The organism is Delftia sp. PX-1, from assembly GCF_055797465.1.
On sequence record NZ_CP184763.1, the window covers coordinates 5,876,996 to 5,932,858 of the forward strand.

Consider the following 55,863-nt stretch of genomic DNA (forward strand, 5'->3'; position numbering starts at 1 on the left):
CGTGGACAGGGCCTTGCCGAACAGCAGCCGGCCGCTGGCCTCGTCGAACGCCGCCATGTCGGTGAAGGTGCCGCCGATATCGACGGCAATGCGCAGCCGGGGCCGCTGCGAAATCGCTTGTTGGTTATCCATGAAATTCTCCAGAGACAGTTATTCACAGCGCCATGCGCCGCCCACAGTCCTTGAAACCGGCGTGCCCCAAAGCGAGGGACACCGAGGAAGGGCCGCCCCGCACCGAGGGTGTCGTCCCCCTCCCGCGAAGCGAGAGAGGGGGAAGGCGCGAAGCGACTCAGGGGGAGTCATCTCAGACATCAGTGCCGATACGGTTGCGCAGCACGCCCAGGCCCGTGATCTCGACCTCGACCACATCGCCATGCTTCATGTACATAGGCGGCTCGCGGCGGTCGCCCACGCCGCCCGGCGTGCCCGTGGCGATCACGTCGCCGGGCGACAGCGGCGTGAAGCGCGACACATAGGCCACGATGGTGGGGATGTCGAAGATCAGGTCGCCCAGGCTGGCCTGCTGCATCACGCTGCCGTTCAGGCGGGTCTGCAGCGCCAGGCTGCGCACGTCGGCCACCTCGTCGCGCGTGACCAGCCAGGGGCCGAAGGGCGCCGTGCCGGGAAAGTTCTTGCCGGGCGTGAACTGGTGCGTATGGCGCTGCCAGTCACGCACGCTCACATCGTTGAAGCAGGCATAGCCGGCGATGTGGTCGAAGGCATCTTCCTTTGCAATGTGGCGCCCGCCCCGGCCGATGACGAAGGCCAGCTCGCCCTCCCAGTCGAAACGCTCCGAGAAGGCCGGGCGCAGCAGCTCGTCGCCATCGGCGGCCAGGCTGTCGTTGAAGCGCAGGAACAGCGACGGGTGCTCGCTGTCGGCGCGCCGCGTCTCGGCCACATGGGTCTTGTAGTTCAGGCCCACGCAGATGAGCTTGCCGGGGTTGGGGATGACGGGCAGCGCCTGGGTCTGCGCCGCATCGACGGGCACGGCGCCGGCCTGCAGGGCCTGCTTCAGCTCGCCCAGCGCCTGTGCGCGCAGCACGGACAGCAGGTCGGGATGGCGGGCGAGAAAGTCGGCGGGCGGCAGCAGGAAGCGCTCGGCCAGAACCTGCCCGTAGCGGGGCTGTCCGGCATGGATGAAGCTGGCGAGTTTCAACGGATTTTCCTTAGGTTCGGTGTCTGGAAAACCTGCCAGGGCAAGGCCATTGGCAAGGCATGACTGCACTGTAGAAATCCCGTTGATATCTGGATAGATAGAATTTCAGGCTTTCAGAATTGCCTCATCAGGCATACCTCAACCGGGTAACCACCATGCACCTGCCCAGCGTCAAGCTCTTCCTCGAGGTCTCCGAAGCCGGCAGCATCAGCAAGGTCGCGGCACGGCGGCACACCGTGCAGTCGCACATCAGCCGGCAGATCAGCGAATTCGAAGCGTCTCTGGGCGGCCCCTTGCTGCGGCGCACGGGCAGGGGCGTCACGCTGACGCCGCTGGGCGCGCGGGCCGCGCTGCGGCTGCGCAGCTGGCTGCAGGAAACCGAGCAATTACAGGAAACGCTGCGTGCGGACGCAGGCCAGCTATGGGGCGAGGTGCGGCTGGGCATCGTGCCCTCGGCCGCGCACCCGCTGATGACGCATGTGTTCGACTGGCTGCAGCGCGAGCACCCCGGCATACGCCTGAACATCACCGAGGCCCAGGGCACGGAGCTCGACGCGCTGCTGGACAGCGGCGCGGTGGACCTGGCCATCCTCTTTCGCTTCGCGCGCCCGGCCGGCGGCGACGAGCGGCTGCTGAGCACCGCGCACAGCTATCTGGTGTCGCGCCCAGGCGACCCCTTGACCCTGGCGCCCACCACGGAGTTCGCCGCGCTCGACGGCCTGCAGCTGGTGCTGCCGCGACGCCCCAGCCATTGGCGCGATGCGCTCGATGAGGCCGCGCACAGCCACGGCTTTCGGCTCGCGGCGGCCGCCGAGGCCGACTCGCTGACCGTGCAAAAGGAACTCGTGGCCCACGCGCCCGGCCTCTATTCGGTGATCGGCCCGTACTCCATCGATGCCGAACTGCGCCAGGGCCGGCTGCAGGCCAGCCGCCTGGTCAACCCCGGCCTGGTGCGCCATGTGACGCTGGCCCTGCCCCGGCACGGCAAGCTCACCCAGGCCTGCCGCGTGGTGGGCGATGCCATCGAGGCCTTGACGCAGGCCTGGGGGCAGCAGCTGTCGCCGGGGCCGCTGAGCACCTCGGGACTGCTCGGCGGTTGAAGGGATCAGATATCGGCCCCATCGGCTCCAGTCGTCGGCCATGCACGCCGTGGCCAGGCCATCGGAACAGAACGGCCGCAACCATGTCAGCGGGCCTGGCCATCACGCACGGCTGCAATGGCCTCGATCTCGATCATGGCCGCCGGGTCGTACAGCGCCTGGATCTGGGCAATCGTGTCGGCCGGATAGGGGGCGCCGAAGAACTCGCGGCGCAGGGCGACCACCTCGTCGAAGTGGCCCATGTCGGTGACGAAGATGGTGACCTTGATCACGTCCTTCAGGCTGGAGCCGCCCGCCTCCAGCGCGCGGCGCAGATTGGCAAACGCCTGCCGGCCCTGGGCCAGGAAGCCGCCCGGCACGATGCGGCCATCGTCTCCGGCGCCAGCCTGGCCGGAGATGAACAGCAGCTCGCCAAAGCGAATGCCTTGCGACAGCAAAAACGGCTCGTAGGGGTCGGGTTGTGTGGTGACACGGTGCAGCATGGTTTCATTTCCTTCATCCATCCCCGGCAGGATCGCGCTTGGGGCATGGGTGGACGATAGGGAAGCCGGATGATTGCGACAAAGGTTCATTTGTCAGGCATAAGATGAGTTTTCCTCACCCCATTCCTCACCCCATTCCTCACCCGCCCCTTGCATCCTCCAGCCCTCATGCAACGCAACCAGCTGCCGCTTTCCGCACTGCGCGCCTTCGAGGCCGCCGCCCGCCTGGGCAGCTTCAAGCAGGCCGCCGACGACCTGGCCGTGACACCCACGGCCATCAGCCACCAGATCCGCGCGCTGGAGGAACAGCTGGGCCTGGCGCTGTTCGATCGCCAGGTACGCAAGGTGGTGCTGACCGAGGCCGGCGCCCAGCTCTATCCGGTGCTGCGCGACGGTTTCGACGCCTTTGCCGCCACGCTGGAGCGCCTGCTGCAAAAGCGCCTGCGCGCCCAGGTCAGCATCTCGGCCACCAATGCGTTCACCGTGAAATGGCTGGTGCCGCGCATGGCCAGCTTCCGCGCGATGCACCCGGAGGTGGACCTGCAACTGCAGGCCTCGGACGATGTGGTGGACCTGCGCTCCCATGCCGTCGATATCGCCGTGCGCTACGGGCGCGGCCCCTATCCTGGCCTGGTGGCCGAGCCCCTGTTCAGCGACCGCTTTGCGCCCGTGGCCAATCCCCGGCTGGGCGTGCTGGGTCCGGCCGACCTGGCCCGCCTGCCGCTGATCCGCTTTGACTGGAAGACGGCGCACGCCAGCAATCCCACCTGGGAGCGCTGGTTTGACGAGGCAGGCCTGGCCTGGAATTCACCGGCGGGGCAACTGCGCTTTTCCGACGAGGGCCATGCCATCCAGGCGGCCATTGCCGGCCATGGCATTGCCCTGGTGAGCCTGGCCCTGGTGGCCGAGGACATTGCGGCCGGCCACCTGCTGCAGCCCTTCGGCCCCTCGATCACCGGCCATACCTACCATCTGGCCGTGGGCGAGCAACGGGAGCCGGGCCCCCATGTGCGCGCCGTCATGGACTGGCTCAGAAGCCAGTCCATGGCCTTGCCGTAGCCGAACCGTAGCCGCCCTCAGTAGCCCCGTGCCGCGTCCACCGCCTGCGGCAGCTCGCCGCTGGCGCGCCAGCGCCGGATGTTGCCCGCCACGATGGCCGATGCCGTCGCGCGGTCCGTGGGTGCCGAGATGTGGGGCAGCACGGTCACGGCGGGGTGCGCCCATTGCCAGGACGCTTCGGGCAGGGGCTCCTGGTCGAACACATCCAGCACGGCATGGGCCAGGCGGCCGCCGTCCAGGGCGGCGCGCAGCGCGGCATCGTCCACGATGGGGCCGCGCGCAAAGTTGATCAGCGAGGCATGGGCGGGCAGCGCGGCCAGCGCCTGCGCGCCGACGAGGCCGCGCGTCTGCGGCGTGAGCGGCAGCAGGCATACGAGGATGTCGGTCTGCGCCAGCATGGCCGGCAGCTCGGCATCACCCGCATGGCATTGCACGCCTTCCATCTGCCTGGGCGTGCGGCTCCAGCCGCGCACCTTGAAGCCTGCCGCCAGCAGCCGCCGCGCGCTGGCTTCGCCCAGTGCACCCAGGCCCAGCAGCGACACCGTCCTGTCCTGCGCGCGCACGCCGTCATGTGCCAGCCATTGGCGCGCGGCCTGCTGGCGGGCATAGCGCGGCATGTCGCGGTGCAGGTACAGGGTCCAGGCCAGCACGGCCTCGGCCATGGTGTCGGCCAGTTGCGGGTCCACCAGGCGGACGATGCGCAGGTCGGTATCGCCCAGGTCGGCCACCAGGCGCTCCACGCCGGCCCAGACGCTGTGCACCCATTGCAGGCGCGGCAGCGTGCGCAGGTCGGCGGGCTGGGGGTTGGCGACGATGGCGACCTCGCAGGCCGCGCGCTGGTCGGCATCCAGCGTATCGAGCGCCACCACGCGCTCCTCGGGCAGGGCCGCCTGCAGGGCCTGCAGCCAGGCCTGGGCGGCCGGGTAGCCGGGTGCGCAGACGAAAGGAAGCGGGGGGAACGAGGCGCTCATTTGGCGAAGACCTTGTCCAGATCGGCGAAGCCCTTGACCTCGATGGGATTGCCGCTGGGGTCGCGGAAGAACATGGTGGCCTGCTCGCCGGGCTCGCCCTCGAAGCGGATGCCGGGTTGCAGCACGAAATCCACCACGCCGCCCGACAGCCGCGCGGCCAGGGCCTTCCAGTCGTCCATGGCCATCACCAGGCCCAGGTGGGGCATGGGCACCATGTGGTCGCCCACGCGGCCGGTGTTCGTGACCGGGAAGGGATCGCCCAGGTGCAGCGAGATCTGGTGGCCGAAGAAGTCGAAGTCCACCCAGGTCTCGGTGCTGCGGCCTTCCTGGCAGCCGAGCAGCGTGCCGTAGAAGGCGCGCGCTTCGTCCAGATCGCGGACATGGTAGGCAAGGTGGAAACTGGTGCGCATGGCTGATCCTTTGGTTGTGCTTGTGGTGCAGGCAGGTTCGCAGGCCGTGGCCTGCCGTGGGTGGCGCGAGCCTAGCAGAGGCTTTTCAAAAGTGATAGCGTTGATTTCTTTGCAATCCCCAAGGAAATCTTTTGGAGACCCGCTATCTCAAGAGCCTGATCGCCGTGGTGGACAGCGGCTCCATCGCCGATGCGGCGCGCGCCGAGCACCTGACCGCCGCCGCCGTGGGCCAGCGCGTGCAGGCGCTGGAGCGCGAGCTGGGCTTTGCCCTGCTTTCGCGCAGCGGCCATGCGGCCCGCCCCACCCAGGCCTGCGTGGCCCTGCTGCCGCGCGCGCGGCGCCTGGTGCGCGAGGCCGCGCTGCTGGGCAGCGATGCCAGCGCCGATGGCCTGGCCGGCACGCTGCGCATCGGCGCCATCTCGACCGCGCTCACCGGCATGCTGCCGGCTGCGCTGCGCAAGCTCACGCAGGCGGCGCCACAGTGCCGGCCCGTCATCGTGCCGGGCACCTCGCGCGCGCTGTTCCAGATGCTGCAGGCCGGCGAGCTCGATGCCGCCGTCATCGTGGCGCCCCCTTTTGAACTGCCCAAGGCGCTGCGCAGCGTGCAGCTGCGCCGCGAGCCGCTGGTGCTGCTGGCACCGCCCCAGGCACGCGGCCGGCCTGCCGCGCTGCTGCGCAGCCTGCCCTACATACGCTACGACCCCGATGCCTGGGGAGGCCGCCATGCGGCCGACTGGCTGGCCGACCAGGGGCTGGAGCCTGCGGTGCTGTGCGACCTGGACGCGCTGGAGGCCATTGCCATGCTGGCCGCCGACGGCATGGGCGTGGGCCTGGTGCCGCACTGGACAGGCCTGGAGCGCTTCATGGGCGACTGCCGAATGCTGCCCATTGCGGGCGCCGCCTATGAGCGCGCCATCTGGCTGGTGACCAGCGCCGATCCCGACCTGCCGCGCATGGCCGAGCTGCTGGAGGGCGCACTCGCGTAGGTTGCGGCTTCCGTTCTCAATCCGCCTGCACGTAGCCCGTGACGCGGATCATCTCGCGGTACTTGGCGATCTCGCGAGAATAGGCGGCCGCCGCATCGTCCAGGCCCATGGGCTTGGCGACATCACGGCCGTCGGCCTCCAGCTTGGCGATGACCTGCGGGTCCAGCAGGGCCTGGCCGATGGCCTGGTTCAGGCGCTGCTTGACGTCCTGCGGCGTGCCCCGCTTGACGAAGTAGCCCGCCAGGCTGGCGTACTCGAAATCGCGCAGCGCCGGCACTTCGGTGATGCTGGGCACGGCCGACAGCACCGCAGGCCGGTTGCGCGACAGCACGGCCAGCGCCCGGAAGCGGCCGGTGCGGATCATCTCCAGCATGGACGCCTGGAACGGCATGATGCTGAAGTCGATCTGGCCGCCGGCCAGATCCTGGATCACGGGCGCCGTGCCCGCATAGGGCGCGTGGGTGAACGGCACCTTCACCACCTTGCCCATGTACTCGGTGATCAGGTGGTAGAGCGAGCCCACGCCCACCGAGCCGTAGGTCAGCGAATTGCTCTCGTTGCGCGAGCGCGCCAGCGCCAGGAACTCTTGCATGTTCCGGGCCGGCAGGCCCGAGCGCACCAGCAGCACCAGGTGGGTGACGGTGATGTACTGCAGGTTCTCGAACGCATCGGGCTGGTAGCGCACGGCCTTGTTGGTGAGCGGCGGCAGGATGAGTTCGTTTTGCGTGCCCTGGAAGAACATGCTGCCGTCGGCCCTGGCGCCCAGCACTTTGGATGCAGCAATCGTCCCCGTGGCGCCGCCCAGGTTCTCCACGATCACCTTGGCCGCCAGTCCCTCGCCTATGGGCTTGCTCAGGATGCGGGCGCTGACGTCGCTGGGCCCGCCTGCCGGGTAGGGCACCATCAGGCTGACCGGGCCGGGCGCCGAGGCCGCGGCGGGCTGCAGCAGCAGGGGCGCCAGCGGCAGGCCGGCGGCGATTTTCAGGAGCGAGCGGCGTGTGGGCAAGGCAAGTGGATTCATGAAAGTGCACCAGGCAGTGGCTTGAGGGGGAAGGCGGGAATCAGGCGCGCCCTACCACCGGGCGTGGGGCAGGCGCGCAATGGTGTGGAGCACCGCCAGGCCGCGCGGGACGATGGTGTCCACCTCGCAGTACTCGTCGGTGGTGTGGAACTTGCCGCCCACGGGGCCGGTGCCGCACAGCGTGATGGCGCCCAGGCTGGAGGTCACGCCCGAGTCCGCGCAGCCGCCGCTGAACTCGCCCTCGGCCTTGTGGCCCAGCGCGCCCAGCTCGGCCTGGTACAGCTCGAACAATTGCTGCGACTGTGGCGTGGGAACGAAGGGGCGGAACTCGCCGGTGATGTTCAGCGTGGAGCGCGTGCCCTGGATGAAGGACTTGTCGCAGATGCAGCGGATGCGGCCCACCAGGGACTCGCGCTGGTCCAGATCGAAAATGCGCAGGTCGATGGCCGCCTTGGCCGACGGCGCCGACGTGTTCACCGACAGGCCGCCCGACACCAGGCCCACGTTGACCGTGACGCCCTTGTCCAGGTCGGTAAGCGCGTCCAGCGCCACCACCTTGTGCGCCAGCTCCGAGATGGCGCTGATGCCCTCGGCGAAGTTGGCGCCCGAGTGCGCCGCCTTGCCCTCGATCTCCACGCCGAAGAACACACCGCCCTTGCGGCCCGTGACCACGTTGCCCGAAGGCCGGCCCGGCTCCGCATTGAAGACAAAGCCCGCCTTGCGCGCAAAGGGCTCGATGACGGACTTGCTCAGGGGGGAGCCGATTTCCTCGTCGCAGGTGAACAGGCCCGTGACCTCGGGCGCGGGCTCCGCGCTGTGGGCCAGCGCAGCCAGCAGGAAGGCGTTCATGACGATGCCCGACTTCATGTCGGCCACGCCCGGGCCGTAGGCCCTGCCGCCTTCGATGCGGAACGGCCTGCGCGCGGCCTCGCCTTCAGGGAAGACCGTGTCGCAGTGCCCCATCAGCAGCACGGGCCTGCCCACGGTGCTGCCCGCGTTCACGGTCACCGAGATCGCCGCCTCCACGCCATCGACGAAATGCGGGCTGACCTGCAGCCCCTGGCTCAGGAAAAAGGCCTCCAGGCGCCGGAACACGCGCGCCACGCCAGGCTTGTCGAAGCTGCCCGAGTCGATGTTGACGATGTCCGCCAGCAGCGAAAGCATGTTCTCCCGCTGGCCCTTGATCCACTCCGACGCGCCGACCGCCCGGTCCGCACTGACAATGGCTTGCTGTGGCATCCGCTGTCTCCATATTTTTAATACTTGGTATTGTTATTTAATACTTCAGATTCACAATCAGGTAAAACGATGATCGAAAACGCGTTGTATGTGGGTTCCGTGGGCAAGGCATTCCGCGTGCTGGACTGCTTCAAGGGCGCGGCGGGCGACCTGAGCCTCACGGAAATCATGGAGCGCAGCGGCCTGGACAAGAGCGCCGCCCAGCGCTACGCCTACACCCTCAGCGCCGAGGGCTACCTGCAGCAAAACAGCCAGACCCGCCGCTACCGGCTGGGGCCGGGCGTGCTGGACCTGACCTTCCACTTCCTGCGCACCCATGCGCTGGCCGAGGCGCTCAACCCCCTGCTGCTGCAGCTGTCCAAGGACACGGAGCAGAAGATCAGCCTGTCGCTGCGCGACGGCGACTGGCTGGTGCATGTGCTGCGCCACCAGACCAGCACCGAGCACTACCATGCCTCCCTGGTCGGGCGGCGCGTGCCCCTGCAATGCACGGCAGGCGGGCGCGCCGTGATGGCCCGGCTGGACGAGGCGCAGGTGGAGCAACTGCTGGCCCCCGGCCGCCTGGTGGCCAGCACGCCCCGGACGCTGACCACGGCCAAGGCCGTCCAGGCGGAACTGAAGAAGGTGCGCGAGCGCGGCTACGCCATGGTGGTCGATGAATTCATCATGGGCGAGGTCGCGCTGGCCGCCGCCGTGGTCGATGCCGACGGCGTGCCGCTGGGCGCCCTGCACCTGAGCGGATCGTCAAGCCAGTGGAGTGGAGCCGACTACGCGAAGAAGTTCTCGCCCCTGCTGCTCAACGCCATCGCCCAGTACGAGCGGCGCAACGCGTAGCGCCTGCCGTCCAGCGCGGATCCCGCTATACTGCGCCCCTTCTTTCTTGAACGAGCTGCTGCAGGAAAGACGTTTTCCGGGCCTTTGCCGCCCGGGTGTCTTTCATCGTCCGTACACCCATCGGATGCGGCGAGCGCCAACCAGGCCTCGCGGATCTGCAGCCATGAGCACTCCTCAACGACTCCAGCGTGCCTTTGCACGCACGGGCATCTCTCTCGACTATCGCGACGGCATCTACCACGTGCGCGATGGCCAGGCCGAGGCCCACATTCTTCTTCCCGACAGCCTTCCCCTGGAGGACAAGGCCGTGCGCCAGTTGCTGGCCTTTGCCGCCGTGCGCCGGCATGACGGCCAGGGCAGCCACGGCGCCGTCTGCCGCGCCTGCGCCACGCCCGACTTCCATCCGGGCACGGTGGCGCCCGTGGGCAGCGTGGTGGCCACGCCATCGGACTTCGTCATTCCGGCCGCCATCGGCACGGACATCAACTGCAGCGTGCGCCTGCTGACCACGGGCGCCCGGCTGGACCAGCTGGCACCGCACAAGGGCCGGCTGGTGGACTTGCTGACCGCCAGCCTGCTGGGCAGCGGGCGCGACGTGCCCGTGACCACGGCCGCCTTCCGCGCGCTGTTCGACCACGGGCCGGCCGCCTTTGTGGACCGGCTGAGCGGCCAGGGCCTGTGGGGCCATGTCGACAGGGACCGCCTGCACCGCGAACTGGCCGCCTGCATCGGCCTGGACAGCTTCGCTGGCAGCGCCCGCCACGCGCCCCATGCCTATCTGCAGGAGCGCCATGCCGTGTTCCGCGACCCGTGCCTGGGCACGGTGGGATCGGGCAACCATTTCGTGGAACTGCAGGTGGTCGATGAGGTGCTGGACCGCCACGCGGCCTACCGCGCCGGCCTGCGCGCGGGCGACGTGGTGGTGATGATCCACAGCGGCTCGCGCGACCTGGGCTTTTACGTGGGCCAGGCCTGGATGGACCGCGCCCGGGCCGAGTGGCCGCAAGGCGTGAAGCACCCTGCCAGCGGCCTGTACGGCCTGTCGGGTCCGCTGGCCGGCGAGTACCTGCAGGCCATGGGCGTGGCGGCGCGCTATGCCTGGGCCAACCGCGTGGTGCTGGCCGAGCTGGTGCGCAAGGACCTGGAGCAGATCGTGGGCGCAGCGGATTCGCGCCTGGTGGTCGATGTGCCGCACAACGTGGTCCTGCAGCAAGGCGGCATGAACATCCACCGCAAGGGCGCCACGCCGGCCAACGAGGGCGACTTCGCGCTGATCCCGGGGTCCATGGGCGATGCCTCCTACCTGGTCACGGGCCTGGGCGCGGCCGATTGGCTCTGGTCCTGCAGCCATGGCGCGGGGCGGCGCATGCGCCGCCAGGCCGTGCGCGCGCTGCGCCCCGAAGCCCGCGCAGGCCATGCGGGCGAACAGGGCTGGCAATGCGTGACGCTGCGCGAGGAGCGCCGCATCGAGGAGGCGCCCGAAGCCTACAAGCCCATCGGCCCGGTCATCGAGTCGCAGGAGGCCGCCGGCCTGATCCACGCCGCCGTGAAGCTCAGGCCCTGGATCACCTTCAAGGCCTGAGCACCGGCAGGCGCCTCACTGCAGCCGCAAGCCGTCCGCCGCACGGTCCTGGGCCAGCTTGCGGTACAGCGTCTGGCGGCTGATGCCCAGCATGCGCGCGGCCTGGGTGACATTGCCCCGGCAGTTCTCCAGCGCCTGCCGCACGGCCGAGCGCGAGAGTTCATCCAGGCTCTGCGGCGCAGCGTCGAGCCGGGGGCCGCTGCGGGCGGTCTGCGCCAGCTCGGCCTGGAAGTCGTCGGGCAGGTGCTGCCACTGCAGGCAGTCCTCATGGGGATCGAGCATGGCGCAGGCCGTTCTCAGCACGCTGGCGCACTGGCGCAGATTGCCGGGCCAGCCATGGCCGGCCAGCTGCGCCAGCAGGGCCGGTGCCATGCGCAGCGGGCGCGCGGGTTCGATGTCGGCCAGCATGCGCGCGGCCAGCGCCTCGAAGTCGCCGCGCTCGCGCAGCGGCGGCAGCTCCACGGCCAGGCCGTTGATGCGGTAGTACAGGTCGGCACGAAAGCGCCCCTGGTCGGCATCCTCGCGCAGCCTGCGGTTGGAGGCGCTGACCAGCGCGAAATCGACCGCAACGGGCGTGCCACCGCCCAGCGGCACCACCTGCCGCTCCTGCAGCACGCGCAGCAGCCGGGTCTGCAGCGACAGCGGCATGTCGCCGATCTCGTCCAGGAACAGCGTGCCGCCGTGCGCCTGGCGCAGCAGGCCCGCCTGTCCTTCGCGCCGCCCGCCCGTGAAGGCGCCCTGGCGGTAGCCGAACAGCTCGGCCTCGATCAGCGACTCGGGCATGGCCGCGCAGTTGATGGCCACGAAGGGGCCGTCGCGGCGTGGCCCGCTGTCGTGGGCCGCGCGCGCAAACCATTCCTTGCCCACGCCGGACTCGCCCTGGATGAGCAGCGCAATCGGCTTGCCCAGCACGCGCCGGGCCTTGTCGGCCGCCGCACGCCAGCGCGCATCGCCCGTGTCCAGCCGCGCCAGCGCATCGCGGGGGGCCTGCCGTGTTTCCCCCGCTTGCCGCGCTCCCAGCGCCTCCTGCACTGTATGCGCCGCCGCCCCCGCCATGATGGTGCGCCGGTCCGGCACCAGCTGGCCGAACAGCGCCGTGCCGTCATGGCGCCGCAGCGGCTGGGCCGCATCGGGCTGGCGGTGCTGGCGTGACAGCAGCTCCTGCAGGTTGGCGTCCAGCACCTGGTCCAGCGCCACGCTGCCCAGCTGCGCGTGCGACAGGCGCAGCAAGGCCAGCGCGGCGCGGTTGGCACCCACCACCCAGCCGTCGCCCGAGATCAGCGCAATGCCTTCGCCCACCGTGCCAATGCCTTCGGGCCGCGCGTGCAGGTGCAGGCGGATGTGGCGCTGGCCGTCGCAGGCCATGAGGCGGTTTTCGATCATGCGGGCCGCCGTGCCGACCAGGCCCAGCGTGTGCGGGCTGTCCCGGCCATGTTCGCTGGAGATGTCCAGGATGCCCAGCAGTTGGCCCGTGCCCGACAGGATGGGCGCGGCCGCGCAGGTGAGAAAGCCGTTGCGCTCCAGGAAATGCTCGCCGCCCTGGATTTCGATGGAGTCCATCTCGGCCAGTGCCGTGCCGATGGCATTGGTGCCGCGCTGCGCCTCATGCCAGGACGCGCCGCTGGCCAGGGCCACGCGCTCGGCCTTGCCCAGAAAGAAGGGGTCGCCGCAGGTATCCACCAGGGTGCCGCAGGGGCCGGCCAGCACCACCACGCTCTGGCTGCCGCGCACCTGCTCGGACAGGTATTCCATGACGGGCCGTGAATGCGCCAGCAGCGCATGGTGGCGGCTGCGCAGCACGCCCAGCGCATGCTGCTCCAGGTTGTCGGCGGCGCCCAGGCGCCCGGTGGGACGCAGTCCCTGCTCGATGCAGCGCTGCCACGAGCGCGCCAGGCGCTCGTCCACCAGGCCGCTGGGGCAGCGGCCCGACTCCATCAGGCTGTGACGGGCCTGGCGCAAGGCCACAAGGGAGGCTCTCGATTGCATGCTGTCTCCTGCTCGGGCGTCATTGCGCCGCGTTGCGGGCCAGTATGCGGGGCCGGCGGGCACCGGGCAAGCCAAGTGGCGGGTCAGGCGCCCGACTGTTCCATTTCTGGACAGTTGTCCTGTTGCGCAACGTCACGGCACAGGGCGAACGCGCACGGGAATACCCGCAGCAGCCACGTCCCGCGCGCCTTTGCGGGCACCTGCCCTGCGGCCTGCGGGCTGGCACGGCTTTTGAATCATGTCTGCCGTCCGGCCATGGCCGGATATCCCGATCCACACCCGATCACAACAGACCCATAAGCATCCTCAGGAGACAAGCAGCATGACCGTCTACGCAGCACCCGGCGCCGCTGGCGCCAAGATCGCCTACAAGGCCCGCTACGACAACTTCATCGGCGGCAGGTTCGTACCTCCGGTCAAGGAGCAGTACTTCGACGTGGTCACCCCCATCAGCGGCAAGGTCTACACCCGCGCCGCGCGCTCCACGGCCGAGGACATCGAACTGGCGCTGGACGCCGCCCATGCCGCCAGCGACGCCTGGGGCCGCACCAGCGCGGCCGAGCGTGCGAACGTCCTGCTGAAGATCGCCGACCGCATCGAGGCCAACCTGGAGCTGCTCGCCTATGCCGAGACCGTGGACAACGGCAAGGCCATCCGCGAGACGCTGAATGCAGACATCCCGCTGACCGTGGACCATTTCCGCTATTTCGCGGGCTGCGTGCGCGCCCAGGAAGGCGCGCTCAGCCATATCGACGAGACCACGGTGGCCTATCACATCCAGGAGCCGCTGGGCGTGGTGGGCCAGATCATTCCCTGGAACTTTCCCATCCTCATGGCGGCCTGGAAGCTGGCGCCCGCGCTGGGCGCGGGCAACTGCGTGGTGCTCAAGCCGGCCGAGTCCACGCCCATCAGCATCCTGATCCTGGCCGAGCTCATTGCCGACCTGCTGCCGCCCGGCGTGCTCAACATCGTGAACGGCTTCGGCCGCGAGGCCGGCATGCCGCTGGCCACCAGCAAGCGCATCGCCAAGATCGCCTTCACGGGTTCCACCTCCACGGGCCGCGTGATCGCCCAGGCCGCCGCCAACAACCTGATCCCTGCCACGCTGGAGCTGGGCGGCAAGTCGCCCAACATCTTCTTCGCCGATGTGATGGACAAGGACGATGCCTTCCTCGACAAGGCCGTCGAAGGGCTGGTGCTGTTCGCCTTCAACCAGGGCGAGGTCTGCACCTGCCCCAGCCGCGCGCTGATCCACGAAAGCATCTACGACCGCTTCATGGAGCGCGTGCTCCAGCGCGTGGCCGCCATCCGGCATGCCAACCCGCTGGACACCGACAGCATGATGGGCGCGCAGGCGTCCAAGGAGCAGCTCACCAAGATCCTGTCGTACCTGGACCTGGGCAAGCAGGAGGGCGCCGAGGTGCTGGCCGGCGGCGGCCAGGCCCATCTGGGCGGCGACCTGGAAGGCGGCTACTACGTGCAGCCCACGCTGTTCAAGGGCCACAACAAGATGCGCATCTTCCAGGAGGAAATCTTCGGCCCCGTGCTGGCTGTGACCACCTTCAAGGACGAGGCCGAGGCCCTGGCCATTGCCAACGACACGCTCTACGGCCTGGGCGCGGGCGTGTGGAGCCGCAACGGCAACGTGGCCTACCGCATGGGCCGCGCCATCAAGGCCGGGCGCGTGTGGACCAACTGCTACCACGCCTACCCGGCGCACGCGGCCTTTGGCGGCTACAAGGAATCGGGCATCGGCCGCGAGACCCACAAGATGATGCTGGACCACTACCAGCAGACCAAGAACCTGCTGGTCAGCTACAGCGAGAACAAGCTGGGCTTCTTCTGAAGTTCTTCCCAGGTGAATGCGGCCGGCGGCGCGCAGCGCGGCCGGCCGTCCAGGAAAGGACCAACCCATGGTTGACAAAGTGATTGCCACCGACGCCGCGCTGGCGCTGATCGCCGACCTGCAGGCGCAGCACGGGCCGGTGTTCTTCCACCAGTCCGGCGGCTGCTGCGACAACAGCGCCGCCAACTGCTACCTGCCCGGCGAGCTGACGATAGGCGCCCAGGACGTGCTGCTGGGCCAGGTGGGCGGCGCGCCCTTCTACATCGGCAAGTCGCAGTACGAATACTGGAAGCACACCCAGCTCATCCTCGACGTGATCGAGGGCCAGGGCGGCACCTTCTCGCTGGAGGGCAGCACGGGCAAGGCCTTCCACACACGCTCCAGGCTGTTCACGGACGAGGAATACGCCGAGATCCTGGCCAGCGAGGGCAACGGCCCCTGACAGGGGCCGCGCGGCGGACTACTTTCCGGTCAGCCGCTTGACCGCGGCCTCGGTCTGGCGCACATGCTCGTCCGGGTCCGAGCCCATGTGCACGAAGCGCACCTTGCCGTCCTGCCCGATCACGTAGGAGATGCGGTCGGCGCGCTGGGGGTTGGCGGCGGCCGAGGCGTCGTAGGCGCGGATGGTCTGCGCCTGCGGGTCCGATGCCACGGCGAACTGGTCACGGCAGGCCTCGGTGGAAAAGCGCTTGAGCGTATCGATGTCGTCATGCGACATGCCCACCACCGTGGCGCCCATGGCCGCGAAACGCGGCGTGGCCTCGGCAAAGGCGTGGGCTTCCATGGTGCAGCCCTGCGTGAAGGCCTTGGGGAAGAAATACAGCACCACCGGCCCCTTCCTGAGCGTGGCGGCCATGTCGAAATCGAAGGCCTTGCCCGCCACCGCAGCCGGCGTGGTGAAGCGCGGCGCGGTGTCGCCCACCTTGAGCGCTGCCTGGGCCAGCGGCGACAGCAGCAGCGCCGCCAGCACGGGTGCGGCGGCGCGCGCGCAGCGGCCCCAAGAGGTGCGATGTTGGGTGGAATCGCCGCAGCGGATATCGGACATGCATGGCCTCCTGAGCCTGGAACGGGATGCGCCATTGTGGCCAATCGGCCCGGGCCGCTGGCGCATTTGCCGTGGATCAGCGCGGGGATTCGCCGGGCCTGATCCTGAACCAGATCGAGTACATGGCGGGCAGGAAGACCAGCGTCAGCACCGTGCCGGCCAGCGTGCCGCCGATCAGCGTATAGGCCAACGTTCCCCAGAACACCGATTGGGTCAGCGGGATGAAGGCCAGGATCGCCGCCAGCGCGGTCAGGATCACGGGCCGGGCGCGCTGGACGGTGGCCTCCACCACCGCCTGGAACGGCGCAAGTCCCTCCTGCTCGTTGTGCTGGATCTGCCCGATCAGGATCAGCGTGTTGCGCATCAGGATGCCCGACAGCGCGATCAGCCCCACCAGTGCATTGATGCCGAATGGCTGCTGAAAGACGATCAGCGTCGGCACCACGCCGATCAATCCCAGGGGGCTGGTCAGGAACACCATGACCATGGCCGATATCGACCGCACCTGCAAGATGATGATGATCAGCGTGATGGCGATCATGACCGGGAACAGGGGCAGCATGGCCGTCATGGCCTTGCCGGATTCCTCGATGGAGCCGGCCTCGTCGATGCGGTAGCCCGCAGGCAACGCCTTCCTGATGGGCTCCAGCTGCCGGGTGATGGCCGCCGAGACATCGGGCGGCTGCAGGCTGTCATCGATATCACCGCGGACCGTGATGGTGGGCATGCGGTCGCGGCGGCGCATGACGGGCTCCTCCATCTGCACGGTGACCTCGCCCAGCTGCGACAGCGGTATGCGCTGGCCAGTGGCGTTGGTGAGCGTGAAGTCGCCGACCCTGGCCACATCGTGGCGGGTGCCGCCCGCAGAACGCGCCATCACCTGCACGGTGCGGATGTCCTCGCGCACGGTGGTCACGGGCACGCCGCTGAGCAGGAATTGCAGCTGCTGCGCGACTGCCGCGGAGGTCAGGCCCATGGCCTGCAGCCGGTCCTGGTCCAGGGTGAAGCGCATGACAGGGGTGCGCACGCCCCAGTCGGAGTTCACGGTCCGCATCATCGGGCTGTCGTGCAGCACCTGGTGCACCTGGCCGGCAATGTCGCGCAGCCGCTGCGGGTCGGGGCCGGAGACGCGATACGCCACGGGGAACGGGGAGTACGGCCCGAACACGATCTGCGATGCGCGCACCTGCGCCTGCGGGGCCAGTCCCTGGGCGATGGCCTCGCGCAGCCTGAGCTTGAGCGCGTCGCGCTGCGCCTGGTTGGCGGTGCGCACGACGATCTTGGCGAACGACGGGTCGGGCAGCTCAGGCGAGATGGCCAGAAAAAAGCGTGGTGCGCCCTGGCCGATATAGGCGGTCACGATCTCCGATTCGGGCTGCTGCAGCAGCCAGGTTTCCACCGTGCGGGTGGTCTCGCTCGTCTGGCCGATGGAGGTGCCGTAGGGCATCTGCACCTCGACCATCACCTCGGGCCGGTCGGAGATGGGAAAGAACTGCTTCTTCACGATGGACATGCCCAGCACGGAAGCCACCATGAGCCCGCCCACGACTGCGGCCACCATGCCCTTGCGGGCGATCACCTTGCCCAGCACGCGCCGCAGGCGCTCGTAGCGGGGCGTGCCATACATCGCCGCATGTCCGCCTTCGACCTTCTTGAGAGGGGGCAGCATCTTCACGCCCAGATAGGGCGTGAACACCACGGCCACCACCCAGGACGCGATGAGCGCGATGCCGACGATCCAGAACATGTTGCTGGTGTACTCGCCTGCAGCGGAGCGGGCGAACCCGTTGGGCATGAAGCCCACCGCCGTCACCAGCGTTCCGGACAGCATGGGCGCCGCGGTATGGCTCCAGGCGTAGGCGGACGCGGCCACGCGGTCGTAGCCCTCCTCCATCTTCACCACCATCATCTCGATGGCGATGATGGCGTCGTCCACCAGCAGGCCCAGCGCAAGGATCAGCGAGCCGAGCGTGATGCGGTCGAAATTCTTTCCCGTGGCGGCCATGATGATGAACACGGCCGCCAGCGTCAGCGGCACGGCCGCAGCCACCACCACGCCAACGCGCCAGCCCATGCTGGCGAAGCACACCACCAGCACGACCAGCAGCGCGGCCAGGAACTTGAGCATGAACTCATCGACGGCGGCGCTGATGTTCACGGCCTGGTCCGTCACCTTGCTCAGGCCCATGCCCAGCGGCATGTCTGCGTTGATGGCGCCCACCTCCCTGTCCAGCGCCTTGCCCAGGTCCAGCCCGTTCCAGCCGTCGCGCATGACGACGCCCAGCAGCAAGGCCGGCTCCGCACCGTTGCGGATGATGAAGGTCGAGGGGTCTTCGTAGCCGCGCTGGACGGTGGCGATGTCGGACAGCTTGACCGTGCGGCCCTGGGCCACGATGGGCGTGTCGCGAATCTTCTGCAGCGCGTCGAACGCCCCGTCGATGCGGATGAACACCTGCGGTCCCTGGGTCTCCACCGACCCGGCAGGGGTGAGGGCGTTCTGGTTGTTCAATGCCGCGAAGACGTCCTGCGGACTGATGCCCAGCGTGGCCAGGCGCTCGTGCGAGAACTCCACGTAGATCCGCTCGGATTGCTCGCCGACGATGTTGACCTTCTTGACGCCCGGCACATGCAAAAGACGCTGGCGCAAGGCTTCGGCATCGCGCACCAGCGCCCGGGGCTCCTCGCCGCGCGCCTTGAGGGCGTAGATCGCAAAGGTCACGTCGGCGTACTCGTCGTTCACCATCGGACCGATCACGCCCGTCGGCAGGTTGCGGGCCTCGTCACCGAGCTTCTTGCGGGCCTGGTAGAACTCCTCCTGCACCTCGCCGGGGGGCGTGGAGTCGAGCAGGGTCAGCGTGGTGAAGGCCAGCCCCGGCCTGACGAAGGTTTCGGTGCGGTCATACCAGCGCAGCTCCTGCAGGCGCTTTTCCAGCTTCTCTGCCACCTGGTCCTGCATTTCCTGCGGGGTGGCGCCAGGCCAGGCCGTGATGATGGTCATGACCTTGACGGTGAAGGCCGGATCTTCCGCCCGGCCCAGCTTCAGGAAGGCAAAGACACCCGTCAGCGAAATCAGCAGGATCAGGAACAGCGTGATGGAGCGCTCACGGACGGCAAGCGCCGACAGGTTGAAACGGCCTTCACTCACGGGACGCTCCCGTGGACACGGAGGACGCCGTGGACGTTGTTGCCGTTGTTGCCGTTGTTGCCGTTGTTGCCGTTGAAGGCGCCGGCACCTCGCTGTCCAGTCGCACCTGCGCGCCCTCGCTCAGCAAATGCGCGCCGAGCGCGACGATCCGGTCCCCCTGGTCGAGCGCACCCACCACCTGGGCATTGCCGTCCTGCACCTGAACCACGGTGACGGGCTGGCGCCTGACCTGATCGCCCTGCACCACCCAGACAGCGGCGCCCTTGCCCTCATCGAGGATGGCGCCGATGGGGACCTGCAGGGTTGCCTTGCCGGCCGTCGCTGTCGATGTCGATGTCGATGTCGATGTCGATGTCGATGTCCCGCCAATCCTGAGCGTGACCGTGCTGCCCAGCGGAGCGCTGGCCGCCGCGCCGGCGTCCAGCACATAGCGGGCCTCAAAGGTGCGGGTGGCCCGGTCGGCCACATCGGACAGCTGGCGCAGTCTGGCGGGGATGACCACATCCTCCCTGCCGAACAGGCGGGCCTGGGCCGCCGAGCCCAGCGCGGGCCGCAGTGTCTCGGGCAACTGGACGACCGCTTCGCGCCTGCCGGCATGGGCGAGGCGCACGACCACCTGGCCGGCACTGACGACCTGGCCAGGCTCGGCAAGTGTTTCCATCACGATGCCATCGGCATCGGCCAGCAGTTCGGCGTAGCGGCTGGCGTTCAGCGCTGCGGCGGCCTGCGCTTCGGCCGCCCTGAGCTGGGCGCGGGCGGCATCCGCGGCCGCCTTGATCTGTTCATGGGCCAAGGCCGAAACGGCACCCGTTCCCTGCAGGTCCCGGTAGCGCTGCTCCTCGTCGCTGGCCTGCTGGGCCCGTGCCCTGGCGGCTGCGACGGCCTCCTGCTGGGCATGGGCGGCCAGCTTCAGGTCCACCGGGTCGAGGCGCAGCAATGCCTGGCCGCGCCTGACCGTCTGGCCTGTATCCACCAGGCGCTCGAGCACCTTGCCGGCCACGCGAAATCCAAGATCGCCCTGCACCCTGGCCGCGATGGTGCCGGTGAAGACGCGCTCGGAAGCATTGCCTGGCGCTACCAGGGTGGTGCGAACGAGGGGTGGCTGGGTGCGCGGATCCGGCGGCGGGCTTTTGCCGCAGGCTGCGAGTGCAAGTGACAGTGCGCCGACAGCGGCGATGGACAGATGGCGGTGCCGAAGCATGAGGGGGTCCCGATCAATGAGCAGGACCCGATTCTGTGATTAGTGACCATTTATGTCAATGGTCACAATTGCAGGATTTAGGGCGACAGGCTTCTCAGCACCAATCCGGCCAGTTGTGCGGGCGCCTCGTCCGCATGGTCGAGGCTGTGCTGCAGCATCACCGGGTTCAGATAGGGGAGCATGACCAGGAAGATGGCGCGCCCGGTTTCATCCAGCGGCGTCTTGCGCTCGAAATCGCCCCGCTGGCGCCCGGCGTCGAGCACCTGCAGCAGCAGCTGATGCATGCGTTCCTCATAGGCCTGCGCTGCCTGCCAGCGCTCGGCCGACGCCGAAATGGCGATCTCGTACAGCTTGCGGTCCTCGGAGAAAAGCCGCAGCGTGGCAGCGACGATCGCCTTGAACAGGCGCCGCAGCTGCTCGGGAGGCGCATCCGTGCTGGCGACGGCCTGGCGGATCTCCGCCTCCATCTCCATCAGGCAGTTGGAACAGATCATCTCGCCGATGACCTGCTTGGACTCGAAGAACTTGTAGATGTAGGCCTTGGAAAAGCCGATGGCCTTGGCAAGGTCGGACACCGTGGTTTTCTCGTAGCCGTAGCGGCTGAAATGCTCTTTCGCCGCAGTCACGATCTGTTGCCGGACATCGTGTTCGACCGGGCCGCGCGCAGAGGTCGGATAGACGTTGGTGGTGCTCATGCGGCCTAGCTTACTCCATCAAAAAAATACTATGCAAGTGACCATTTTGGAATATAGTCACAGCGTCGCCACGCTTCTGACTGTTGAACATGCCGCGTCTTGCCGCCCCCGTTTTTCTGATGCTCGCCAGCCTTTGTGCAGGGTGTGCGGTAGGCCCTGACTACCAGCCGCCCGCCACGGCCCTGCCCCAGGCCTACATGGGGGGCCGCGTTCTGGGTGAGGGCAAGCCTCCCTCGCCGGACTCCCCCACGGACCTTGCAGCCTGGTGGGCAGCCTTTGGCGATGCGCAAATGGCGCGCCTCGTCACGGCGGCACTGCAGCAGAACCTGGATGTTGCCCAGGCCGCTGGCCGCGTGCTTCAGGCACGCGCCGGGCTGGACGCGGCGGCAGCTGCGTTGCGGCCGTCGGCCCAGGTCTCGGCGCAAACAGCCAGGAGCTATCAGTCGGTCGAGACTCCGCTGGGCCGGGTGCTCGACTCCATGCCGGGATTCGATCGCTACGGCAGCGCCCAGGAGGCCAACCTCGGAGCCAGCTGGGAGCTTGATCTCTTCGGTGGCCTGCGCAGGGCCCGGCAGGCTTCCCTGGCCGAGTACCAGGCATCGGAAGCCGGCGCCACCGCCGTGCGGCTCGCGGTGGCCGCCCAGACTGCGGACACCTATATCCAGATTCGCGGCCTGCAGGCGCGGCTGGCAGTGGCACGCTCGCAGGTGCGGACCCAGCAGCAACTTCGCTCCATCGTCGAACTGCGGTGGAACAAGGGCCTGGCACCCGAGCTTCAGCTGCGCCAGGTCGAGGGGGCACTTGCGCGGGCGCAAGCAACCATCCCGCCGCTGGAGAACGCGCTCAAGGCCGCCCTCAACGCCATGGACGTGATGCTGGCCACGGCACCCGGCACGCACCGGGCCGAACTGGCCGATCCCCGCCCGGTCCCCGTGCTGCCAACCCTTTCCCTGGCGGAGGCGCCCGGCGATCTGCTGCGGCGACGCCCGGACCTCATCGCGGCGGAGCGGCGCCTGGCAGCGTCGAACGCACGCATCGGCGTGGCGATCGCCGAGTACTACCCGAAGCTGTCGATCAGCGGCCTGATCGGCAGCGCCACCTCCATCTCCGCGGGCAATCTCTTCAGCGCCGGCGCATCGCAGGCCAGCGTTGTGGGCGGCCTGCGCTGGCGGCTGTTCGACTTCGGTCGCATCAACGCCCAGATCCACCAGGCGCAGGCACAGGAGGCGGAAAGCCTTGCCGCCTACCGGCAGTCGGTACTGCGCGCCACGGAAGAAGTGGAGAACGCCCTGGTCTCGCTGGACAGGCGACAGGAGCTGATGGCCGTGCTCGCCAGGGGCGCGGATGCGCTCACGCGGGCCCGGCAGGCCGCAGGCGCCGCCTACGACAAGGGCGTGGTCAGCCTGATCGAGGTGCTGCAGGCAGATGAAAGCCTGCTGGGCGTGCTGGATGCACAGGCGCAGGCCCGGATGGAGTCGGCGCGCTCGACGGTGGCGATCTTCAAGGCGCTGGGCGGCGGCTGGACGCCGGAGCCCCTGCCTTCCAGGGCGTTGGCGGCCGCCAGCCACGGTCTTCCCGCCAGCGTTGCCCCCTGAACCTGCCACTTCCCGAAAGGAGCCCCCTTTCCACACAGCAAAGCAACCGAACACCCCTGCGGGACATGCGGCCCAGGCGCCCTGCCGACGCGGGCGGCCCAAGCCATGGCCCGGCTCCACCCACCCCCATCCGTCAAACCATGCCAAACACAACCCCCTCCCCCACCGTTGCTGCAGCCGCACGCATCCTGAAGCCGGCGCTTGCGGCCATCGCCTTCTCAAGCTGCTTCGCAGCCCATTCGCAGCCGCAAGACGCCTCGGCAGCCACATCGGACGCAGCGCTTTCCCGCGCCGAAGTCATCGCCGATCTCGCACTCTGGCGCCGCGCCGGATTGGACCGCCATGCGGAGATATCGATCTCCTACGGAGTCGAAACGCAGGAATATCGGGCCGCATACCAGGAGTACCTGCGCCTTCGCAACAGCGAGGCGTTCCAGGCGGAGGTCCGCAAGGCGCTGAGTCGGTAAGGCGGAGCGCCTTCCCGCCCAGGCCATCGCGGCAGCGGCTGGCTGCCTGGGGACGTGGCCCGGGGCTTTGCCTACAGGCCCAGGTCGGACAGACCGGGGTGGTCATCGGGGCGACGCCCCAGCGGCCAGTGGAACTTGCGCTCCGATCCCTGGATGGGCATGTCGTTGATGCATGCGAAGCGCCGGCGCATGAGACCGTCGGCCTCGAATTCCCAGTTCTCGTTGCCGTACGACCGGAACCAGTTCCCGGCATCGTCGTGCCACTCATAGGCGTAGCGGACTGCGATCCGGTTTTCCGCGTACAGCCAAAGCTCCTTGATCAGCCGGTAGTCCAGCTCCTTCTTCCACTTCCTCTCAAGAAGGGCCTGGGCCTCGGCGCGACTGTTGGCGAACTCCGCCCGGTTGCGCCATTTCGTGTCGGGGGTATAGGCCATCGCGACCTTGGCCGCATCGCGTGTGTTCCATCCATCCTCGGCCAAACGGACCTTTTGGACGGCGCTTGCGAGAGAGAACGGGGGCAGGGGTGGGCGAGTTTCCATGATGTGACCTTTGAAAAGATGTAGAACGATCTGTCTACATGCACCACTCTAACGGATGTGGAACGATCTGTCTACAATGTCTTCATGAAAACTTCCCAGCCATCTCTCGAGTCACTGCCGCCCCGCGAGCGCATCCTGGTGGCAGCCCATGGCCTTTTCTACGCAGAGGGCATCCGGGCCACGGGCGTGGACCGGATCATCGAGCGGTCGTCGGTCAGCAAAGTCACCTTCTACCGCCAGTACGCCAGCAAGGACGACCTGATCCGGGCGTACCTCGACTACCGCCATGAACGGTGGATTTCCTGGTTCCAGGCCAGCCTGGCGCAGGAGGCCGCCGGGGGCTCGTCAGCGTTGGATGCCCTGTCCACCACCCTCAGGAGCTGGTTCGGCCAGCCCGACTTTCGGGGCTGCGCCTTTCTCAATGCCGCTGCCGAACTGGGCTCGTCCGACCCTGAGATCCTGGCGACGGTCCGTCGGCACAAGCAGGAAATGTCGTCCGTGCTGGATCGCCTGTTCGGTGGCCGTTCCGTGTCCGTGGGCGCTGCGCTCACCCTGGTGGCGGATGGCGCCATCGTCCATGCGCAGATGGGTCAGCCAATCGATGAAGTCATGGAGAACTTCAAGGCAGCGGCCAAGGGGGTTGTGAGCCGCCCAGGGTCTTGAGGAGGCTCAGGAGCGGGGCGCCGCTGAGGCTTCGGCGCGCCACAGCGGCAGGTCGTTGCTGCCTCGCCACCTTTGGCCACGCAGGGGCCGGATCTGGCAAGTCAGTGCTTTGCCACACGCTGTCCTGCCGCGTCGATGACGGCTTCGCCGTCCTCCTTGGAGAATGCCCCTTGCTGGGGACGCGGCAGTATGTCCAGCACCACCTCGGATGGCCGGCACAGGCGCGTGCCCAGTGGCGTCACCACAATGGGGCGATTGATGAGGATAGGGTGCCGGAGCATGGCGTCGATCAGCTGGGCATCGGTCCATTCCGGGTCGCCCAGGCCCATCTCGTCATACGGCGTACCTTTTTGCCGCAGAACCTCCCGCACAGGCAGGGCCAGGTCCGCCAGCAGCCGCTCCAGCGTGGCCCGGTCGGGCGGTGTCTTGAGGTATTCGATGACGGCGGGCTCCTCGCCGCTGTTGCGGATCAGGGCCAGCACGTTGCGCGATGTGCCGCAGGCGGGGTTGTGATAGATCGTGATGGTGCTCATGGCAGATGGGTTCTGTGAGGGAATTCAGGCAGCCACGCTCAGGCGCAGCGCAAGGGCGGCAAGCGTGATGAGCAGCACGGGGGCCGTCAAAACCGTACCGACCCTGAAGTAGTAGCCCCATCCGATGGTCATGCCTTTGCTGGCCAGCACGTGCAGCCACAGCAGCGTGGCCAGGCTACCGATGGGCGCAATCTTCGGGCCCAGGTCGCAGCCGATCACGTTGGCGTAGACCATGGCATCCCTGACCACGCCGGTGGCACTGGAGGCATCGATCGACAGCGCACCCACCAGCACGGTGGGCATGTTGTTCATCACAGACGACAGCAGGGCCGAGAGCACCCCCGTGCCGATGGCTGCGCCCCAGACGCCGCCTTGGGCAAAGCGGTCCAGAACGGATGCGATAGAGGTGATCAGCCCGGCATTGCGCAATCCGTAGACCACCAGATACATGCCCAGCGAGAACACGACGATCTGCCACGGCGCGCCATGCAGTACCTTGCGGGTGCTGATGACGCAGCCGCGTGCCGCCACGGCCAGCAGCAGGGCGGCACCTGCGGCCGCGACCGCGCTGACAGGCACGCCCAGCGGCTCCAGCCCGAAGAAGCCGACCAACAGCAGGACCAGGACCACCCAGCCCGCGCGAAAGGTCGCCGGATCGCGGATCGCATCGGCCGGGCGCCTGAGCTGGGCCAGGTCATAGGTTGCAGGAATGCCGCGCCGAAAGAACAGCATCAGCATGGCGAGGCTGGCCAGCACCGAGGCAAGATTGACCGGCACCATTACCGAGGCGTATTCGTTGAAGCCGATGTTGAAAAAGTCGGCCGAGACGATGTTGACCAGGTTGGAGACGATCAGCGGCAGGCTGGCCGTGTCGGCGATGAAGCCTGCCGCCATGACGAATGCCAGCGTGGCGGAGGGCGAAAAGCCCAGCGCCACGAGCATGGCCATCACGATGGGCGTGAGAATCAGGGCGGCGCCGTCATTGGCGAACAAGGCGGACACAGCCGCACCCAGCAGCACGATGAACGCGAACAGCTTGCTGCCCCGGCCGCCGCCCCAGCGTGCGAAGTGCAGCGCGGCCCATTCGAAGAAGCCGGCCTCGTCAAGCAGCAGGCTGATGATGATGACGGCTACAAAGGTGGCGGTCGCATTCCACACGATGCCCCAGACCACTGGAATGTCGGAAAGATGCACCACGCCGGCCAGCAGGGCAACGACCGCGCCCAGCGAGGCGCTCCAGCCAATGCCCAGGCCGCGCGGCTGCCAGATAACCAGCACAAGGGTGGAGATGAAGATCAGGACTGCCATGAGCATGGTGCTGGGAGATTCGGGTTTCAGAAGGCGCGCATTCGTGGACGAAGGGGGGCGTCAGTGGGAGGCCAGTTCGCGGGCGGTGCCCTGCAGCCTTGCCTTTTCCAGCTTGTCGTCGGGCAGGTTGACCAGCAGCTCCAGACGACGACGCATCATGTGCAGAGTCTGTCGGAATGCTTCCAGCTTGACCTCTTCAGATGCGTCTCCCTGCGAGGGATCGGCGTATCCCCAGTGGGCGGTGGCGGGGTGGCCGGGCCAGATCGGGCAGACCTCGCCAGCTGCGTTGTCGCAGACGGTGATGATCAGGTCCATCTGCGGCGCCTGCGGAGCCGCGAACTCATCCCAACTCTTGCTGCGCAGCCCCTGCACAGATACGCCGGCACGTTGCAGCACCTGCAAGCTCAAGGGATTGGGCTGCTGATTCGCGCGGGGGCTGCTGCCGGCCGAATACGCTTTGAAGCGCCCATTGCCCATGTCGTTGAGCAAAGCTTCGGCCAGGATGCTGCGCGCCGAGTTGTGAGTGCACAGGAACAGGACATTCAGGGGGGTGATGGAATCAGACATGGTGGCTTAGCAGCAGGACGTGGAGGAAGAGGCAGCTGCGGTGCCTGGGGCGCAGCAGGCAGATGCGGCCGCCTGGCGCGGGGCCGTCGGCGCGCAGCACGCGCCGCTGGCTCCGACAGCTGCATCAGGGGCCTCGTGAAACACGGGAATGTTCTCCAGCGAATGAAAGTGCTCCCAGGCAATCCCCTGGGGATCGGTGATCCAGTGCTTGTCGCTGCGTGCATAGCAGCAGGTGGTGGCGCCTTCGTCGAGCATCGCCAGGTCGGCGGCCCTGGCGCGTGCCTTGAGCGCATCCAGCTCCTCGGCCTCATCCACTTGGAAGCCCAGGTGGTCCAGGCCGGCTTTCTCGCCTCGCGTCGAAATGGCGAAGTTCACCCGGGGCTCATCCAGCATCCACTTCGCGTAGTCGCTTTCCACGCGGGCGGGCTCGGCACCAAACAGCTGGGAATAGAACGCGATGTTCTTGGCCAGATCGTCGACGTGCATATGGACATGGAAGCGTTTCATCGTGGACTCCGTTCAGCAGTTGCAGGGCAAGGCATCCACCGTGGCGCATGCGGCGCCCTGGCAGCAGTTTTCGGTGAGGTAGGCGAGCAGGTCGTTCATCGCCGCAAAGGACGCCCGGTACAGCACATTGCGGCCCAGGCGCTCCTGGCTGACCAGCTCGGCATGGGACAGCTCCTTGAGGTGGAACGACAGCGCGTTGGGTGCGATACCCAACTGTTCGGCCAAGGCGCTGGGCGTAAGCCCCGCAGGGCCGGCGACTACCAGGGCGCGGAAAACGCGCAGGCGCGCTTCATGGGCCAGGGCCGAAAGCGATCGGATGACTTGGGTTTCTTGCATGCATCAATAATACAACTATTGTTGAATTATTGTTAAAAAAATGAGAGCGGCCGTGCGGATCCATTGCGCAAGCTCCGTGCGGAACGCCACTGAACACGCCGCGCGTCACGCAGATAACTCGTTGATTTCTCACGTCCTCGCAAGCCATGCGCCATCGATCTTTAGAGAGATGCGCCACTGAACTTTCGTCTGTACGGAAAACGCGCCACTGCACTTTAGTTTTTTTGGCCAGCAAGGCTCAGGAACGAGCTATCGGCCGAGGCGCAAGGGCTCAGGGCCGATGTGCGGCGGCGTCGCGGGTTGCCATGGGCTCTTGTGTGGCAGCTACCGACCCGTTGCAGTCGTTTGTCGCTGGCCTGTCGGTGTCGGCTTTGCCTCGGCAGCTGCCGCCCCCCGCCGCCGGGCGAACTCACGCTGCATGGCGCCAAGCAGTCCTTAGCCCCTGCGACAAGCGCTGGCCCAAATGGTGGGGCTACTCGAAGGCTAGGACATTCTCCGGGCGCTCGCCCCGTGCCAATGATCGTCTCACCCCCACTCAAACTTGCAGTCCCGAAACACGGATGGACGGCCAGGCTCGCCATGACACCCTGACAGCTCTACCCTCGCAAACATCGCCATCAACGGCGGACAGCACATCCACTGATGCTGACGACGTTCACACGGGGCGCAGCTGAAAACATTTCAGAACTTCATAGACACCGCCACGCGCATATTCCGCGCCTCCCCGTAGTACGACGAGGTCGAAACCCCTTGGTACTTGCGGTTGAAGACGTTGTAGAGGTTGGCCGAGACCGTGAGCTTCGGATTGATGGCGTATTGCACCATCAGGTCGGCCACAGCATAGCTTTTCTGCTCGACACGGCTGACGTTGGGCAGGCCCAGGAAGGAGAGGTCGCTCCAGGTGCCGCTTTGCCAGCGCGCGCCGCCGCCCACGGTCAGGCCGTGGCCTATGTGAGGCAGGCGGTAGGTGGTGAACAGCTTGAGGGTGTTGCGCGGGATTTCGGGGTTCAGGCGGTTGCGCTCGGCGTCGCGCGCGATGTTGCGGGCAAAGCCGACGGAGGCGTTCCAGTGGCGGCGGATTTCGCCGGTCATCTCCATCTCGAAGCCACGCGTTTCGGCGCCCTTGACGGCACGGTAGGCCTGCTCGCCATTGGGCGCGTAGCTGCCCGTGATGGCCTGGGCCACGTTGTCCTGCAGCAGGCGGTAGACGGCGGCGCCCACCTGCAGGCGCTTGTCCAGCAGCTCGCCCTTGAGGCCCAGCTCGTAGCTGCGGCCCAGTAGGGGATCGAGCTTTTTGCCGTGGATGTCCAGGCTGCTCTGCGCCTGGAAAATATCGGTATAGCTGGCATAGGCCGACCAATCGCGGCCCACGTCCAGCACCAGGCCGGCGAAGGGCGTGAGCTTGCCGTTTTCGGCCATGGCGCTGCCGCTGGTCTCGCCGCTGGCGAAATCGGTGTAGCTGTCGCGACGCTTCCAGTTCGTGATGCGTGCCCCCGCGATGACGGACAGCCGGTCCGTGGGGCGCAGCTGCAGCGATCCGTAAGCACTGCTGCTGCGTTCCACGGCCGCGCTGCGGCCTAGTACCGGGTTGTCGGGCTGCACCGGCGTGCGGCCATCCCAGGTGAAGAGGTTGTCTATGGTGTTGTCCCAGCCGGGGAAGGCCCAGCGGCCATGCGAGCCGCTGTCGTTGCGCGTGCGTGCCACACTGGCGCCGAAGGCGGCCTGGTGCTGGCGTCCCAGCAGCTGGAAGGGACCGGAAGCCGTGAGGTCCAGCGTGTCCTGCCGAGGCCGCCCCGTCCACCAGGCGGCCCACAGGCCGGCACCTGCGCCGGTGGTGCGGTCCACAGGCTGTTCATTGGTCCAGCCCGGAATCTCGTCATAGCTGCTGCGGTCGAGCGTGTAGATGGCCTTCAGGCGCCAGTCGCTGGCCATGCGGTGTTCGAGCGAGGCGAAGACGCTGCGGTAGTCCCGCCGTGCCGAGGCCCAGCGCGCGCCCGAGGACGCGGAGCGGCTCCAATCGATGCGCGTGCCATCCGTGTAGAAGAAAGGCCGGCCCCCACGGCCTACGCCAGAAGCGTCGTAGTCCTGCGCGGAAAAGCCCACGGTGGCCAGCGTGGACGGCGACAGGTCAGCCTCCACCACGCCGTACAGCGAGCGGCTGCGGTCCTGCTCGTAGTCGACCTTGGAATGGCGGTTCTGCGACACGGCCACGATGCGCCCGCGCACCGATCCGGAGGCGTTGAGCGGCGATGACAGATCCACCTCGGCACGTGCGAAATCCCAGGAGCCTGCCGTGAGCCTGGCGCTGCCCTGGAACTCGGCCGTGGGCAGCTTGCGCACCAGGTTGATGGTGGCGCCGGGCGTGCCCGCGCCGCTCATCAGCCCCGAGGCGCCGCGCACGACTTCGACGCGGTCGAACATGGCCATGTCGCTGGTCTGGAAGATGGCCGGGTAGTCGCTGAACAGGCGGTTGACGCCATCGACCTGGAAGTTCTTGATCTGAAAGCCCCGCGCGAAGAACTGGTTGGTGTCGCCGCCCGTGGGACCATACTGCGCATAGCTCAGGCCCGTGGTCTGGCGGGCGATGTCTTCCTGCAGCACGATGCCCTGGTCGTCCATGCGCTGGCGCGTGATCACGCTGACCGACTGCGGCGTCTCGCGCAGCGACAGGGACAGGCCCGTGGCGGCCCGCGATTCGCTGGCGGCGTAGGACTGCGTGCCCTCGGTGACGGCGCTGCGCTCGGCCTGGGCGGTGACGCGCACCTCGGCCAGCGTGGCCGCGCCGGTGGGCGTTCCCACGGCCAGGGACGGTCGCACCACAAAGCCGCCGCCCTCGCGCGGCAGGGCCTGCAGGCCCGTGCCGGCCAGCAGCGCGGACAGGGCCTGGTCCACGGTTCGATCACCCTGCACGCCGGGGCTGGTCCTGTCTGCGGTCTGGGCGGTGGAGAAGGACAGCAGGATGCCCGCCTGGGCACCAAAGCGATTGAGCGTGGCGGTCAGCGGCCCGGCAGGAATGTCGTAGCGCTGCACTGCCTGGGCGTGGGGCTGTGCCTGTGCGTGGGCCTGCGCCGGGGCAAGCACCGCCACCAGCGGCAGTGCCAGAACGGCGGGGCGCAAGGCCTGCCGCAGTTGAAATGCCAGTCGTGTGGCGCGAAAAGTCGGGTGATGGCCCATGGTGTGCGTGTCCCTCGGTCCTGGATGGTTGGCAATGGAATGCGGGCGCAGGAAAAAGCGCTTCATCTCCATTGCCCCGCGAGACGCGAAAAGCGATCAGCCAGGATCGACAAGAGCCAGGAAATCAGGCCGGCTCGACCACCACCCAGTAGCGCGTAGCCGTGCGCAGGCGCACCGGCAGGGTGGCCAGCAGCATGGCCAGCACCTGGTCGGTGTCGGCCAGCGGATAGGTGCCGCTGACGGGCAGCTGCGCCACGGCGCCATCGCAGCCCAGGTGGCCGGGCCGGTAGCGCGACAGCTGGTCCAGGAACTCGGCCAGCGGCATGTCCTGGGCCACCAGCATGCCGCGCGTCCAGGCTGCCAGGGCCGGATCGGCGGGCCCGGCCGGCGTGGTGGCCTGAGCGTCAAACTGCGCCTGCTGGCCTGTTTGCAGCAGATGGAGGTGGCCGGGCCGTTCGCGGGGCGCGATCTCCGTGGCGCCTTCAAAGACCGCAACCCGGCTGGGCCCCTGGCCGCGCTGGCGCACGACGAAGCGCGTGCCCAGGGCACGTATGCGGCCATGGCGGGTTTCGACGAGCAAGGGCGGCGCACTATCCTTCAGGCCCTGGGCCGTGGCCACCTCGATGTCGCCGCCGCGCAAGCGCACCAGGCGCTGCTGCGGGCTGAAATCCAGGTCGACCGCGCTGTCGGCATTCATCTGCAGCTGGGTGCCGTCCGGCAGGCGCAGGCTGCGCCGCTGGGCCGTGCCCGTGCGCAGGTCCGCCCCCAGGCCGGCCAGCCAGTCGCCCGAGGATGCCGGACCTCTCCATGCCACGGCACCGGCACCCGCGCCCGTGAACAGCAGCACGACCAGGCTGCGCACCGCCAAGCGCCGCCCGCGCCCGCGTGCCGTGCGCGCGGCCTGGGCCAGGGCCACGCTGGCCGGCGTACCGGACAGCGGCTGCAGGCGTGCGCCCATGGCCTCTATGCGCAGCCAGGCGCGCTCATGGTCGGGATGGGATTCGCGCCAGTGCTGCAGGCGCTGCACCAGCATCTCGCGCGTGCCGGCGCTGTGATCATCGGACTGCAGCTCCACCAGCCATTCGGCGGCCTGCTCGCGCACCGCAAGAGGAATGGGCAGGCTCATGCGCCGTCGTCGTCCAGAAAGCAGACTTGCACCACGGCCCGCGCGATATGGCGGCGCACGGTGGGCACGGAAAGGCCCAGTTCAGCCGCGATGTCGGCCTGCCTCATGCCGTCGATCTGCGACAGCAAAAAGGCCTGGCGCACGGGCAGTGGGAGCAGGGCCAGCAGGCGGTCCACCTCGACCAGGGTCTGCAGCACGATGGCGCGGTGCTCGGGGGACTGGGCCACGGCCTCGGGCATGAGGGCCAGGGCGTCCAGATAGGCCTGCTCCACGCAGCGCTTGCGGTAGAGGTTGGCGGCCAGACCCTGGGCAATGGTCATCAGCAGGGCACGCGGTTCGCGAATGGCCTGGATCTCGGCGCCGCTGCGGCCCAGCAGGCGCACATAGGTGTCCTGGGTCAGATCGGCCGCATCAAAGGCATTGCCCAGGCGCTTGCGCAGCCAGCCCAGCAGCCAGCCGTGGTGGTCGGAGTAGAGAGTGGCGACATCGGGAACAAGGGCGCGGTCGGCGGCGGGCATGGGAAAGCGGCACGAGTGAAGCAGGAGGAAAGGCACCGGGGCAATATGCAGCGGCAAACAAGAATGCTTCTTATTTTCATTGTATCCAAATCCTACATCGTCATTGCACCAACCTGCGCATCAACGCCTGAGTGCGGACGCTCGGCGCGAGCACCATCGTGGGCTGATGCCACCTTCGTTGAAACCAGTCGGAGCGACGGCATTGAGTAGACAGGAATCAGCGGTGCAGCGCGAAATGGGGCCTTCGAGGCGAGGCACGGCGCACCGAAGAATCGACTGGCCACTTCCAAACGGTGAAGCGGTCGTCCAACAATGGAAGCCTTCAACGGCAGGTGTTGGTCGTCCCTGTCACTCTCGCTTTGCACAGTGAAGGGCGTAGATCAGCCTGAGGCCATCGTTAGAAAGTCTGCAGTTGCCAACTGCTCCGCAGCGATTGCTGCTGCTCACGGCCACCTCGTGACCTATCAGTTGCAGCCACATGGTGGTCATCCAAGCTTCAGGGCTGGCGGCATCGCCAGATGCTTCGCTCCTCATCCGCACCCGACCTGGTGAAGCTCCCCTTTAGGACTGGCCCGTCATCGTGCCACGAAGGCGGAGCTTTTCTCCCTCTGACCACAGAGGTCACCAGACGAGGCCTCGGTCTCGTTCGCGCCTAATCAAGGGCAGTCAGTCTGCACGGCTGGCTGATCTTGGGTGCGCTCAGCACCACGGCCAGGGCGCCTTCGATGCGACGTTAGGTCACAGCCCGCAAGGCTGCATGGTGATTCAGCGACAGCCTTTCGCCGGAAGTTCTGTGTGCTCCTGCAGGCCGCGCTTCGCCGCTGGCCAGCGCGGGCGCGCCCCGAAAAAACTAAAGATCAGTGGCGTTCCGCACTCCGCGCCGGATGTGCCGTCTTGCGGCACATCCGGCCCTACCCCTTGAAACCTGGCCGAATTGCCTTATTATTAGCACTCGTTGGGTATGAGTGCTAACAATCCTCTGTCCCACATTGCTTCGAATGCCGGCCCGCCGGGCCGGCAAGTCTTTGTTTCAACTTTGTTGATGATTTAGGAGTTGGTATGAACCTGCGTCCCCTGCACGATCGCGTGATCGTCAAGCGCCTCGAAAACGAAACCAAGACGGCTTCGGGCATCGTGATCCCCGACAACGCCGCCGAGAAGCCCGACCAGGGCGAAGTGCTGGCAGTGGGTCCCGGCAAGAAGAACGACAAGGGTGAAGTGATCGCCCTGAACGTGAAGGTCGGCGACCGCGTTCTGTTCGGCAAGTACAGCGGCCAGACCGTCAAGGTCCATGGCGACGAACTGCTGGTGATGAAGGAAGACGACCTGTTCGCGGTCGTCGAAAAGTAATCCACGCGCTTCGAAACCGCACTTTCCAACTGAATCCGGAGAATTGAAATGGCAGCAAAAGACGTAGTTTTCGGCGGCGAAGCACGCGCCCGCATGGTTGAAGGCGTGAACATCCTGGCCAACGCGGTCAAGGTCACGCTGGGCCCCAAGGGCCGCAACGTGGTGCTGGAGCGCTCCTTCGGCGCCCCCACCGTGACCAAGGACGGCGTGTCGGTCGCCAAGGAAGTGGAACTCAAGGACAAGCTGCAGAACATGGGCGCCCAGCTCGTGAAGGAAGTGGCCTCCAAGACCAACGACATCGCCGGTGACGGCACGACCACCGCCACCGTGCTGGCACAGGCCATCGTCCGCGAAGGCATCAAGTACGTGGCCGCCGGCCTGAACCCCATGGACCTCAAGCGCGGCATCGACAAGGCTGTCGCCGCCCTGGTGGAAGAGCTGAAGAAGCAATCCAAGGCCACCACCACCTCCAAGGAAATCGCCCAGGTCGGCTCGATCTCCGCCAACTCCGACGAATCCGTGGGCAGCATCATTGCCGAAGCCATGGACAAGGTCGGCAAGGAAGGCGTGATCACCGTTGAAGAAGGCAAGTCGCTGGCCAACGAACTCGACGTCGTCGAGGGCATGCAGTTCGACCGCGGCTACCTGTCGCCCTACTTCATCAACAACCCCGAAAAGCAGGTTGCCCTGCTGGACAACCCCTTCGTGCTGCTGTTCGACAAGAAGATCAGCAACATCCGCGACCTGCTGCCCACGCTGGAAGCCGTGGCAAAGGCCGGCCGTCCCCTGCTGATCATTGCAGAAGACGTCGAAGGCGAAGCCCTGGCAACGCTGGTGGTCAACACCATCCGCGGCATCCTGAAGGTTGTGGCTGTCAAGGCTCCTGGCTTCGGCGACCGCCGCAAGGCCATGCTGGAAGACATCGCCATCCTGACGGGCGGCAAGGTCATCGCTGAAGAAGTGGGCCTGGCGCTGGACAAGGTGACCCTGGAAGACCTGGGCCAGGCAGTGCGCATCGAAATCGGCAAGGAAAACACCACCATCATCGACGGTGCTGGCCAAGCTGCTGAAATCGAAGCCCGCGTCAAGCAGATCCGCATCCAGATCGAAGAAGCCACCAGCGACTACGACCGCGAAAAGCTGCAAGAGCGCGTGGCCAAGCTGGCCGGCGGCGTGGCCGTGATCAAGGTCGGCGCTGCCACCGAAGTCGAGATGAAGGAAAAGAAGGCCCGCGTTGAAGACGCCCTGCACGCTACCCGCGCTGCTGTGGAAGAAGGCATCGTGGCCGGCGGCGGCGTGGCTCTGCTGCGTGCCAAGCAAGCCGTGGGCGAACTGAAGACCGGCGACGCCGAGCAGGACGCCGGCATCAAGCTGATCATGAAGGCCATCGAAGCGCCCCTGCGCGAAATCGTGGCCAACGCCGGTGGCGAGCCGTCGGTGGTGGTCAACGCCGTGCTGAACGGCTCGGGCAACTACGGCTTCAACGCCGCCAACGACACCTACGGCGACATGCTGGAAATGGGTATCCTGGACCCGACCAAGGTGACGCGTACGGCCCTGCAGAACGCCGCTTCCGTGGCATCGCTGCTGCTGACGACCGAAGCCATGATCGCCGAGTCCCCCAAGGCTGAAGGCGCCCCCGCCATGCCCGACATGGGCGGCATGGGTGGCATGGGCGGCATGGGCATGTAATTGCCCGCCGCAACCGGGCAGGCCTTGCGCCATACCCGGTTTGCCCCGCAAGAAAAAGGCCGCCCTCGGGCGGCCTTTTTCATTGCATGAACGCTGTTGCCGATGTCCTCAGGACACGGCCTGGCCCCAGGCCCGGCCCAGGCGCGCCACGGCCTCGGTGATCTGGGGCACGGTGGGCGCCGCATACGACAGGCGCATGCACAGGCCGGCCTGCTGCGCCGCCTCGGCCGGGAAGAAGGCCTTGCCTGGCACATAGAGCACGCCCTGCTCCACAGCGGCCGTGAACAGCGCCCGGGCCAGGGCCTCGGGCTCGCCCGCATGCCGTTGTGGCGGCAGCAGCTGCGCCCAGACGAACATGCCGCCCGCAGGCCGCACGAAGCGGATCTGCTCGCCCAGGGCCGACTGCATGCCCGAGCACAGCGCATCCATGCGCGCCGCGTACTCGGCGCAGGCCTGGGCCAGCTGGGGTGCATAGCGGCCCGAGCGCAGATAGTGCGCGGCGATCATCTGCGCCAGCGGCGAGGTGCACAGGTCGGCCGTCTGCTTGGCGATGGTGCAGCGGCGCAGCAATTGGGCGTCGGCCAGCATCCAGCCGATGCGCAGCGCCGGTGCCACGGTCTTGGACAGGCTGGACAGGTAGACCACGGGGTTGGACTGGGCACCGCACTGCGCCAGGCCCGTTTCGTAGATCGACGGCTCGCGCTGGCCGGTAAAGCGCAGCTCGCCATAGGGATCGTCCTCGACGATGACAAAGCCATGCTCGCGTGCCAGCGCCACCAGGGCCGTGCGCCGCGCCGCGGGCAGCAGCGTGCCGCCCGGGTTGGAGAAGTTGGGCACGGTGTAGAGCAGCTTGGGGCGGCGCGCATGGGGCCACTGGGCCAGCAGGCTGGCCAGGGCACCGGTGTCCAGGCCGTGTTCATCCGTGGGCACGGCCACGACCTGTGCCTGGGCCAGCTTGAGCGTCTGCAGCGTGGCCGGGTAGGCGGGCACCTCGACCAGCACCGGATCGCCAGGCTCCACCAGCACCTTGACCAGCAGGTCGAAGGCCTGTTGCGAGCCCGTGGTCACGATCATGTCGGCCGGCGTGCAGGCAATGCCGCGCGTGGCGCACAGCGCGGCCAGGGCTTCGCGCAGCGGCAGCTGGCCTTCGCTGGCGCCGTACTGCAGGCTGGCGGCAGCGTCCTGCTGCAAAGCGGCCATCGCGGCCTGTTGCAGGCCTTCGGCATCGAACAGGCTGGGCGAGGGATAGCCGCCCGCCAGCGAGAGCATGCCGGGGCGGCTCAGATAGGGAAACAGCTCGCGTATGGGCGAGCCTTCGGGATGTGCGAACAGCGGGTTGAACAGATGGGCGGTGGGCGACTGAATGCCCAGGTCTGCAGTGCTCATGAAGGCCTCTTGCGGCTTTGCAAAAAACAAAGGGGCGCGTGCACAGGCCTGGCGCCTGCGCATGCGCCCCGGGAAAGGGGATACAGGGTGGATGCCGGCCAAAGCCGGCATCCAGGCAGCCGGTCAGGCCACAGCCTGGGCGGCCTGGGTGCGCAGCGCGCTGCGCAGCTGGTCGATGGAGCGCTGCTGCGCCTGCTCGTACAGCGCGATCTCGTCATGCACGCGGGCACCCAGGTCGGCCTCGAAGGCCTGCTGGGCCGCATGGGCCGCGTACTGCTTTTGCTCTTCGCCGCCCAGGTTGGACTGGAAGATGCCGGCCGCGCTCACGGGCAGGAAGTCCTCGTAGACGATGGGCTCGGCCTGGGCCAGGCCACGGGCGATCAGGGCGTCCAGGTCCGAGGCGGCGGCCGCGGCGGCCTCGCCTGCGGCCAGGGCGGCTCCCTCGTCGCTCAGCGTGAAGCGGTAGAAGGCCAGGTCCTGGCGGCGCAGTTGCTCATGGGTGTCGGGGAAAGCCTCGAAGACCTGGGCCAGCCGGCTGCCGTAGTCGGGTGCGGCACTGCCCGCGCTGCCCATGTCGCGCACCTGGGCCAGCAGCTGGTCGTAGAGCGCGCGGCCCTTGCGCGTGAGCGCCACGCCGCGCTGCTCGATCTCGCCGAAGCGCGCCGTGTGCGAGCCTGCGCCCGTGGCATCGCCGGCGAAACGCACGGTCTCCTTGAGCGCCTTGAAGCTGGTCTGGCGCAGCAGGATGGGGCAGGCGCGGCGCGGCGGGCCTTCGACCACGTCCTTGGCGTCCATGCCGCGTGCGGGCATGGCGGCCTGGGCTGCATCGATGTCCAGGGTGCGCGGCGTCAGGTGGTTGATGTGCGGGCCCTTGAAGCAGACCACGTCGGCGATCAGGCGGTGGGCCTTGTGCAGCGCGTCGTAGGTGGCGCCGTCCACGGTGGATTCGCTGTGCCAGCGGAAGGTCTCCAGCGCCTCGCCGACGAATTCATCGGCCTCGGCATCGGTGAGGCCGCCGTTGGCCTCGGACTGGGCGATCAGCGCCAGCGCGCGCTCGGTGAAGATGTTGCGGCGCGCCAGGATGGCGGCGGCCTGGGCGCGCAGCGCCTCGTCGGCGATCAGGTCCAGGCGCAGCAGCGAGGTGAAGACGCGGAAAGGGTTGGCCAGCAGCGCGGCATCGCTGACGGGACGGAAGGCCGTGGAGTGCACGGGCACGCCGGCCACCGACAGGTCGTAATAGCCCACGGGCTCCATGCCCATGATGGCGAACAGGCGGCGCAGCATGGACAGCTCGGCGGCCGTGCCCACGCGGATGGCGCCGTGGCGCTCCACGCCCAGGCGGGCCAGCTCGCCACTGCGCTGCATCCGGGCCAGCAGCTCAGGCTCGGCCTGCAGCGTGCGCTGGTTGATGTCGGCCACGAGTTCGATCAGCGTGCCGTACTGGGGCACTTCATCGCGGTACATCTCGGACATGGCGCTGGAAAACCGTGCGCGGATCTCGTCGGAGGGCACGAAGGTGTGGGCAGGCGTAGAGGACATGGTGCTCGTGGGGACTGAAGTTGGAGCCACAGGGCAGCCCTGCGGCAGAGTGGATTCCTGGCACGCATGCTAGGTCTGCGCCTTGAGCCTGGTCAAACGATAATCAGGCCCATAGGTCATTCCCAAACAGAATGCCCCTCCCACGATTGCCCCACCGCCCTCTGCCATGCTGCTGTCCCGCCGTTTCCTGCCCCCCATGTCCCTGCTGTGCGCCTTCGAGGCGGCGGCCCGGCACCAGAGCTTCACGGCAGCTGCGGCCGAGCTGCACCTGACGCAAAGCGCCGTCAGCCGCCAGATCCGCGCGCTGGAGGAGCGGCTGGAGGCGGAGCTCTTTGTGCGCGAGCGCCAGACCGTGCGCCTGAGCCCGGCCGGCCAGGCCTATGCGCAGGAAATCCGGGGCGCGCTGATGCGCATCTCCACGGCCACGCTGGGCTTTCGGGCCAACCCGCGCGGCGGCAGCCTGAACCTGGCCATCCTCCCCACCTTCGGCACGCGCTGGCTGGCGCCGCGCCTGCCGCAGTTCTTCAGCGCCCACCCGGGCATCACCATCAACCTGACGACGCGGCTGTCCCAGTTCGACTTCCAGCTCGAAGCCGTGGACGCCGCCATCCATTTCGGCCTGCCGCACTGGCCGGGCGCCGAGCTGGCCTTTCTGATGAGCGAGACCGTGGTGCCTGCCTGCAGCCCCGCCCTGCTGGCCCAGCATGGCTTTGCCCAGCCCCAGGACCTGCTGCAGGCGCCGCTGCTGCACCTGGCATCGCGCCCCGATGCCTGGCAGCGCTGGCTGTCCGTGCACCATGCGCCCATGGCCGAGGGCCAGGGCATGCTGTTCGACCAGTTCGCCACCGCCGCCCAGGCCGCCATCGCCGGCGTGGGCGTGGCCTTGCTGCCACGTTTTCTGATCGAGCGCGAACTCGCACAGGGCGATCTGGTGCGTGCCCTGCCCCATCTGCCCGAGATGGAAAGCGCCGAGCGCTACTACCTGGCCTGGCCCACGAGCCGCGGCAACTACCCGCCGCTGCAAAGCCTGCGCGAGTGGCTGCAGCAGGCAGCCCAGGATTTCATGCGGGACGGCCCGCAGCCCTGACGCCCGCAGCGCCTGCCACCAGCGCCTGCAGCGCGGCCACCGGAAGCTGCCCGGCCAGGCCGATGGCCACGATGGCGGGCACCTGCTGCTGCTGCACGGGCGCTGATGCGGCGCGCAGCCGGCCGCTGCGCCCGGCAAATTGAAGCTCGCTCCACTGGCCCGCCCCGGTCTGCACCACGCCCTTGAGCCGCAGCACGCCAGCCGGCATGGCCTGCAGCCACGCCTGCAGGGCCGTCTCGCACAGCCCTCCGGGCGGCTGGCAGGACCAGGTCTCGAACTGCCGGCCATGCATGGGGCGCGCAGTGCCAGTACCCCATGAGACCTCCCGCGCACCACGTAGGAGGGCTGCGCCGCTGAGCAGTTGCACGGGCACCCGGGCTTCGCGCACATCGCAGCGTTGCGCGGCTGGCGCGTGGCTGGCTATCCAGCCGTGCACGCGCTCCAGGGTCCGGGCATCGGCCAGATCGGTCTTGTTGACGATGACCAGGTCGGCCCGGGCCACCTGGCGCTGCAGCGTGTCGGCCAGCAGCGGATCGGCGGCCTGCGAGAGCAAGGTGCCGGCATCCAGCACCACGATGACTCCATCGAGCGCCAGACCCGGATCGGCCAGGCCCAATTGGGCGATGCGCCAGGGGTCGGAGACGCCGCTGGCTTCGACCACCACGGCGTCGAAGCGCTCGCGCTGCTGCAGCACGCCGATCAGGGCCATGGACAGGTCATCGCCGATCTGGCAGCACACGCAGCCATTGGTCAGCGCGATGGTGTCGCCGCTGTGGGCCTTGATCAGGCCTGCATCGATGTTGAGCGCACCGAAGTCATTGACCAGCACGGCCAGCCGCTGCCCATCCGCATGGCGCAGCCAGTGGTTGAGCAGCGTGGTCTTGCCGGCGCCCAGGAAGCCGCCGATGACCGTGAACGGCAACCGCTGTCCCATGTCATGCCGCCTTGAAGACGCGCCCCGACAGCACCGTGCCCCAGACCCGGAGGTCCTTGAGCACCATGGGGTCCAGGGACAGCGGATCGTCCTCCAGCACGCAGAAGTCGGCGCGCTTGCCGCATTCGATGCTGCCGATCTCGTGGTCCAGCTTCAGTGTCCAGGCCGCGCCCAGCGTGACGGCATGCAGGGCCTGGGCCACGGTCAGGCGCTCGGCCGCGCCCAGCACGCGGCCCTTGGGCGTGATCCGGTGGACCGCGCACCAGGCGGTGAACAGCGGCCCCAGCGGCGTGACGGGCGCATCCGAATGGATGGCCAGCGGCACGCCGGCGGCCAGCGCACTGGCGCAGGCATCGAGCCGCATGGCGCGGTCCGGCCCCATGGTCATCTCGTAGTGCTGGTCGCCCCAGTACCAGAGGTGGTTGGCGAACAGGTTGGCGCACAGGCCCAGCGCCGCCATGCGGCGAAACAGCGGCGCATCGATCATCTGGCCATGCTGCAGCGTGTGACGGTGGTCGGGCCGGGGCGCGCGGGCCAGCACGCGGCCTATGGCGTCGATGGCGGCCTCGCTGGCCTCGTCGCCATTGGTGTGCGTATGGATGAGCAGGCCTGCGCGGTGGTAGGTCTCGAAATCGGCCTCGTACTGCGCGGGCGCGGTGACCCAGATGCCGTTGGGCGCGCCGTTGTAGTGACCGGGCCAACGCAGGCGTGCCGAAAAGCCCTGGATGGAGCCGTCCAGCATCATCTTGACTAGGCCGTAGCGCAGCCGGTCGGTGTTGCGCGCCATGAGCGTGCGCACATGCTCGGCACCGGCCTCGGCGCCATGCGTGCCGTGGAAGGCCTGGAAGGCGGGCAGGATGCGGATGGGCACCTGGTCGTCGCCCAGCGCGGCCTCCAGCACGCGGCAGTCCTGCTCACCCAGTTTGTTGACCAGGTCGGTGGCCGTGGTCACGCCCTGGCGGCAGGCCAGGCGAGCGAAGGAGCGCACGCCAGCCTCGGTCATGGGCGCCAGCAGCCCGGCGTTGCCGATCTTGCGCAGCACCAGGAACATGGCGGCCGGCTCCTGCAGCTCGCCCGTGGGCTCGCCGGCCAGGGCGTGGCCGGGCGCAAAGCGCACCACGCCCTCGACCTCGTTGTCGCGCGTGATCTCGGCCAGGCGCAGCATGGCGCTGTTGACGTTCATCAAATGGCCGTTGGCATGCGAGATCACGACGGGACGGCCTGCGGCGGCCCGGTCCAGGTGCTCCACCGTCATGCGCTCGCCGCCGAAGTAGATGGGATCGAACCCCCAGGCGATCAGCGGCTGTCCGGGCGGCAGGCCCTGCGCATCCATGCGCGCCGCCACCTCGGCCAGGCGGTCCACCACGGCATCCATGGAGCGCAGGCCGGGCCAGGTCTTGCCATCGGGGTCTCGCCGGTCGAACCAGCCCGTGTATGTCCAGTCCCACATGCTGCCCTCCTTGAGGTGGCAGTGGCCCTCCACCAGCCCGGGCAGCAGCACCTGGTCGGCGAAGCGCTCGTCGATGCGGCACTCGCCCCAGGCCGTGCAGCGCGCCAGGTCCCCGACCGCGAGGATGCGCCCGTCGCGCACGGCCACGTGCGTGGCCTCGGGCTGCATGGGGTTCATGGTGATGATCTTGCGGGCGGCGTAGACGGTGATGCTCATGGTGGCGGGTGCTCCGGGTTCACAGGGCCAGCGGCGCGCGCGGCACGCCATAGATGTGGTCCACGCGGATGCAGCGCACCCAGTGGCCGGGGGCGGCTTCGCGCAGCGGTGGCGCCTCGGCCGAACACGCAGGCACGGCCACGGGGCAGCGCCCGGCGAAGCGGCAGCCCGCGGGCGGGTCGATGGGACTGGGCGGGTCGCCGGCCAGCCGGATGCGCCGCGCCGCGCGCTCGCGCCCGCCGCGCACCGTGGGCACGGCCGACATCAGGGCCACGCTGTAGGGATGCAGCGGCCGCGCAAAGAAGGCCTGGCGCGGTGCGCGCTCCACGATCTGGCCCAGGTACATGACGGCGATGTCGTCGCAGATGTGCTCGACCACGGCCATGTCGTGCGAGATGAACAGGTAGCTCAGGCCCAGCTCGCGCTGCAGCCGCGCCAGCAGGTTGAGGATCTGGGCGCGGATGGCGATGTCCAGCGCCGACACGGGTTCGTCGCAGACCACCAGTTCGGGCCGCGTGGCCAGGGCGCGCGCGATGTTGATGCGCTGGCGCTGGCCGCCCGAGAACTGGTGCGGGAACAGCTGGCGCTGTTCGGGCCGCAGGCCGACCTGGGTGAACAGCTCGGCCACGCGCGCCTCGCGCTCGGCCGGCGTGCCCACGTCCATCAGGTCCAGCGGAGCGCGCACCGCATCGCCCGCGCGCTGTCGCGGATTCAGCGAGGAGAACGGGTCCTGGAACACGATCTGCATGCGCCGCCTCGCCTGGCGCAGGGCCTCGCCCGACAGGCCGCCCAGGTCGGTATCGCCCAGCTGCATGCGGCCTGCCGTCACGGGCGCCAGACGCATCACGGCCAGCGCCGTGGTCGTCTTGCCCGAGCCCGACTCGCCCACCACGGCCAGCGTGCTGCCGCGCCGCAGGCTGAAGGACACGCCGTCCACGGCCTTGACCACCTCGGGCCTGCCGAACAGGCCCTTGCCCGGGCGCGGAAAGTGGACCTGGAGATCGTCCACCTGCAAGAGGGTTTCGTCCATGCGTGCGTTCATGCCAGGGCCTCCGTGTGGGCGCGGATGCGGGAAGCGGGAGCGTGCAGCCAGCAGGCCACGCCGTGGGATGGATCATCCAGCGCGGTCAGCGGCGGAGCTTCGCTGGCGCAGCGCGGCTGGGCCTCGCGGCAGCGCGCACGAAAGGCGCAGCCGCTGCCCAACTCCCAGATCGAGGGCACGACGCCGGGGATCTCGGGCAGCTCGGTGCGCCCGCCTGCCTGGCTGCTGCCCAGCTCGGGCAGGCAGGCGATCAGGCCGCGCGTGTAGGGATGGGCGGGCGCTGAAAGCACCTGTTCGCAGCGGCCCTGCTCGATCACGCGGCCCGCATACATGACCATGACGCGGTCGGCCATCTCGGCCACGGCCCCCATGTCATGCGTGATCAGCACGATGGCCGTGCCCTTGTCGCGCTGCAGCTCGCGCAGCAGGTCGAAGATCTGCGCCTGCACGGTCACATCCAGCGCCGTGGTGGGTTCGTCGGCGATCAGGATGTCGGGCCGGCAAGCCAGGGCCATGGCGATCATCACGCGCTGGCGCATGCCGCCCGACAGCTGATGCGGGTACTCGTGCACGCGCCGCTCGGGCGCGGGGATGCCGACCTGCCGGAGCATCTTCACGGCGCGCTGGCGCGCGGCGGCCGCGTCCAGGCCAGCGTGCAGGCGCAGCGGCTCGGCGATCTGCTCGCCCACGGTGAGCACCGGGTTCAGCGAAGTCATCGGCTCCTGGAAGATCATGGAGATGCGGTTGCCGCGCACCTGGCGCATATGGGCCTCGCCGGCGGCCACCAGGTCCTCGCCCTGGAAGCGCACCTGCCCGCCCGTGATGCGGCCCGGAGGCGAGGGAATGAGGCGCAGCAGCGCCAGCGCCGTCATGCTCTTGCCGCAGCCGGATTCGCCGACCACGCACAGCGTCTCGCCCGCGCGCAGATCGAAATCCACGCCGTTGAGCACCGTGGCTTGGCCGCGCCGGCCCTGGAAGGCCACGCGCAGGCCGCTGACTTGCAACAGGGGGGTGTCGGTGTCCATCAGCGCTCCCTCAGCTTGGGGTTGAGTGCATCGTTGAGGCCGTCGCCGATCAGGCTGACGGCCAGCACGGTGACGAAGATGGCGGCACCGGGAAAGGCCACGGCCCACCAGCACGACAGCAGGTACTGGCGGGCCGACCCGATCATCAGGCCCCAGCTCATCTGGTTGGGGTCCCCCAGGCCCAGGAAGGACAGGCCGGCCTCGAACAGGATGGCGGCGCCCACGGCCAGCGTGGCCGACACCACCAGCGGTGGCAGCGCATTGGGCAGGATCACCTTCCAGATGATGCGGCCGTGGCGCGCGCCGATGGCGCTCTCCGCGCGCACGAATTCGAGCTGGCGGATGCGCATGAACTCGGCCCGCGTCAACCGCGCCGTGGCCGGCCAGCTGACGCTGCCGATGGCCAGCGTGACCGTCACCAGCGAGGGCGAGAACAGCGTCACCACGACCATGGCGAACAGCAGTGCGGGCAGCACCTGGAAGAACTCGGTCACGCGCATCAGCAGCGCATCGACGCGGCCGCCGTAGTAGCCGGCCATCGCCCCCAGCGTCACGCCGATGCACACCGACAGCAAAGCCGCGAAGGCGCCCACCATCAGCGTGGCGCGGCCGCCGTGGATGATGCCCGTGAGCACGTCGCGCCCCAGCTGGTCGCTGCCCAGCCAGGCCTCCTCGCTGAACGGCGGGCTCAGCGGCATGGTGCGGATCTCGAACGGGTCCGCAGGCCAGATCCAGGGGCCGGCGATGGCCACCAGCAGCACGATGAGCAGCATGGCCATGCCCGCAATGGCCGAGGGGTTGCGCAGGAACATGCGCAGCGCCTCACGGGCCGGGTGCTCGGCATGGGCTGCGGCCTGCGGCGCGGCGACGCTCGGCACGGACACGGAAGGTGGTGTGATGGCATTCATGGTCTCAGGCCGCCTTGATGCGGGGATCGATCAGCCGGTAGCACAGGTCGGTGACGAGGTTCATCACGACCACGACGATGGAGGAGAACAGCAGCACGCCCAGGATGGTCGGGTAGTCGCGCCGCAGCACCGAGTCGAAGGCCAGCCGGCCCAGGCCCGGCCAGTTGAAGACCGTCTCCACGATGATGGCGCCGGCCATGACGTTGCCGAACTGCAGGCCCAGCATGGTCACCACGGGCAGCAGCGCGTTGCGCAGCGCATGGCGGTAGAGCACCACATGCTCGGCCAGCCCCTTGGCGCGCGCCGTGCGGATGTAGTCGGCGCCCAGCACGTCCAGCATGGACGAGCGTGACAGCCGGCTGTACTGCGCCAGGTAGACCAGGGCCAGTGTCAGCGCAGGCAGCACCAGGTGCCGGGCCACGTCCAGCAGGTCGGCAAGGCCCGCGCCGCCTGCGGCATCGGCCGAGCGCATGCCCGACACCGGCAGCACGGGCCACCAGGAGGCAAACGCCAGCACCAGCAGCATGCCGGTCCAGAACACGGGCGCCGCAAAGCCCACCAGGGACAGCACGGTGATGCACTGCGACAGCAGGCCGTTGGGCCGGCGCGAGGACAGCACGCCCAGCAGCGTGCCCACCACGAAGGCCGTGAGCACGGCGGCCAGCACCAGCAGCAAGGTGGCGGGCACGCGCTCGGCAATCATCTGCGCCACCGGCAGGTTGAAGAAGTAGGAGTAGCCCAGATCACCACTGGCCACGCGCGCCAGGTAGATGCCCAGCTGCACGGGCAGCGGCCGGTCCAGCCCGTAGCGTGTGCGCAGCTCGGCCATGAGCTCGGGCTCCATGCCGCCGCTGGCGCCGGCAATGGTCTCCACGGGATCGCCGGGCGCCGCATGCACCAGCATGAAGTTCAGCACCACCACGGCCAGCACCAGCGCCAGGCCCTGCAGCAGCCGCTTGAGGAGTGTGCGGAGAAATGCCATGGCCGGGTCCTCCTGGATTACTTCAAGAAAATCTCGTCATAGGGCGAGGCCGGCCCCCAGACCGTGGTCGGCAGGTTGCCCACGTTCTTGCGCGCAGCCGTGTGGTAGGGCGAGTTGTTGATGAAGATCACCGGCAGCTCGTCCGTCACGGTCTTCTGGAAGGCCGCATAGAGCTTCTTGCGCTCGGCCGTGTCCAGCGTGCTGCTGGCCGTGTTCAGCAGCTCGTCCACCTTGGGATTGCGGTAGGACTGGGTGTTGGTCCAGACCACGGGCTTGATGTTGGTGGACAGGTAGCTGCGGTGCACGCCGATGACCGGGTCGCCCCAGTTGAAGACGATGTCCATGGACAGGTCGAAGTCATGCGTGGCCAGCCGCCGGGACCAGGCCGGGAAATCGGCCGAGGCCCTTACATCGACGGCGATGCCCACCTTCTTGAGCTGGGCGCGCACGTACTCGGCCACGTTCTTTTGCTGCTCGTCCGTGCCCGGCAGGTAGTCGATGGTGATCTTGAAGCGCTCGCCGTTGGCGCCGGGCTTGAGGCCGGCCTCGTCCAGCAGGGCCGCCGACTTCTTGAGGTCCAGCGGATAGCGCACCAGGTCGGCCGAGGCAAAGGGGCTGGCCGCCACGATGGGGCCGTCGGCCACGCTGGCGAAGCCGCCCATCAGCGCCTTGGTGATGAAGTTCTTGTCTATGGCATGCGCAATGGCCTTGCGCACGCGCACATCGCCCAGCGGCTTCCTGTCGGTGTTGATGGCCAGCCAGTTGATCGAGCCTATGCCCTCGAAGCCCTTGCCGGTCAGCGTGATCTGGGGATTGGTGGACAGGCGCTTCAGGTCGATGGAGGCCTGCAGGTAGGGCACCATCTGCACGTCGCCGCGCTCCAGGCTCAGCAGCAGGCTGGAGGAGTCGGGCACGATGTTGAAGACCAGCTTGTCCAGGTAGGGCCGGCCGGGCAGGAAGAACTTGTCGAAGCGCTCCATCACGATGCGCTGGCCCGCGCGGAACTCGGTCAGCTTGAACGGCCCCGAGCCCACCACGTCGGCGCTGTTGCGCGCATGGGTCTTGAGGTCGGCACCGTCGCCATAGATGTGCCTGGGCAGTATGGGCGCCAGCGCCGGGCTCATGGCCAGCAGGATGGCCGGATGCGGCGCGCTCATGCGGATGATGGCCGTGTAGGGGTCGGGCGTGTCCACCTTCTCCACGGGCCCCAGCATGGTCTGGAACGGGTGGTTGGCCTTGATGGCCATGATGGAGAAGGCCACGTCGGCCGAGGTGATGGGCTTGCCGTCGTGGAACACGGCATTCCTGCGCAGGTTCAGGGTCAGCGACTTGCCGTCCTCGGCCAGCTTCCAGGACTCGGCCAGGTAGGGCTGGGGCTTCCACTGGTCATCGAAGCGCAGCGGGCTGGCGAACAGCTGGGTGGAAGGCATGGCCGTGGCAATGCCCGATTGCACGGCGCCGTTCAGGTGCCGTGGCACCTGGGTGCTGCCCACGATCAGGGTGCCGCCGCGCTGCGGCTCCTGGGCCTGCAGCGGCGTGGCCGCCAGGCCCGCCAGCGCGCCGGCCAGGGCCAGGGCCGCCAGGGCGCGGCGTCGGAAAGTGATGGTGTGCATGGACTGTCTCCCTCGTTGGATCGCCAGGCCGCGCGGCTCGCTGCCTTCAATCCAGAATACGCAACAAGGGCGCGGGCCGCGGGGGCCACAGCCGTCCAAACGTAGGAGCCAGAGGCCCGGTGTTTACCCGCGTCGGCCGGCCCAAACCTTTACTTGCCCGCACCCGCACCGCAACATGGCGCCGACCGCGCGCCCTCTGCCCGGCCGCGCCAAGAACGCCCCCCGATTGCCTCCGTTGCGCCATGAGCACCCCTTCCGCCACAGACCCACGCCACCAGTGGGCCCGCCTGTTCGCGCTGCCCGAGCAGCCCGGCCTTCCCCTGAAGGACCGCCTGCGCCTGGCCCTGGTCCAGCCCATCCTCGAAGGCCGCCTGCCGCCCGGTGCGGCCATGCCGCCCTCACGCGAGCTGTCGCGCCTGCTGGAGGTGTCGCGCAATACCGTGACCACGGTCTACGAGCAGCTCGTGGATGAAGGCTTTCTGGAAGCCCGCCCGCGCAGCGGCGTGTTCGTGGCCCGGGATTCGCGCCTGGCTGGTGTGGACGGCGCCCTGGCCCTGCCTGCGACAAGTCACGGGGAGCCCGCACCGGACTGGTCTGCACGCGTGCTGCGCTCGCTGACGGACAGGCACACGCTGTCCAAGCCGCTGCAGTGGCGCGAGTACCCCTACCCCTTCGTCTACGGCATGCACGATCCCGCGCTGTTTCCCACCGAAGGCTTCCGGGAATGCTGCACGCGCAGCCTGGCGCGCGCCCAGCTGCCGCACTGGACGCCGGACTTCGAGACCGACGATGTGCCCGACCTGATCGAGCAGATCCGCCTGCGCCTGCTGCCCCGGCGCGGCGTGTTCGCGCTCAAGGAAGAGATCCTGGTCACCGTGGGCGCGCAGCAGGCCTTCTACCTGCTGGCCGACGCGCTGCTGGACCCCTCGCAGCGCCTGGGCTTCGAGGAGCCCGGCCACCCGCATGCGCGCAACACCTTTTCGCTGCGCCGCCCGCACTGGGTGCCCGTGGCCGTGGACGAGGAAGGCGTGGTGGTCGATGGCCTGCCGCCGCTGGACTACCTGTTCGTCACGCCCTCGCACCAGAGCCCCACCACCGTGACGCTGAGCCTGCAGCGGCGCGAGCAACTGCTGCGCCGCGCCGAGCAGGGCGATTTCGTGATCATCGAGGACGACTACGAGGCCGAGAACCTCTACCAGGGCAGGCCCATGCCCGCGCTCAAGAGCCTGGACAAGAGCGGGCGCGTGATCTATGTGGGGTCGCTGTCCAAGAGCCTGTCGCCCGCGCTGCGGCTGGGCTACATCGTCGCGCCGCGCGCGCTGATCGACGAGTTGCGCGTGCTGCGCCATGCCATGGTGCGCCACCCCAGCGCCTTTCTGCAGCACGCCTATGCGCTGTTCCTGTCGCTGGGCCACCATGAGGCCCATGCGCGCCGCGTGAACCAGGCCATGCTGGAACGCGTGGCGCAGGTGGACCGCTCGCTGCGCGCGCACCTGCCGGATTTCATCTTCCGCCAGCCCCAGGGCGGCGCGTCGCTGTGGGTGCAGGCGCCGGCCTGGCTGGACGCCGATGCGCTGGCCGCCGTGGCGCGCCGCCACGGCGTGCTGATCGAGGCAGGCAGCGCGTTCTTTGCGACGCCGCGCCAGCCCTGCCCCTTTTTCCGGCTGCGCCTGTCCTCCATTGCCACCGATCAGATCGATGCAGGCATTGCAGCACTGGCACGGGCGGTGGCCGAACTGGCCCGGTCGCGATGACCGGGTCCGGGCCCGTGGTCACTGCTGCGCGTAGGACTCCAGCGGCTTGTCGTTGGGCTTTTGCAGCAGCTGCTTGAGCATGTCGCTCATGGGCAGGTTCAGCGGGGCATTCTTGGGCGGAATGGGCTGCACGAACCACTTGTCGTAGATCTTCGCCACTTCGCCCGAGGCCATCATGCCCACCAGCACGTCGTCCACAGCCTTCTTGAAGGCGGGATCGTCGCGGCGAAACAGGATGGCGATGGGCTCGGAGCCCAGCACCTCGCCCACGATCTTGAAGCCTGCAGGGTTCTTGGAGTTGGCGATGACGCCGGCCAGCAGGTTGTCGTCCAGCACGAAGGCATCGGCACGGCCCGATTCGAGCATCAGAAAGCTCTCGAAATGGTCCTTGCCCAGCGAGGTGGGCAGGTTCACGCCATTGTCGCGCCCGTACTTGCGCAGCAGCTGCACGGCAGTCGTGCCGGCCGAGGCCGCCACGGGCTTGCCGTCGAGCTGCTTGAAGGAGGTGATGCCCGAGTCGGCGCGCACGGCCATGCGCACCTGGCTCACGTAGGTGGTCACGGCAAAGGCCACCTGCTTTTGGCGCGCGAGGTTGTTGGTGGTCGGGCCGCAGCCGATGTCCACGGTGCCGTTCTGCACCAGGGGCATGGTGTTCTGCGAGGTCAGGGCCATGTACTCGATCTTGGCCTTGGGCACGATCTGGGCCAGCACCTTCTCGCACAGCTCGACGTGGTAGCCCACGTACTTCTGCGTGGTCCCGAAGGCATAGGCCATGGGCGCCGAGCTTTCGCGCACGCCCATCACCACCTTGCCTGTGCTCTGGATCTTGTCCAGCGTGCCGGCCGCTTCCTGTGCATGGGCAGCGCCAGTTGCCGCCACCACACATGCCATCGCCACATGGGCCAGTACGAATCGCATCGAGGGTCTCCTTGGATAGTTGTTGCAGGTCCGAAGGCGCGCTGCGCCTCCACCCTGCCGAGCCGCCGTCACTGGCTGCATGCAAGCAGGGCCGCCGTCAAGGCGATTGCATCAACTATCGAGCAATCAGGCGCCTGTGCATAACGATGAAATGGAAGAAGGTCATGCTCCACCCACATGACCCGGCACCCTGCTGGTGCGCTGCGGGGGCCACAGGCCCGCAGCGCCCGGTCAGCCGGCCGACCCTGCCGCAAGCCGGTGCATGAGGCCCTGCGTCGAGGCATCGACGCCCTGCCAGTCGCCGCTGTCCTGGCGCGCATGCAGCTGGCGCGCCAGGTGCTTGCCCAGCTCCACGCCCCATTGGTCGAAGCTGTTGATGCCCCAGACCGCACCGGCCGAGAAGACACGGTGCTCGTACAGTGCGATCAGGGCACCCAGCGATGCCGGATCGAGCTGCTGCAGCAGCAGGAAGCTGCTGGGCCGGTTGCCCGCGCAATGGCGCTCCGCACCCTCGCCGTGGCGCCCCTCCATCAGGGCCTGGGCCTGGGCAATGGCGTTGACGACCAGGCTCTGGTGATGGGCGCCCAGGTATTTGCCGCCGTCGCGCAGCGCGATGAATTCCACGGGAATCACGTCCTGGCCCTGGTGCAGCATCTGGAAGAAGGCATGCTGGCCATTGGTGCCGGGCTCGCCCCATATCACGGGCGCCGTGCGCACGGGCAGTGTCTGCCCGTCGCGCGTCACGCCCTTGCCGTTGCTCTCCATCTCCAGCTGCTGCAGATAGGCGGTCAGCCGCCGCAGGCCATGGCTGTAGGGGGCAATGCAGCGGCTGGAGAAGCCGCAGAAATCGCGGTACCAGACATCCAGCAGACCCAGGCGCAGCGGCAGGTTGCCCTCCACGCCGGAGGAAAAGAAATGCGCGTCCATGGCATGGGCGCCGTCCAGCAGCGCACGGAACTGCGCCGCCCCGATGGCGATGGCCACCGGCAGGCCGATGGCCGACCACAGCGAAAAACGACCGCCCACCCAGTCCCAGAATCCCAGCGTGCGGCGGATGCCGAAGTCGGCTGCGGCCTGCACATTGGTGGTGAGCGCCACGAAGTGCCGGTCGATGGAGCACGCGGCCTGCGCATCCTCGCTGCCGCCCTGCTCCAGAAACCACCGGCGCGCCGAGTGCGCGTTGAGCATGGTCTCGGCCGTGGTGAAGGATTTGGAGGCGATCAGGAACAGCGTGCTGTGCGGGCGCACGCGGCGCAGCACATGGCCGAGCTCATGGCCATCGACGTTGGAGACGAAATGGAAATTCTTGCCCGCATCGACCCAGTCCTCCAGCGCATTGACCACCACTTCGGGGCCCAGGTGCGAGCCGCCGATGCCGATGTTCACGATGTCGGTGATGCCCTCGTCGCCACGCACCTGCTCGGCCAGGGCCAGCATGGCGTCCAGCGTCTCGTGCACCTGGGCCAGCGCCTCGTGCATGGCCGGCTGCCACTGCTGCACGGTGGCGCAGTGGCGCAGCTGGCCGCCGTCGCGCGGCATGCGCAGCAGCCAGTGCATGACGGCGCGGCCCTCGGTGCAGTTGACGGGCTCGCCGGCCAGCATGGCGTTGCGCTGGGCCAGCACGCCGGCCTGCTGCGCCAGCTCGCGCAGCAGCGTCTCGGTGGCTTCGGTCCAGAGGTTCTTGGACAGGTCGGCGAAGACATGCGGGGCCTGCTGGCTCAGCGCGTCCAGCCGGCCCGCGTCCGCGGCAAAGGCCTGGCGCAGATCCAGGGACCGGATGTCTTCGTTGAAATGGCGTTCAAGTGCCGACCAGGCCGGCAAGGTGTTGCACAAAACGGGCAAGATCTTCATCCAATCAGTCTGCGGCCTGCTGCATCAATGCTTCGAGCTTGCGGGTGTCGGCAGCGAAGGCGCGTATGCCTTCGGCCAGCTTCTCGGTGGCCATGGCGTCCTCGTTGAGGGCCAGGCGGAAACCGGCTTCGTCGTAGTGCACGGGATCGAGGGCCAGGGTCCGCGCGGCCTCGGGGTCCAGGGCGCGCGCCAGGGGCGCATCGCTGGCGCCCAGCTGGGCCAGCAGTTCGGGGGCGATGGTCAGCAGGTCGCAGCCCGCCAGCGCCACGATCTGGCCCGTGTTGCGAAAGCTCGCGCCCATGACCTCGGTGGCGATGCCGAAGTGCTTGTAGTGCTCGTAGATGGCGCGCACGGAGCGCACGCCGGGATCGTTGGCGCCGGCCATGGCGGCCTCGTCCCACTGGGCGCCGGCCTGCTTCTTGTACCAGTCGTAGATGCGGCCCACGAAGGGCGAGATCAGCTGCACCTTGGCCTGGCCGCAGGCCACGGCCTGGCAGAACGAGAACAGCAGGGTGAGGTTGGTGTAGATGCCGCGCAGCTCCAGCTGGCGCGCCGCCTCGATGCCTTCCCAGGTGGAGGCGATCTTGATGAGCACGCGGTCGATGTGCACGCCTTCGGCCTGGTACAGCTCGATCAGGCGCTCGGCACGCGCCACGGTGGCCGAGGTATTGAACGACAGGCGCGCATCGACTTCAGTGGAGACACGGCCCGGAATGGTGTTCAGGATCTCGCAGCCGAAGCGCACCAGCATGCGGTCCATGACCTCGTCGAGGCTGCGGCCCTTGTACTGGGCCACGGTGGCGCGCATCAGCGGCGCGTACTCGGGCTTTTGCACCGCCTTGAGGATGAGCGAGGGATTGGTGGTCGCATCCCGCGGCTGGAACTGGGCCAGTTGGTGGAAGTCGCCGGTATCGGCCACCACGGTCGTGTACTGTCGAAGCGCATCAAGCTGGTTCATGGAACATCCTTTGGGCGGGAGCCTGGCGAGGGGCGGCATCGCACCAGGGCGGTGCGGTTGTACCGGCAAATCCTCCGAGTGTATGCGCGCGCATGGTTTGCATTGGCGTCAGGAAAGTAAGCGAAGGCTGCCGCTCATGCAAAATGCGCGCTGGACCTGCCTTGCGGCAACCGCTTCCCTTTACCCATAGAACAACGCCCACCGCCTAATGCTGGACCGCATCACCGCCTCGCTGCCCTCGCTTGCTCCCGCCGAACAACGCGTGGCCCGCCTGGTGCTGGCCGATCCACGGGCCTTCGCACGGCAGCCGGTGCGCGAACTGGCCGAGCGAGCCCATGTCAGCAAGCCGACGGTGGTGCGTTTTTGCCGCAGCATGGGCTACGACGGCCTGGCCGACTTCAAGCTCAAGCTGGCCGGCAGCGTCAGCGAGGGCGTGCCCTTCATCCACCGCAGCGTGGACACCGACGACAAGACCAGCGACGTGATGGTCAAGGTGGTGGACAACGCCGTGGCCGCCTTCCTGCAATACCGCAATGCCGCCAGCACCACGGCCATAGAGCAGGCGGCGCAGGCCATCGCCTCGACCTGGCAGACAGGCCGGCGCATCGAGTTCTACGGCGCGGGCAACTCGGGCATCGTGGCGCAGGACGCGCAGCACAAGTTCTTTCGCCTGGGCGTGACCAGCCTGGCCACCAGCGACGGCCACATGCAGGTGATGAGCGCCACCCTGCTGGGACCCGGCGACTGCGCGGTGATCATTTCCAACTCGGGCCGCACGCGCGACCTGATGGACGCCGCCGACATCGCGCGCAAGAACGGCGCCACCACGATTGCCATCACCGCCAGCGGCTCGCCCCTGGCCTCGGCCTGCCACATCCATCTGGCCGCCGACCATCCCGAGGGCTACGACCGCTACAGCCCCATGGTGTCGCGCCTGCTGCACCTGCTGGTCATCGACGTGCTGGCCACCTGCGTGGCGCTGCGCATCGGCCCGGCCCTGCAGCCTGCGCTGGAGCAGATGAAGAACAACCTGCGGGCCAAGCGCTACACGTAGCACCGGCCCCCAGGCGCACCCGCCTCGTTCAGCCCTGCCAGCGCCGGAGCACCAGCGAGGCGTTGACGCCACCAAAGCCGAAACCGTTGACCAGGGCATGCTCCATGGCCCAGGGCCTGGCCGCGCCGGCGATCAGGTCCAGCCCCTGGGCCAGGGGATCGGGCTCCACGAGATTGCGCGTAGCCGGCGCCATCTGGTCGCGCAGCGCCAGCACCGTGAAGATGGCCGCCACCGCGCCCGCCGCGCCCAGCAGATGGCCCGTGGCCGACTTGGTGGAGCTGATCGCCACGCCGCTGCCCTCGCCAAACAGGGAGCGCATGGCTGCCAGCTCGCCCCGGTCGCCCACGGGCGTGGAGGTGGCGTGGGCATTGAGGTACTGCAGCTGATCCGGCGACAGCCCGGCCATGGCCAGCGCCTGTGCCATGCTGCGGCGCGCGCCGTCGCCATCTTCCGGGCCCGAGGTGATGTGATAGGCATCGGCACTGGTGCCGTAGCCCACCACTTCGGCCAGCGGCACGGCGCCGCGCGCCAGGGCGTGGTCCAGTCCCTCCAGCACCAGGGCGCCCGCGCCCTCGCCCATGACAAAGCCGTCGCGGCCCGCGTCGAAGGGGCGTGAGGCCTCTTCGGGCCGGTCGTTGTATCCCGTGGAAAGGGCCTTGGCCGCCGCGAACGCGCCCAGGCTCACGCGGTCGATGGCGGCCTCGGCGCCGCCGCACAGCGCCACGTCGGCCTCGCCCGAACGGATCATGCGCAGGCCGTCGCCCAAGGCCTGCACGCTGGCTGCGCAGGCAGTGACCGGCGCACCCAGCGGGCCCTTGAGCCCATGGCGTATCGACACATGCCCGGCCGCGAGATTGACCAGGAAAGACGGCACGGTGAATGGCGACAGGCGCGACACCCCCCGGCTGTCCGTGGTGCGCACGGCCTGGGCAATGGCGCCAAAGCCGCCGATCCCCGAGCCAATGATGCAGGCCGTGCGCGTGCGCTCGTCCTCGCTGGCAGGTTGCCAGCCGGCCTGGGCCAGCGCCTGGTCCGACGCGTCCAGCGCCAGCGGGATGAAGCGGTCCATCTTGCGCTGGTCCTTGGGCGAGACTACGGCATCGATGTCCCAGCCGCCTTCCGGGTCGCGGGCCAGGTCGGGCACCTGGCCTGCCACCTGGCCCGGCACATCGGGCGCCAGATCATCGGGCAGCCGGCTCAGGCCCGATGCGCCGGACAGCAGCCGGCGCCAGGCCAATTCAGTGCCCCGACCCAGCGGCGAGACCATGCCCATGCCCGTGATGACCACGCGGCGTGCGAGAGGACCCGTGCTCATGAACGCTCCCTGATGGACCATGCAGAGACTGCAGCGCGCACGGGGGACAGGCTGCTCGGGATTGAAGAGGCGTTCATCGGTTCTTCCCTGTAGAGTGCACAGCCCCTGCCGCAGATGGTGAGCATTGCCTGCAGGCACGGACTTATGATGATGGCCGTCATCATAAACGCATTTTGATGACAACCATAATCATTGGACAGTGCACATGAAAGTCACGAAAGCCCAGGCCGCGCAGAACCGGCAGGACATCCTCGAAGCCGCTGCGCGGCTGTACCGCGAGCACGGGCTGGACGGCGTCGGCGTGGCCGAGGTGACGCGCGGCGCGGGACTCACCCACGGCGGGCTCTATCGCCACTTCGAATCCAAGGACGCGCTGGTGCGCGAAGCCTGCGCACGCGCCTTCGACTGGTCCATCGCGCCGCTGGACGGCCTGCAGGGTGAACAGGCCGGCAGCCTTGCCGCGCGCGTGCAGTCCTATCTGTCGCCGCAGCACCGCGACAGCCCCGGCGAGGGCTGCCCCGCTGCGGCGCTGGCCGTGGACGTGGCTCGGGCAGGTGGTGATCTTTCAGCGGTGTTCGCCGAAGGGGTGGAACGCAACATCGGCAGGTTTGCGCGCGTGATCGGCACACTTGGCGACGATCAGGCACCCGATGCCGCACAGCGCGCCCAGGCCATGGCCATGCTCAGCAGCATGGTGG

The 55,863-nt window shown here is 68.2% G+C and carries 50 protein-coding genes (2 of these 50 only partly in view); 16 read left to right on the top strand and 34 right to left on the bottom strand.

From position 1 onward, the window contains the following. Both ACN20X_RS26855 and ACN20X_RS26860 read right to left on the bottom strand, forming a co-directional pair. Nucleotides 1–132, bottom strand: the 5' end (the start) of a protein-coding gene (locus ACN20X_RS26855; RefSeq protein WP_099732820.1) for a hydantoinase/oxoprolinase family protein. The gene continues 1,965 nt to the left of window position 1, outside the view; 132 of the gene's 2,097 nt are visible here — the first part of the coding sequence; the start codon lies at nt 130–132; the stop codon falls past the left edge of the window. A gap of 172 nt (nt 133–304) precedes the next feature. After that, a complete protein-coding gene (locus ACN20X_RS26860; protein WP_473210050.1) occupies nt 305–1,156 on the bottom strand; it encodes a fumarylacetoacetate hydrolase family protein in 852 nt (283 codons plus the stop codon). Between the two features lie 155 nt (nt 1,157–1,311). Here ACN20X_RS26860 and ACN20X_RS26865 point away from each other — a divergent pair, with 155 nt between their 5' ends. Further along, on the top strand, nt 1,312–2,256 hold the full coding sequence (locus tag ACN20X_RS26865; RefSeq protein WP_013800697.1) for a LysR family transcriptional regulator: 945 nt from the start codon (nt 1,312–1,314) through the stop codon (nt 2,254–2,256). Between the two features lie 86 nt (nt 2,257–2,342). On the opposite strand, the gene ACN20X_RS26870 is transcribed toward ACN20X_RS26865, so the two are convergent. Then, complete coding sequence (locus ACN20X_RS26870) at nt 2,343–2,738, bottom strand: RidA family protein (protein ID WP_016445482.1); 396 nt, start codon at nt 2,736–2,738, stop codon at nt 2,343–2,345. 168 nt (nt 2,739–2,906) lie between these two features. Here ACN20X_RS26870 and ACN20X_RS26875 point away from each other — a divergent pair, with 168 nt between their 5' ends. After that, nucleotides 2,907–3,797, top strand: a complete 891-nt coding sequence (locus ACN20X_RS26875) for a LysR substrate-binding domain-containing protein (protein ID WP_061287322.1) — start codon at nt 2,907–2,909, stop codon at nt 3,795–3,797. A 17-nt stretch (nt 3,798–3,814) separates the two neighbouring features. Here the strand turns inward: ACN20X_RS26875 and ACN20X_RS26880 are convergent, their stop codons facing one another. After that, nucleotides 3,815–4,768, bottom strand: a complete 954-nt coding sequence (locus tag ACN20X_RS26880; RefSeq protein WP_473210051.1) for a 2-hydroxyacid dehydrogenase — start codon at nt 4,766–4,768, stop codon at nt 3,815–3,817. Continuing rightward, nucleotides 4,765–5,178 (bottom strand): VOC family protein, encoded by a 414-nt coding sequence (locus ACN20X_RS26885; protein ID WP_017406765.1) that lies wholly within the window; start codon nt 5,176–5,178, stop codon nt 4,765–4,767. The genes ACN20X_RS26880 and ACN20X_RS26885 overlap by 4 nt, the downstream gene beginning before the upstream one ends. A 131-nt stretch (nt 5,179–5,309) precedes the next feature. Between ACN20X_RS26885 and ACN20X_RS26890 the strand changes: the two genes are divergently transcribed. After that, nucleotides 5,310–6,164 (top strand): LysR substrate-binding domain-containing protein, encoded by an 855-nt coding sequence (locus tag ACN20X_RS26890; protein ID WP_061287320.1) that lies wholly within the window; start codon nt 5,310–5,312, stop codon nt 6,162–6,164. Nucleotides 6,165–6,180: 16 nt separating this feature from the next. Here ACN20X_RS26890 and ACN20X_RS26895 read toward each other — a convergent pair whose 3' ends face one another. Both ACN20X_RS26895 and ACN20X_RS26900 read right to left on the bottom strand, forming a co-directional pair. Then, the gene (locus ACN20X_RS26895) at nt 6,181–7,185 is read right to left on the bottom strand and encodes a tripartite tricarboxylate transporter substrate binding protein (RefSeq protein WP_473210052.1); all 1,005 of its coding nucleotides are present in this window, start codon (nt 7,183–7,185) and stop codon (nt 6,181–6,183) included. Between the two features lie 51 nt (nt 7,186–7,236). Further along, the gene (locus ACN20X_RS26900; protein WP_043822119.1) at nt 7,237–8,424 is read right to left on the bottom strand and encodes a M20 family metallopeptidase; all 1,188 of its coding nucleotides are present in this window, start codon (nt 8,422–8,424) and stop codon (nt 7,237–7,239) included. A gap of 69 nt (nt 8,425–8,493) precedes the next feature. On the opposite strand from ACN20X_RS26900, the gene ACN20X_RS26905 reads away from it, so the two are divergent. Continuing rightward, entirely contained in the window at nt 8,494–9,258 is a 765-nt protein-coding gene (locus tag ACN20X_RS26905) for an IclR family transcriptional regulator (protein WP_013800690.1), read from the top strand. 163 nt (nt 9,259–9,421) lie between these two features. Beyond that, nucleotides 9,422–10,840: an RtcB family protein gene (locus tag ACN20X_RS26910; protein WP_312840238.1), complete on the top strand. Its 1,419-nt coding sequence runs from the start codon at nt 9,422–9,424 to the stop codon at nt 10,838–10,840. Between the two features lie 15 nt (nt 10,841–10,855). Here the strand turns inward: ACN20X_RS26910 and ACN20X_RS26915 are convergent, their stop codons facing one another. Next, nucleotides 10,856–12,826: a sigma-54-dependent Fis family transcriptional regulator gene (locus ACN20X_RS26915; protein WP_473210053.1), complete on the bottom strand. Its 1,971-nt coding sequence runs from the start codon at nt 12,824–12,826 to the stop codon at nt 10,856–10,858. A 322-nt stretch (nt 12,827–13,148) separates the two neighbouring features. Here ACN20X_RS26915 and exaC point away from each other — a divergent pair, with 322 nt between their 5' ends. Both exaC and ACN20X_RS26925 read left to right on the top strand, forming a co-directional pair. Continuing rightward, the gene (gene exaC / locus ACN20X_RS26920) at nt 13,149–14,672 is read left to right on the top strand and encodes an acetaldehyde dehydrogenase ExaC (RefSeq protein WP_012207447.1); all 1,524 of its coding nucleotides are present in this window, start codon (nt 13,149–13,151) and stop codon (nt 14,670–14,672) included. A 67-nt stretch (nt 14,673–14,739) separates the two neighbouring features. After that, complete coding sequence (locus ACN20X_RS26925; RefSeq protein ID WP_012207448.1) at nt 14,740–15,114, top strand: DUF779 domain-containing protein; 375 nt, start codon at nt 14,740–14,742, stop codon at nt 15,112–15,114. An 18-nt stretch (nt 15,115–15,132) separates the two neighbouring features. Here ACN20X_RS26925 and ACN20X_RS26930 read toward each other — a convergent pair whose 3' ends face one another. From ACN20X_RS26930 to ACN20X_RS26945, 4 genes are all read right to left on the bottom strand, one after another. Beyond that, complete coding sequence (locus tag ACN20X_RS26930) at nt 15,133–15,717, bottom strand: peroxiredoxin (protein WP_133073713.1); 585 nt, start codon at nt 15,715–15,717, stop codon at nt 15,133–15,135. A gap of 76 nt (nt 15,718–15,793) precedes the next feature. Continuing rightward, nucleotides 15,794–18,862, bottom strand: a complete 3,069-nt coding sequence (locus ACN20X_RS26935) for an efflux RND transporter permease subunit (RefSeq protein WP_473210054.1) — start codon at nt 18,860–18,862, stop codon at nt 15,794–15,796. Beyond that, entirely contained in the window at nt 18,855–20,063 is a 1,209-nt protein-coding gene (locus tag ACN20X_RS26940; protein ID WP_473210055.1) for an efflux RND transporter periplasmic adaptor subunit, read from the bottom strand. The genes ACN20X_RS26935 and ACN20X_RS26940 overlap by 8 nt, the downstream gene beginning before the upstream one ends. 77 nt (nt 20,064–20,140) lie before the next feature. Beyond that, nucleotides 20,141–20,758: a TetR/AcrR family transcriptional regulator gene (locus tag ACN20X_RS26945; RefSeq protein ID WP_016445469.1), complete on the bottom strand. Its 618-nt coding sequence runs from the start codon at nt 20,756–20,758 to the stop codon at nt 20,141–20,143. An 89-nt stretch (nt 20,759–20,847) separates the two neighbouring features. On the opposite strand from ACN20X_RS26945, the gene ACN20X_RS26950 reads away from it, so the two are divergent. After that, complete coding sequence (locus ACN20X_RS26950; RefSeq protein ID WP_473210056.1) at nt 20,848–22,353, top strand: efflux transporter outer membrane subunit; 1,506 nt, start codon at nt 20,848–20,850, stop codon at nt 22,351–22,353. A gap of 140 nt (nt 22,354–22,493) precedes the next feature. After that, nucleotides 22,494–22,820: a DUF4148 domain-containing protein gene (locus ACN20X_RS26955; protein WP_016450897.1), complete on the top strand. Its 327-nt coding sequence runs from the start codon at nt 22,494–22,496 to the stop codon at nt 22,818–22,820. 71 nt (nt 22,821–22,891) lie between these two features. Here the strand turns inward: ACN20X_RS26955 and ACN20X_RS26960 are convergent, their stop codons facing one another. After that, a complete protein-coding gene (locus ACN20X_RS26960; RefSeq protein ID WP_473210057.1) occupies nt 22,892–23,359 on the bottom strand; it encodes a nuclear transport factor 2 family protein in 468 nt (155 codons plus the stop codon). Nucleotides 23,360–23,443: 84 nt separating this feature from the next. On the opposite strand from ACN20X_RS26960, the gene ACN20X_RS26965 reads away from it, so the two are divergent. Then, a complete protein-coding gene (locus ACN20X_RS26965) occupies nt 23,444–24,022 on the top strand; it encodes a TetR/AcrR family transcriptional regulator (RefSeq protein WP_473210058.1) in 579 nt (192 codons plus the stop codon). Nucleotides 24,023–24,123: 101 nt separating this feature from the next. Here the strand turns inward: ACN20X_RS26965 and arsC are convergent, their stop codons facing one another. The 8 genes from arsC to ACN20X_RS27005 all read right to left on the bottom strand — a co-directional run bounded on the left by arsC (nt 24,124) and on the right by ACN20X_RS27005 (nt 32,091). Next, complete coding sequence (gene arsC / locus ACN20X_RS26970; protein WP_016450895.1) at nt 24,124–24,555, bottom strand: arsenate reductase (glutaredoxin); 432 nt, start codon at nt 24,553–24,555, stop codon at nt 24,124–24,126. 24 nt (nt 24,556–24,579) lie between these two features. After that, entirely contained in the window at nt 24,580–25,869 is a 1,290-nt protein-coding gene (locus ACN20X_RS26975; RefSeq protein ID WP_473210059.1) for an arsenic transporter, read from the bottom strand. 54 nt (nt 25,870–25,923) lie between these two features. Continuing rightward, complete coding sequence (locus ACN20X_RS26980; RefSeq protein WP_016445462.1) at nt 25,924–26,430, bottom strand: arsenate reductase ArsC; 507 nt, start codon at nt 26,428–26,430, stop codon at nt 25,924–25,926. 6 nt (nt 26,431–26,436) lie between these two features. Beyond that, nucleotides 26,437–26,937: an ArsI/CadI family heavy metal resistance metalloenzyme gene (locus tag ACN20X_RS26985; RefSeq protein ID WP_016450893.1), complete on the bottom strand. Its 501-nt coding sequence runs from the start codon at nt 26,935–26,937 to the stop codon at nt 26,437–26,439. Nucleotides 26,938–26,949: 12 nt separating this feature from the next. After that, on the bottom strand, nt 26,950–27,273 hold the full coding sequence (locus tag ACN20X_RS26990; protein WP_016445460.1) for an ArsR/SmtB family transcription factor: 324 nt from the start codon (nt 27,271–27,273) through the stop codon (nt 26,950–26,952). Between the two features lie 681 nt (nt 27,274–27,954). Next, nucleotides 27,955–30,390 (bottom strand): TonB-dependent siderophore receptor, encoded by a 2,436-nt coding sequence (locus ACN20X_RS26995; RefSeq protein ID WP_313280007.1) that lies wholly within the window; start codon nt 30,388–30,390, stop codon nt 27,955–27,957. 181 nt (nt 30,391–30,571) lie between these two features. Further along, nucleotides 30,572–31,573, bottom strand: a complete 1,002-nt coding sequence (locus ACN20X_RS27000; protein WP_016445458.1) for a FecR domain-containing protein — start codon at nt 31,571–31,573, stop codon at nt 30,572–30,574. Continuing rightward, entirely contained in the window at nt 31,570–32,091 is a 522-nt protein-coding gene (locus ACN20X_RS27005; RefSeq protein ID WP_016445457.1) for a sigma-70 family RNA polymerase sigma factor, read from the bottom strand. Before ACN20X_RS27005 ends, ACN20X_RS27000 begins: the two co-directional genes overlap by 4 nt. Before the next feature lie 1,059 nt (nt 32,092–33,150). Between ACN20X_RS27005 and groES the strand changes: the two genes are divergently transcribed. Beyond that, complete coding sequence (groES, locus tag ACN20X_RS27010) at nt 33,151–33,441, top strand: co-chaperone GroES (protein WP_016445456.1); 291 nt, start codon at nt 33,151–33,153, stop codon at nt 33,439–33,441. Nucleotides 33,442–33,489: 48 nt separating this feature from the next. Beyond that, nucleotides 33,490–35,133, top strand: coding sequence for a chaperonin GroEL (gene groL / locus ACN20X_RS27015; RefSeq protein WP_016445455.1), 1,644 nt, complete (start codon nt 33,490–33,492; stop codon nt 35,131–35,133). Nucleotides 35,134–35,241: 108 nt separating this feature from the next. Here groL and ACN20X_RS27020 read toward each other — a convergent pair whose 3' ends face one another. Together ACN20X_RS27020 and hglS are read right to left on the bottom strand one after the other, a co-directional pair. Beyond that, nucleotides 35,242–36,519 carry an aminotransferase-like domain-containing protein gene (locus ACN20X_RS27020; protein ID WP_473210060.1) on the bottom strand — a complete coding sequence of 426 codons (1,278 nt, stop codon included), beginning with the start codon at nt 36,517–36,519 and terminating at the stop codon, nt 35,242–35,244. Between the two features lie 123 nt (nt 36,520–36,642). Then, nucleotides 36,643–38,058, bottom strand: a complete 1,416-nt coding sequence (gene hglS, locus ACN20X_RS27025) for a 2-oxoadipate dioxygenase/decarboxylase HglS (RefSeq protein WP_046239259.1) — start codon at nt 38,056–38,058, stop codon at nt 36,643–36,645. Nucleotides 38,059–38,224: 166 nt separating this feature from the next. Between hglS and ACN20X_RS27030 the strand changes: the two genes are divergently transcribed. Beyond that, a complete protein-coding gene (locus tag ACN20X_RS27030) occupies nt 38,225–39,145 on the top strand; it encodes a LysR family transcriptional regulator (RefSeq protein WP_012207461.1) in 921 nt (306 codons plus the stop codon). Here ACN20X_RS27030 and ACN20X_RS27035 read toward each other — a convergent pair. The 7 genes from ACN20X_RS27035 to ACN20X_RS27065 are packed head-to-tail and all read right to left on the bottom strand — an operon-like array spanning nt 39,120 to nt 47,315. Next, nucleotides 39,120–40,079: a CobW family GTP-binding protein gene (locus ACN20X_RS27035; RefSeq protein ID WP_473210061.1), complete on the bottom strand. Its 960-nt coding sequence runs from the start codon at nt 40,077–40,079 to the stop codon at nt 39,120–39,122. The two genes, ACN20X_RS27030 and ACN20X_RS27035, sit on opposite strands and share 26 nt — an antisense overlap. 1 nt (nt 40,080) lies before the next feature. Next, a complete protein-coding gene (locus tag ACN20X_RS27040; protein ID WP_473210062.1) occupies nt 40,081–41,745 on the bottom strand; it encodes an amidohydrolase in 1,665 nt (554 codons plus the stop codon). Between the two features lie 19 nt (nt 41,746–41,764). Next, nucleotides 41,765–42,787, bottom strand: a complete 1,023-nt coding sequence (locus tag ACN20X_RS27045; protein WP_310044463.1) for an ABC transporter ATP-binding protein — start codon at nt 42,785–42,787, stop codon at nt 41,765–41,767. Then, entirely contained in the window at nt 42,784–43,812 is a 1,029-nt protein-coding gene (locus tag ACN20X_RS27050; RefSeq protein ID WP_473210063.1) for an ABC transporter ATP-binding protein, read from the bottom strand. Before ACN20X_RS27050 ends, ACN20X_RS27045 begins: the two co-directional genes overlap by 4 nt. Continuing rightward, the gene (locus tag ACN20X_RS27055; protein WP_043790046.1) at nt 43,812–44,720 is read right to left on the bottom strand and encodes an ABC transporter permease; all 909 of its coding nucleotides are present in this window, start codon (nt 44,718–44,720) and stop codon (nt 43,812–43,814) included. The genes ACN20X_RS27050 and ACN20X_RS27055 overlap by 1 nt, the downstream gene beginning before the upstream one ends. A 4-nt stretch (nt 44,721–44,724) precedes the next feature. After that, nucleotides 44,725–45,702 carry an ABC transporter permease gene (locus ACN20X_RS27060; RefSeq protein WP_012207467.1) on the bottom strand — a complete coding sequence of 326 codons (978 nt, stop codon included), beginning with the start codon at nt 45,700–45,702 and terminating at the stop codon, nt 44,725–44,727. A 17-nt stretch (nt 45,703–45,719) separates the two neighbouring features. Continuing rightward, entirely contained in the window at nt 45,720–47,315 is a 1,596-nt protein-coding gene (locus ACN20X_RS27065; protein ID WP_473210064.1) for an ABC transporter substrate-binding protein, read from the bottom strand. 242 nt (nt 47,316–47,557) lie between these two features. On the opposite strand from ACN20X_RS27065, the gene pdxR reads away from it, so the two are divergent. Continuing rightward, on the top strand, nt 47,558–49,069 hold the full coding sequence (gene pdxR, locus ACN20X_RS27070) for a MocR-like pyridoxine biosynthesis transcription factor PdxR (protein WP_473210065.1): 1,512 nt from the start codon (nt 47,558–47,560) through the stop codon (nt 49,067–49,069). A gap of 18 nt (nt 49,070–49,087) precedes the next feature. On the opposite strand, the gene ACN20X_RS27075 is transcribed toward pdxR, so the two are convergent. The 3 genes from ACN20X_RS27075 to tal form a co-directional block, all read right to left on the bottom strand. Next, nucleotides 49,088–49,987 (bottom strand): transporter substrate-binding domain-containing protein, encoded by a 900-nt coding sequence (locus ACN20X_RS27075; RefSeq protein ID WP_016448714.1) that lies wholly within the window; start codon nt 49,985–49,987, stop codon nt 49,088–49,090. A gap of 231 nt (nt 49,988–50,218) precedes the next feature. Next, a complete protein-coding gene (gene pgi, locus ACN20X_RS27080) occupies nt 50,219–51,838 on the bottom strand; it encodes a glucose-6-phosphate isomerase (RefSeq protein ID WP_046240748.1) in 1,620 nt (539 codons plus the stop codon). A 4-nt stretch (nt 51,839–51,842) separates the two neighbouring features. Next, nucleotides 51,843–52,796, bottom strand: coding sequence for a transaldolase (gene tal / locus ACN20X_RS27085; protein WP_473210066.1), 954 nt, complete (start codon nt 52,794–52,796; stop codon nt 51,843–51,845). Between the two features lie 208 nt (nt 52,797–53,004). Here tal and ACN20X_RS27090 point away from each other — a divergent pair, with 208 nt between their 5' ends. Continuing rightward, nucleotides 53,005–53,850 (top strand): MurR/RpiR family transcriptional regulator, encoded by an 846-nt coding sequence (locus ACN20X_RS27090; RefSeq protein ID WP_016448717.1) that lies wholly within the window; start codon nt 53,005–53,007, stop codon nt 53,848–53,850. Nucleotides 53,851–53,878: 28 nt separating this feature from the next. On the opposite strand, the gene fabF is transcribed toward ACN20X_RS27090, so the two are convergent. Continuing rightward, the gene (gene fabF, locus ACN20X_RS27095) at nt 53,879–55,165 is read right to left on the bottom strand and encodes a beta-ketoacyl-ACP synthase II (protein WP_244387825.1); all 1,287 of its coding nucleotides are present in this window, start codon (nt 55,163–55,165) and stop codon (nt 53,879–53,881) included. Between the two features lie 205 nt (nt 55,166–55,370). Here fabF and ACN20X_RS27100 point away from each other — a divergent pair, with 205 nt between their 5' ends. After that, nucleotides 55,371–55,863, top strand: partial view of a TetR/AcrR family transcriptional regulator gene (locus ACN20X_RS27100; RefSeq protein ID WP_016448719.1) — the 5' portion only. It continues 110 nt past the right edge of the window; the window shows 493 of its 603 coding nt (coding positions 1–493); the start codon lies at nt 55,371–55,373; its stop codon lies off the right edge, out of view.

Bases quoted from the DNA above. Each gene is read 5' to 3' on its own strand.
- groES (WP_016445456.1), top strand. From the start codon at position 33,151: ATGAACCTGCGTCCCCTGCACGATCGCGTGATCGTCAAGCGCCTCGAA.
- ACN20X_RS27045 (WP_310044463.1), bottom strand. From the start codon at position 42,787: ATGAACGCACGCATGGACGAAACCCTCTTGCAGGTGGACGATCTCCAG.
- ACN20X_RS26950 (WP_473210056.1), top strand. From the start codon at position 20,848: ATGCCGCGTCTTGCCGCCCCCGTTTTTCTGATGCTCGCCAGCCTTTGT.
- ACN20X_RS27060 (WP_012207467.1), bottom strand. From the start codon at position 45,702: ATGGCATTTCTCCGCACACTCCTCAAGCGGCTGCTGCAGGGCCTGGCG.
- ACN20X_RS27005 (WP_016445457.1), bottom strand. From the start codon at position 32,091: ATGCCCGCCGCCGACCGCGCCCTTGTTCCCGATGTCGCCACTCTCTAC.
- ACN20X_RS26945 (WP_016445469.1), bottom strand. From the start codon at position 20,758: ATGAGCACCACCAACGTCTATCCGACCTCTGCGCGCGGCCCGGTCGAA.
- ACN20X_RS26900 (WP_043822119.1), bottom strand. From the start codon at position 8,424: ATGCCACAGCAAGCCATTGTCAGTGCGGACCGGGCGGTCGGCGCGTCG.
- ACN20X_RS26990 (WP_016445460.1), bottom strand. From the start codon at position 27,273: ATGCAAGAAACCCAAGTCATCCGATCGCTTTCGGCCCTGGCCCATGAA.
- ACN20X_RS26960 (WP_473210057.1), bottom strand. From the start codon at position 23,359: ATGGAAACTCGCCCACCCCTGCCCCCGTTCTCTCTCGCAAGCGCCGTC.
- ACN20X_RS26955 (WP_016450897.1), top strand. From the start codon at position 22,494: ATGCCAAACACAACCCCCTCCCCCACCGTTGCTGCAGCCGCACGCATC.
- ACN20X_RS26895 (WP_473210052.1), bottom strand. From the start codon at position 7,185: ATGAATCCACTTGCCTTGCCCACACGCCGCTCGCTCCTGAAAATCGCC.
- hglS (WP_046239259.1), bottom strand. From the start codon at position 38,058: ATGTCCTCTACGCCTGCCCACACCTTCGTGCCCTCCGACGAGATCCGC.
- ACN20X_RS27040 (WP_473210062.1), bottom strand. From the start codon at position 41,745: ATGAGCATCACCGTCTACGCCGCCCGCAAGATCATCACCATGAACCCC.
- ACN20X_RS27055 (WP_043790046.1), bottom strand. From the start codon at position 44,720: ATGAATGCCATCACACCACCTTCCGTGTCCGTGCCGAGCGTCGCCGCG.
- ACN20X_RS27035 (WP_473210061.1), bottom strand. From the start codon at position 40,079: ATGGGACAGCGGTTGCCGTTCACGGTCATCGGCGGCTTCCTGGGCGCC.
- ACN20X_RS26985 (WP_016450893.1), bottom strand. From the start codon at position 26,937: ATGAAACGCTTCCATGTCCATATGCACGTCGACGATCTGGCCAAGAAC.
- ACN20X_RS27000 (WP_016445458.1), bottom strand. From the start codon at position 31,573: ATGAGCCTGCCCATTCCTCTTGCGGTGCGCGAGCAGGCCGCCGAATGG.
- ACN20X_RS26865 (WP_013800697.1), top strand. From the start codon at position 1,312: ATGCACCTGCCCAGCGTCAAGCTCTTCCTCGAGGTCTCCGAAGCCGGC.
- pgi (WP_046240748.1), bottom strand. From the start codon at position 51,838: ATGAAGATCTTGCCCGTTTTGTGCAACACCTTGCCGGCCTGGTCGGCA.
- fabF (WP_244387825.1), bottom strand. From the start codon at position 55,165: ATGAGCACGGGTCCTCTCGCACGCCGCGTGGTCATCACGGGCATGGGC.
- ACN20X_RS26875 (WP_061287322.1), top strand. From the start codon at position 2,907: ATGCAACGCAACCAGCTGCCGCTTTCCGCACTGCGCGCCTTCGAGGCC.
- ACN20X_RS26870 (WP_016445482.1), bottom strand. From the start codon at position 2,738: ATGCTGCACCGTGTCACCACACAACCCGACCCCTACGAGCCGTTTTTG.
- ACN20X_RS27030 (WP_012207461.1), top strand. From the start codon at position 38,225: ATGCTGCTGTCCCGCCGTTTCCTGCCCCCCATGTCCCTGCTGTGCGCC.
- ACN20X_RS26930 (WP_133073713.1), bottom strand. From the start codon at position 15,717: ATGTCCGATATCCGCTGCGGCGATTCCACCCAACATCGCACCTCTTGG.
- tal (WP_473210066.1), bottom strand. From the start codon at position 52,796: ATGAACCAGCTTGATGCGCTTCGACAGTACACGACCGTGGTGGCCGAT.
- ACN20X_RS26965 (WP_473210058.1), top strand. From the start codon at position 23,444: ATGAAAACTTCCCAGCCATCTCTCGAGTCACTGCCGCCCCGCGAGCGC.
- ACN20X_RS26925 (WP_012207448.1), top strand. From the start codon at position 14,740: ATGGTTGACAAAGTGATTGCCACCGACGCCGCGCTGGCGCTGATCGCC.
- ACN20X_RS27020 (WP_473210060.1), bottom strand. From the start codon at position 36,519: ATGAGCACTGCAGACCTGGGCATTCAGTCGCCCACCGCCCATCTGTTC.
- ACN20X_RS26885 (WP_017406765.1), bottom strand. From the start codon at position 5,178: ATGCGCACCAGTTTCCACCTTGCCTACCATGTCCGCGATCTGGACGAA.
- exaC (WP_012207447.1), top strand. From the start codon at position 13,149: ATGACCGTCTACGCAGCACCCGGCGCCGCTGGCGCCAAGATCGCCTAC.
- ACN20X_RS27050 (WP_473210063.1), bottom strand. From the start codon at position 43,812: ATGGACACCGACACCCCCCTGTTGCAAGTCAGCGGCCTGCGCGTGGCC.
- pdxR (WP_473210065.1), top strand. From the start codon at position 47,558: ATGAGCACCCCTTCCGCCACAGACCCACGCCACCAGTGGGCCCGCCTG.
- arsC (WP_016450895.1), bottom strand. From the start codon at position 24,555: ATGAGCACCATCACGATCTATCACAACCCCGCCTGCGGCACATCGCGC.
- ACN20X_RS26980 (WP_016445462.1), bottom strand. From the start codon at position 26,430: ATGTCTGATTCCATCACCCCCCTGAATGTCCTGTTCCTGTGCACTCAC.
- ACN20X_RS27090 (WP_016448717.1), top strand. From the start codon at position 53,005: ATGCTGGACCGCATCACCGCCTCGCTGCCCTCGCTTGCTCCCGCCGAA.
- groL (WP_016445455.1), top strand. From the start codon at position 33,490: ATGGCAGCAAAAGACGTAGTTTTCGGCGGCGAAGCACGCGCCCGCATG.
- ACN20X_RS26940 (WP_473210055.1), bottom strand. From the start codon at position 20,063: ATGCTTCGGCACCGCCATCTGTCCATCGCCGCTGTCGGCGCACTGTCA.
- ACN20X_RS27065 (WP_473210064.1), bottom strand. From the start codon at position 47,315: ATGCACACCATCACTTTCCGACGCCGCGCCCTGGCGGCCCTGGCCCTG.
- ACN20X_RS26905 (WP_013800690.1), top strand. From the start codon at position 8,494: ATGATCGAAAACGCGTTGTATGTGGGTTCCGTGGGCAAGGCATTCCGC.
- ACN20X_RS26910 (WP_312840238.1), top strand. From the start codon at position 9,422: ATGAGCACTCCTCAACGACTCCAGCGTGCCTTTGCACGCACGGGCATC.
- ACN20X_RS26915 (WP_473210053.1), bottom strand. From the start codon at position 12,826: ATGCAATCGAGAGCCTCCCTTGTGGCCTTGCGCCAGGCCCGTCACAGC.
- ACN20X_RS27075 (WP_016448714.1), bottom strand. From the start codon at position 49,987: ATGCGATTCGTACTGGCCCATGTGGCGATGGCATGTGTGGTGGCGGCA.
- ACN20X_RS26880 (WP_473210051.1), bottom strand. From the start codon at position 4,768: ATGAGCGCCTCGTTCCCCCCGCTTCCTTTCGTCTGCGCACCCGGCTAC.
- ACN20X_RS26975 (WP_473210059.1), bottom strand. From the start codon at position 25,869: ATGCTCATGGCAGTCCTGATCTTCATCTCCACCCTTGTGCTGGTTATC.